This window comes from Pseudomonas sp. UBT (genome assembly GCF_050915955.1).
Lineage (GTDB): Bacteria > Pseudomonadota > Gammaproteobacteria > Pseudomonadales > Pseudomonadaceae > Aquipseudomonas > Aquipseudomonas antarctica_A.
Window position 1 is genome coordinate 652,811 of the sequence record NZ_CP168079.1, and the last position, 54,696, is coordinate 707,506.

A 54,696-nucleotide genomic window follows, 5' to 3' on the forward strand; every position below is an offset into this window, starting at 1 on the left:
AAGGCCTCCAGAAAATGCTCGCGGGAACGCTCGGCATCGCCGCCCAGATGCAACAGCCAACCCCATTGCGCCTGCCAGCGGGCCAACAAATGGCGCTGTTGCGCTGCGCTGGGTTGCGGGGCAAATCGGGCAAGCTGGTCGATGCACACGCCCGCCTGGTCAAAACGCCCGGCAAACAGCAGCGCCGCCGTCAACAGCCCCACCAGTTGCGCGGAACCGAGCATCAAGTCATCGCCATGCTGCTCATGCAGGCGCAACAGCAGCAGCGCGTTCTGCTGGCGGAACAGGTCTTCAAAACTGAAGTGCTGTAACAGGCTCACCGCCACTTCGTACTCTTCGGCCAGCAAGGCCTGTTCAAACGCGGCTTGCCAGTCGCGCTCACCGATAAACCACTGGCAGGCACGCCGATGCCAGGAGCGCTTGGCCGGCCAGGGCTCATCGCATAGCAATCGCGCCAGCGGCGGGAACACTTGAAGCCAATCGGTGGTGCCTTCCCATGGCTGGATAAATGCACCCAGTGCCTGCAACTCCCGCAGGTACTGATCGCCGTCGCCAGAGCCGAACAGGTGCTCACACAAGCTCGGGTTGAAACGCGGCAGATGCGCCAGCACACGCCAGGCATCCGCCAGTTCGACCGGCAAGGTACTGAATAGCTCGTGCTGCAGGTAGTCGAGCAGGGTCTTGTCCGGATGACCGTCGCCCAGCAGGGCGATACGCACACCCGCACACCAACCGGCGCTGAACTGCATCACGCTGTCGACAGTCAGCCCGGGGCCAAGCAATTGCTGGACCTGCGCGGGGCTGAATGCCAACTCACTGCATTCCAACAACTCATCGTCGAGCAACAGCCGTGGCCAGTTGCACACCGGCCGGCGTCGCGCGCCCAGCCACCAGGTCAGTGCGGGGTTGGCGACGTTGAGTAAACGATCGAGCAACGCGTCCAGCCCAGGCGCGGGCAGACGGCAGAAGTCATCCAGAAATATCCAAGCCGCGTGCTGCCAGCGGCTGAGGTCGAGCAACAAGCTGGCTTCATCGACAAAGGGCAGCCCCAGGTTGTGCGCCAGACGCTCACAAAATTCGTAGGGGCTGAGGACCGCGCCATTGAGCGGCAGCCAATAGACCTGGCAGCCTTTCGGCGCCTGCAACGCACACTCTGCGAGCAACGCACTCTTGCCACTGCCGCCCGGCGCGCAGAGCAACTTGACCCTGACGGGCGCTGCGAGCAAAGGCTCGGTCAGGCGCGGGCGCAACAGATGGTGAGCGGACAGCCGTGGCATGAATCCAGGACGGTCCAGGCAGCGTGTCATGGCGGTCATTGCTGCATCCTGCTTTTTATTGTTATGCAACCTGACGCCTACCCTAGTCCTGTGGTCGGCGGTTGTTGAAGAAGTATTCAGCGGGGTGATTGGCAGGCATAAAAGAGCCGGGATTCCACTTCACCCTAAAGTGGAAGACGGTCACTGTGGGAGCTGGCTTGCCTGCGATGGCGATGTAGCAGTGACAGGTGGGCCGGCTGACCCACCGCTATCGCAGGCAAGCCAGCTCCCACAGGTTGATTGCATTTCAAATGGAAGATCAGCGAACGCCCGTAGACCTCAACGCCGCCGGCGTGTAATCCGCCGCCTTGGCCGCAAAGCCGAACACGAAGCTGCTCTTCTCCTCATTTTTCATCCCCAGCGCGATGTAGCGACCGGCGATGATGTCGTACAGGGTTTCCACGGTGTAGGCCGGCACCTGGTGGTCGTAATAGAACTGCGCATGGCCTTCGGCAACACGCCACAGCTGGCCACGGCCGTCGTAGTGGTCCACCAGCGCGACTTGCCAGCTGTCCTCGTCAATGTACATGTGGCGCTTGGCGTAGATATGCCGCTCGCTCGGCTTGACGGTGCCGACCACTTCCCACACCCGGTGCAGCTCGTAACGGGTGAGGTCCTGGTTGATATGCCCGGCCTTGATGATGTCGTCGTACTTGAGGGTCGGCGAGTCCAGCTTGTAGCTGTTGTAAGGGATGTACATCTCTTTTTTGCCGACCAGTTTCCAGTCATAGCGGTCGGGAGCGCCGGAGAACATGTCGAAGTTATCGGTGGTGCGCAGGCCGTCGGAGGCAGTGCCCGGGCCGTCATACGACACTTGCGGCGCTCGGCGCACACGGCGCTGGCCGGCGTTGTAGATCCAGGCCAGGCGCGGTTCTTTCACCTGGTCGAGGGTCTCGTGCACCAGCAGCACGTTGCCCGCCAACCGCGCCGGGGCGGTGACCGATTGTTTGAAAAAGCTCAACACGTTGGCCGCCTTGGCCGGGTCGATATCCGGGATAGCCTGCGGCACCGCCACTTCCTCCTCGAAGCGGATCGGCGTGTAGCTGCCGTTCGTCTGCGGGGTGGCCTGGGTGATGATGCGTTTCAGGTTGCCGCCGTGGTAACGGGTGATGTGGTTCCACAGCACTTCCACGCCATTCTTCGGAATCGGGAACGCGTAGTAGCGGTTGCCGGTGAAATTCTCCAGGCCGTTGCCGTCGTTGATCGCGTGCACATTCAGGGCGCTGCGCTTGATCGACTCATAGATGTCCGGCGGCAGATTGACCGTGCGGTGCGTCGGGTACACCGGGATCTTGTAGGTCTCGGGGTAGCGCTTGAACATCGCCACCTGGCCGTCGGAGAGTTTGGCCTTGTACTTGTCCACCGTGGCGGCGGTAATCACGAACAGCGGTTTTTCATTGGCAAATGGGTCGGCGAGAAAGCCCTTGCTGTCCACTGCGCCGGCGTTTTTCGGGATGCCGCCCGTCCAGGCCGGGATTGAGCCGTCGGCGTTGCCGGCTTTTTCGGCGCCGACCGGCGTCAGGCTGGTGCCGAGCTTGGCGGCCTCTTCGGGCGACACGGCGGCCAAGACTTGGGCAGCCAGCATACTCAGGGCCATCACTGCAAATAGCTTACGCATAGGTTCTTGTCCTTCCTTAAACCAAGTCAGAAGTTCACGCCGAAGCTGAGGGCGATAAAGTCGCGATCGGTGAGGGTGTTGTAGTCGCCGCCAAAAAAGTCGGTGTAGCTGAGGCTGGCGGTGTAGGTGTTGCGGTAGTCCGCATCCACGCCGACGCTGATCGCCTTGGCGCCTTCATTGAACAGGCCGTTGGGGCCATAGCCGCTGACGTCCTGGGACCAGGACAGGTTGGGCTTGAGGTTCACCCCGGCAAACACGTTGTTGTAGTCAAGGATTGCCCGGGCGCGATAACCCCAGGAGTTGGCCGTGACGAAACCATCGGTGTCGCCGCCGAAACCGTAGGCGCCGTACACCGAATCACGGCCGTAGCGCAGTTTGGTTTTGGATTCCAGCCCGCCGACGTGCACGAAGGCCGCCTCGCCCACCAGGGTCAGGCGTTCGGCGCCCAGTACCTGGTCGAAGAACTGGGTCATGGTGCTCTGGATCTGGGTGATTTCCTTGCGGCGGTAGCCTGAGTTATCCGAGCCGAACGAACTGCGGATCGGCGAGGCGGTTTGGCCGGCAATCGGGTTGACCAGCGCCAGGGTCAGGTCGGTGGTGTTGAGTTGCACCGGCGCATTCGGGCGATAGCTGATTTCGCCGGTCCAGGCCGTGCCGGTAGGCAAGGTGGTGGAGAAACTCGCGCCGTACAGGCGAATGTCTTCCGGGTAATCGAGGTAATACTGGCCACGGCCGAGCATGGTGCTCTGGGCCAGGCCCGAGCCGCTGCCGGGTGCGATGGCGTTGGCGGTCGCCGCGATACGCCCGATGGTGGCCAGGTTGGTGTTGGCGGTGATCGTGCCCACGGTGGGTGTGCGGCTGTGGTAATTCATGAAGTACAGGCCGTACTCGGTGTCATCGCCGAGCCAGCGCAACGCCGCGCCGAACTGGCCGCCATCGCGGGCTTCACGGTCCGATGCACGTTGCACGACCACACCTTCGCGCGTCACCTGGAAGCCCTGGCCGAACGCTGCGGCCACCGGTTGCAATGGCGCAATCGCCGGGCTACCGACGGTGTAGTTGCCGTTGCAGCCATGGGCCACCACGTCGTTACCGAAGAATGTGCCGCAGTTATCCACCACGGTGTTTTCCCAGTTCAGTTGGTAGAAACCTTCCACCGACAGCTGATTGGTGAGGCTCTGGGAGGCGAACAGCATGTTCACCGGAATCAGGCCTTCCTTGATCTCGGCACCCGGGCGGCGGAAAGCCGACACGTCGATCGGGTTGATGCTGTTGATCGAGTTACCGATAAACGTACTCTCGCCCCAGCTCACCACCTGCTTGCCGACACGCACGTTGCCCGGCAAGTCGCCGATGGAATAGTTGTGATAGACGAACGCATCGAGCAGCTCGTAACCGGAGGAGCGCGCGCCCTCGTCGCGATGGTTATTGCTGATTTGCTTGAATTCGCGATTTTCGTCCTGCAGTTCGAAGTCGTACCAGTATTTGCCGCGCACAAACACGCCGCTGTCGCCGTACTTGAGCTCCAGGTCGTGAATGCCCTTGAAGATCTTGGAGAAGGTTTCGCCCTTCTTGAAGTTCAGCCGCCCGTCATCCCCGGTGGACGCCTGCCCCGTTCCGCCGTTGGGAATCCCCACCAGTTTTTTGTCGGCATCGCGCATGCCCCAACTGGCGCCGACCGACAGCGAGGAATCGAATTGCCCTTCGATTTCGCCAATGTTGAACGACACAGCCTGTGCCTGGGCGCAGCAGCCCAGCGCAACCGCAGTGGCCAGCGCCTGTGGCGTGAAGATGGCGCGCATTGTTGTTTTTGTCATGCGTCTTCCCCGGTGAGTGACAGAAGGCCCCACCCTACTGCCGCTCGTCAGGAGCGATAAGCGCACCAAAGGGGTATTCGCACTGTCGCTCGAAAGGATTAGCAGGGGCTCTGGCCGGGGTTTGGGCGGGGCTATGGATCAGGTGGATGGCGGGTTATCAGGGGGATGGATCGCTCGCTTCAAGACTGTTGCAAATTAAGTAACAGTCCTTGTCATGAACCGCTATTACTCATTTTGTTACAACCGACTATTCTTACCGGGCTTTCAGGGCAAACCGCCCGCTCCCGACTTCGGGAGAAAAGTCGAATTTCAATAGATTGGTCAATGTATTCAATCTGTTACCTGTGTTCACTGACGTTGATTTATCGCTCCTTGATCCAACGTCTTACTTCGGCCGCTGCCTTTGCAGCGGCCTTTTTTATGTGCCAAAAAAACGGGGCGCCCTTAGCGCCCCGTAAGATTAAACAGTGTTCAAGCAACGATCAGAGGCTGAACTTCTGCAAGTTGGCCATCATCTGCGCCAACGCTTCGATCGTGTCCTTGGGGTGCACCGCGCCCTCGAAGTCACAAATCTGCGCCCAGTGCGCCGCCACATCGTCCGGCGAAAACCCGGCCTCCGGGTCGAACCCCACACCCAGGCTGCGTTCCCAACGGGTCTTGCCGATCCAGCCGCCGCCGACTTCGAACAGCCCGGAGGTTTCCTGGCACGCCTCGCTGCCCAAGTACACCACCAACGGGCTGACCAGTTCCGGCTTGAGGCGTTCGAACACTTGCGGCGGGATCAGGCCTTCGGTCATGCGCGTGCCGCCGGTGGGGGCAATAGCGTTGACCAGGATGTTGTTCTTGCGCCCTTCCAGCGCCAGGGTGCGGGTCAAGCCATACAGGCCAAGCTTGGCCATGCCGTAGTTGGACTGGCCGAAGTTGCCATAGATGCCCGAGGTGGACGCGGTGAAGATCACACGGCCATAACCTTGCTCGCGCATATGCGGCCAGGCAGCGCGGGTGACTTTGTAGGCACCTTCGACATGCACCCGGTAAACCAGGTCCCAGTCACTGTCGTCCATTTTTTGGAAAGTCTTGTCACGCAGGATGCCGGCGTTGTTCACCACGACGTCAACACGACCGAAGACGTCGAGCGCGTTCTGCACGATTTTGTCGCCGTCGGTAACGGAGTCATGGTTGGCCTCGGCAATGCCGCCAGCCTCGCGGATTTCATTCACCACCCGGTCGGCGGCCGAGGCACTGGCGCCTTCGCCCTGGGTTGAACCGCCGAGGTCGTTGACCAGCACTTTGGCCCCGTGCCTGGCAAACAGCAGCGCATGGGCCCGGCCCAACCCGCCGCCGGCACCGGTGACGATCACGACCTTATCCTGGAACTGCACTGACTCACTCATACCGAACTCCGCTGGCGACAATGGGAATGGGGTGAGTGTCAGGCACGCAGCCTCTGGTCACAATAAAGTCAGCCGAGGCTGAATGGTGCTCGATAAGGCAGCGGGATGATTACCCCACAACAGCAGGCCGCTCAGGAATAGGCAACACACGGCGCCGGCTGGCCCATTCGCTCGCGAAACTCGAGGTAATGCTTGAGCACCAGCACGGGCGCCTCGATCTGCGGATAGTGGCCGATATTGGCCAGCAACACCGTGTCGGCGTTGGGCACCAACTGATGATAACGCTCCACCATATGGGCACCGGAGATCGGATCGACTTCGCCGTCGATCACCCGCATTGGCACGCCGTCGCGCTGCATTGCCGTCACCCAGCGCTCACGCAGGCGGCGGCGCTGGGGAATATAAGCGATCAGTTTGTGCAGGATGCGCGGGCCGTCATTGCAGCTGATCAGGCTCCAGAAGTCATCCAGAGCACTTTCACTGGGCCGCGTATTCGGGCCGAAAATCTGACTGAAACTATCCGACAAGGCATTCCGCCCGAAGGCGCGGCCGATCATCCAGCCGATGGGGCTAAGCAACAGTTTCTGCACCAGGGCCGGGCGGTGGGTTTCCGGAAACAGCCCGCCGTTGAGGAACACACAGCTGGCCATCGCGAAGCGAGCTTCGTAATGGCGAGCCAGTAATTCCTGAGCGACGCTGTCGCCGTAGTCATGGGCCAACACATGCACCGGCTGCTCCACGCGCAGGTAGTCGAGCAGCGCCTGTTGCAGGTCGGCCTGCGCCAACAGGCAATACGCGTGATCCAGCGGTTTAGCCGAATCGCCAAACCCAAGCATGTCGCACGCAATCACCAGGTTACGCTGGGCCAGGGGCTGCCACAGGTAATGCCAGTCCCAACTGGCGGTGGGAAAACCATGAATCAACAGCAACGGCTCGCCCTGCCCGGCCACCCAGTAACGGACCGTGTGGCCACGAAACACGAACGTCTGGGCACGTTTGCGCCAGGCTCTGAGCGGGATTTCGGCGAGAGGCATCAGCTTTTATACCCGGGATCTTGCACGTCCAATTTACGCAACAGCGCCGGCCACGCCAGTGCACCGCCCATACCTTGGGCGCTCTTTGTGACAGCTGCCACCATCGCCTTGGCGCCCGCCAAAATCTGCGGCTCGATCGCAATCAATTCGGCGCCACCGTTTTGCGCCAATACCTGGATATCGCAGGCGCGCTGAAACGTGAACATCATCAGGAACGTGTCGGCGATGGTGCCACCGCACGTCAGCAGGCCGTGGTTGTGCAGCATCAGGAAGTTGTTGTCGCCCAGGTCCGCCTGCAAGCGCGCCTTTTCTTCGTGGTTCAGCGCCACACCTTCATAGGCGTGGTACGCCAGGCTGGACAACACAAAGGTGGCTTGCTGGCTGATCGGCAACACGCCCTGCTTCTGCGCCGACACCGCAACGCCGGCCGCCGTATGGGTGTGCAGGACACAGACCACGTCATGGCGGACTTCATGGATGGCGCTGTGGATGGTGTAGCCCGCAGGGTTGATCTCGTAGGGGCTGTCCATCAGCTTTTTGCCCGCCTGGTCGACCTTGACCAGACTCGAAGCGGTAATCTCGTGGAACATCAGCCCATAAGGGTTGATCAGGAAATCATCGGTGCCGGGCACTTTGGCGGAAATATGCGTAAAAATCAGATCGTCCCAGCCATGCATCGCCACCAGCCGATAGCAGGCCGCCAGGTCGACGCGGGTTTGCCATTCGGCAGCGCTGACCTGGTCTTTGACATTCTGTGACGATGGAACGGGGGCTAGGCTCACGGTAACAACCTCCTTGGTTCACGTTCTTATTGTTTTTTTGAATGAAGGGCCAGTCTAGTCAGACGCCGTGGCGCAAGTAGTTGCCTTCGCAGCCAGCTTGATGACTGAGCGAGTCAGTCATGAGAATAGTCCAACTCGCGTCAGAGAAGCGCCGCCAATAAAGGCACGGCGAACAGGTTGAGCAAACCCGTCAAGACCATCACCAGCCCCGCGACCGAACCTTCTTCGCCGCCCACTTCCTGCGCCCGGCTGACGCCCGCGCCGTGGGCGCCCACGCCAAACAACGCACCCCGCGCCAGGGGTGTGCGCAGCGGCAACCATTTGAGCAGCACACCACCGAGCATGGCGCCGAACACGCCGGTGAACATCACAAACACGGCAGTGAGTTCCGGTACGCCACCGAGGTCGGAGGATACCGGCATGGCAAACGGCGTAGTGATCGAGCGCGGCAACAAGGACAGGGTCACCGAGCTGTTTAACGCCAATGCCTTGGCCAGCCCGAACGAGGTGCCGATGGAGGCCGCGCTGCCCGCCACCATCCCCAGCAGCAACGCCGACCAGTGGCGCGCCAACAAGCGGCGCTGTTGCCAGATCGGCACGGCAAACGCCACGGTGACCGGCCCCAGCACCAGCATCAACCAGTGCGTGTCGGTGGCGTATTCGGCGTAGGCGGTTTTCATCGGCACGGCCACCGCCAGCAGCAGCGCCGGCACCAGGATCAACGGTGATAGCAAGTAGCGCCCGGTGCGGCGGTAGAGCCAGCGGCTGAAAATATAGGCGCCCAGGGTCAGGGCGAGCCAGAACACCGGCATCAGCTCAAGCTTCACGGCGCATGCTCCAGCGGCAGACCATTTCCACGGTGAAGGCAGTCACCAGCATCACCGACAAGGTACTGAAGCCAATCACCAGCAGGATGCGCCAGCCGTCATTGCGCACCAGGCCACCGTAGTCGAGCAGGCTCATCAGGGCCGGGATAAAGAACAACAGCATTTCTGCCATCAACACCCCGGCGCCCAGCTGCAGGGCGGCCGGCTTGACCAGCCCACTGGCGAATGTCGCCAGCAACAGCCCCAGGCCCACGACGCCACCCGGGATTGGCCAGGCGAACCAGACCGACAGTTGAGTGCCCAGCAGATAGATAGCCAGCAGTACGACCAGCTCCGTCAGCAGGCGGCCAAGATGTTTGAAGGTAAAACGTTTCATGAGCTTTGGGTCCTCGCAGGCCGCCATTTTAAAGAGGCCGCCCTCATCCCCACAGCGAATTGTTAGACTGCATGCTATTCCAAACTGGAATCCTGATAATGGAATTCAAACAGCTGCGCAGCTTCGTCGAAGTGATCCACCGAGGGGGGTTTACCCAAGCCGGGAAAACCCTGCATATCAGCCAATCCGCCGTCAGCAAGCAGGTCGCACAGTTGGAACAGAGCCTCGGTACGGCGCTGCTGGAACGCAACGGCTCACACATCCGCCTGACGGCTGCCGGCACGGTGGTATTGCAGCGCGCAGAGGCCATGCTGCGCCTGCAAAACGAATTGCTCAGTGAACTGGATGATATGCAGCAACTGACCCGTGGCGAGTTACGCCTGGGCCTGCCGCTATTGGCCGGCGATTCGTTGTTTGCGGGGCTGTTCGCCGAATACCGCAGGCGTTATCCGAAGGTCACCATCCAATTGCTGGAGGGTGGCAGTCGCACCATCGAGCAAGCGATTTTGAACGGCGAGCTGGATGTGGGCGGCAGCCTGATGCCCAGCGACCCGGCGTTTGCCTGGCAGGCCTTCTGCGATGAACCGCTGGATGCCTTGTTGCCGATGGATCATCCCCTGGCCGACAACGCCCAAGTGCGCCTGGAAGAATTGGCAGACACGCCGTTCCTGATGTACCAGCGCAGTTTTGTACTCAATGACCGGCTGATGCAGGCATGTCAGCAATTGGGCTTCACGCCCAAAGAAATCGGTCGCAGCGGCCAGGCGGACTTTCTGGCGGCCCTGGTCGCGGCCGGCCAGGGCGTGGTGTTGCTGCCCAGTGTGGTCGCCCGCGGGTTGGTGCGGCCAGGCGTGGTGCGCCTGACACTCAAGGCGCCCGACTACCTGCGCTGGGACATTGCCTTTATCTGGCGTGAGGGCGCTTATCTGTCCAAAGCCGCCCAAGCCTGGCTGGCGTTGCTGCGCGAATTCCCGGTCAACCGCGCAGTGCAGTGACCAACTCGGCCAGCCAAGGCTCGGCGTCGGCTTCCGGAGTGACACTTTCGCTGGCGTCCAGACGCAGCATCGGCAGCACTTCGCGCACGCCCAGCTCGCCAAACAGCTCGCGCATTTGCTCGCCGCCACCGCAGAACGTGTCGCCGTAACTCGCGTCGCCCAGGCCGATGACTGCACCGGGCAGGCCACGCCAGGCGGCGGGCAGTTGGTCGCGAATCATCGAATACAGCGGTTGCAGGTTATCGGGCAACTCACCCATGCCAGTGGTCGAGGTCACCGCCAGAAAGGCTTCAGGGGCAAAGGCCTGCACGTCGGCCAAGCTGGCGCGAGGGTTGTGCCAGGCGTCAAAACCGGCCTCTTTGAGGATGGCTTCAGCGTGGCGGGCAACTTCTTCAGCCGTGCCGTAGACCGAGCCGGAAAGGATGGCGACTTTCATCAATCTGATCCTGTAGTTGAGCGAAAGGGTGGGATATTAGCAGCTGACGCAAATATTTCAGTGCGCACGGTGCAACATTCAAAACTTGCCATAAACTCCAAGCTCTGAAAAACCAGCCATGGACTGCTCAATGATTAACGCCAAGCTGATGCAAATGGTGATTGCTGCTTCCAACGACGGCATCGTCGTCGCCGAACGAGAAGGCAAAGACAAACCACTGATCTACGTTAACCCGGCGTTCGAGCGCCTGACGGGGTATGCCCTGGACGAAATTCTTTATCAGGATTGCCGCTTCCTGCAGGCGGGTGATCGCGATCAGCCGGCGCTGATGGCCATCCGCGAAGCTCTCGACAGCGGTGGATCCTGCCGGGAAATCCTGCGCAACTACCGCAAGGACGGCACGCATTTCTGGAATGAGCTGTCGCTGTCGACGGTTTATAACGAGGCGGACAAGCAGACGTATTTCGTCGGCGTGCAAAAAGACGTCACGGCGCAGGTGAAAGCGCAACAACGCGTCGCGCAGCTGGAGGCGCAAGTGGCTCAGCTTAAAGCGCAGTTGGCAGCACTTGAAACGACGAGCGGAAATAACAAGTTGTAGTAAACGAGGCCTTTAGAGGGATAATGGCTTTTTAGTACCTCATCCTTGAGCTACATCCATGCACCGCGACGCTCTCTTGACGCAGGACGAACTGGATTTTATCCAGGACATGCAGCACAACCCGCAGCTCAATCTGCGGGACGCATGGTCGAGCCTGACCGTCAACGGCGGTGCACAGATTCGCGACTTGCTCACGCGGTTGGCCGCTCACGACCACGTCACCATCCAAGCGCAGTTCGACAACCAGCAACTCACCTTCCCTTTGCACCTGGTGGAGGATGAGTTTCATGCGGTTCACTTGCGCTTGGGGGTACCGAGCATTTTTGAAGACGGCCCGATGATCCGCCCGTGGCGCCTGGCGCTGGAAACACCGGTGGTGATGGAGACCGCCAAGGGCAACCCCGGCGCGCTGTGGGTGCATGAGGTGTCATTCAAAGGCGTGCTGGTGGAGGTTCGCGGCCGGGTCAAACCGCCGAAAACCTTTTCCCTGTGGTTCAGCCCGTCCGGTTACGAGCGTATTGCGCTGCGTGGCACGCTGGAGCGGGAGACCGCCCGAGGTTTATTCGCCTACCGCCTGAGCCAAAGCGATGCGGAGGAGATCGAACGCCTGCGCCAGTTCATCCTGCACCAGCACCGACTGGTCCACCCGCATGTACACGCCTGATATCAGGTATCCAGCCCGCCGCTGAGAAACTGCTGCAAGCGGCGCCGCATCAAGCTGCCTTCATTGCCCAGGCTGCCTACGGAGGAACCCGCAAAATCCTTCTCGGACAAGTCCGAAGCGACACCGGCGAGAAACAGCGGGCAATCCAGGGTCAACGCCAGGCGACTCAAGCGCCCAGCCAGATCCTGATTGTGTGAATGGTTGGAGAAAATAATCAGCGCCTGGGGATGCATTCTTTCACACACCAGCGTCAATTCTTCAAAGGGCTGGCCCATGCCAAGCACCTTCACCGACAGGTCATCGCGACTCATCAGCAACGCCGCCACCAGCAACTCCAATTTACGGCACTCGCCAGGCATGGCTGTCAGCAATACCCGGGGCGCAGGTGAGACACACGCGACCTGCAGGCGCAGAAAGGTCTGTATGCGCAGGAAGGAATCGTAAAAAAGCCACTCGCTGGCTTGGCCGAATCGGCCCTGATGGCGTAGCAGGTCATTCCACAGAGGCATGAGGATATCCTGGAACGCCACGCCAAGCGGGTAGGTCGCAAGAATCTGCCCGTACAGGCTCTCCAACTGACGATCGTCAAAGGCACTGACAGCCTGCACCAACCGCGCCCGCCACTGCGGCCATTCGCTTTCCTCGACGTCATCGCGCTCTGCGCGAACGGCGCTGGCCTGCTGATCATCGCGCGCAAGAATCTTGCCGACCTTGCTCACGGCCACGCCTCGCTCAATCCAATCGAGAATGCGATTGACGGTCTCAATATCAGCGTTGGAGTAGAGGCGATGCCCACTTTCGGTGCGCGTAGGCTGGATGAGGCCATAACGACGCTCCCATGCACGTAATGTGACGGGGTTCACACCTGTCAATCTTGAGACTTCACGAATCGGAAACAACGCTGCGGAATCAGCGCGGTTTTCAGAGGCAATTTCGTGAGTAGGCGCAGTAATTTCGGGCATCAGAGGTCGAAAACGTCCGCGTGAATTTGGAGCCCATTTAACGCCTTAATACTTGTCCTTTTCAAGGGCCTGGATCTTCGGACCAATGTCACTGGCGTAATTTTTCAAAACAGGAATAATCCTTGCCTGTTTTTCAGGTGGTGGCCTAACCCGGCCGCCATCTTTGCGCGTTACCTACCCGGTTCAGCGCACCTGATATTTGGAGATACACAATGTCTACCTCACCCGTCACCTTGATGGTTGCGCGCCGCGTGGCCAAAGGGCGCTATGAAGAACTGATGGCCTGGCTGCGCGAAGGCGAGCAATTGGCCACCGACTTCCCCGGTTACCTGGGCTCCGGCGTCCTTGCACCGCCGCCCAACGATGATGAGTTTCAGATTATCTTCCGCTTCGCCGACGAAAAAACCCTGCACGCCTGGGAGTTCTCCGCGTCGCGCGGCGCCTGGCTAAGCCGTGGCAGCGAGCTGTTTGCCGACCCGTCCGAGCATCGCGTCAGTGGTATTGATGGCTGGTTCGGCGCCGTGGGTGCGCGACCACCGCGCTGGAAACAGGCCGTGGCGATCTGGCTGGCATTTTTCCCGGTGTCGCTGCTGTTCAACTTCGGCCTGGAGCCGCTGCTCAGCGAGCTTGACCTGTTCAGCCGCGTTTTGGTCAGCACACTCGCGCTCACGCCCCTGATGGTTTACTTCTTTATTCCGCTGTCGACGCACCTGCTGGCGAGCTGGTTGCACCCCGCGCCGCCGCGTAAGGTCACCGAAGCTGCTGCGTGAGTACAGGGCTGGCCGGTCGCTGGTATAGTTTCAATCTGCCAGCGACTTGAGCCTCCCATGACTGCAACGAACGCCCCGATCCTGATTACCGGTGCCGGCCAGCGTGTCGGCCTGCATTGCGCCGAACGCCTGCTGGACGAGGGCCATTCGGTGATTTTCAGCTACCGCAGCGAACGCCCAGGCGTTGCGGCCTTGCGTGAGCGTGGTGCGCTCGGCGTGTTTGCCGATTTCTCCAGTGAAGCCGGGATCCTGGCCTTCATCGCCGCACTCAAAACCCATACCGACAGCCTGCGCGCGATCATCCACAACGCTTCGGCGTGGGTCGCAGAAACGCCCGGCGACGAAAGCCGCGCGTTTACCGACATGTTCAGCGTGCACATGCTTGCGCCGTACTTGATCAACCTGCATTGTTCACCTTTGCTGCAACGCTCTTCACCCGCCGATATCGTGCATATCAGCGATGACGTGGTGCGCAAGGGCAGCCGCCAACACATCGCCTATTGCGCCACCAAGGCAGGCCTGGACAGCCTCACGTTGTCATTTGCCGCGCAGTTCGCGCCAACGATCAAGGTCAACGGCATCGCCCCGGCGATGGTGATGTTCAACGAAGGCGATGACGCGACCTACCGCGCCAAGGTCCTGGCCAAATCGGCACTCGGCCTCGAGCCTGGGCCGGAGGTGATCTACCAGAGCGTGCGTTACCTGCTGGACAACCCCTATGTCACCGGTACCACCCTGACCGTCAACGGCGGGCGGCATATCAAGTAAGCCGTTTTTGAGGATGTTGTATGACCTTGTCCCTGCCCCAACACTACCGTGAAATCCTCGAAGGCCTGGGCGAAGACCCGGAACGCGAAGGCTTGCTCGACACCCCCAAGCGCGCTGCCAAGGCCATGCAGTACTTGTGTCATGGCTACGAGCAGAACCTGGACGAAATCGTCAACGGCGCGCTGTTCGCGTCCGACAATGACGAGATGGTGATCCTCAAGGATATCGAGCTGTATTCACTCTGCGAGCACCATCTGCTGCCCTTTATCGGCAAGGCCCATGTAGCCTATATTCCGACCGGCAAGGTGCTCGGCCTGTCGAAACTGGCGCGCATTGTCGACATGTACGCGCGGCGCCTGCAGATCCAGGAAAACCTCACGCGGCAAATCGCCGACGCCATCCAGCAGGTCACCCAGGCCGCCGGCGTGGCCGTGGTGATCGAAGCCAAGCACATGTGCATGATGATGCGCGGCGTGGAAAAACAGAATTCAACCATGAACACCTCGGTGATGCTCGGCGCTTTCCGCGAGTCGAACACCACGCGCATGGAGTTCCTGCAACTGATCGGACGGAGCAAGTAGCAATGCCACAACTTCAACCAGGCATGGCGCGCATCCGGGTCAAAGACCTGTGCCTGCGCACCTTTATCGGTATCAACGAGGATGAGATCCTCAACAAGCAGGACGTGCTGATCAACCTGACCATCCTGTATGCCGCTCAGGAAGCCGTGCGCGACAACGATATCGACCACGCGCTGAATTATCGCACCATCACCAAGGCCATTATCGCCCACGTGGAAGGCAACCGCTTCGCCCTGCTGGAGCGCCTGACCCAGGAGTTGCTGGACCTGGTGATGAGCAACGAATCGGTGCTGTACGCCGAAGTCGAAGTGGACAAGCCCCACGCGCTGCGTTTTGCCGAGTCGGTTTCAATAACCCTGGCTGCAAGCCGCTAGCCGCAAGCTTTAAGCTATAAGCCATACGCATTCCAACTTGCAGCTTGAAGCTTGTGCGCTGAAAGCTGTCTCGAAGAGACCTCTATGAACGACCAACAACGCCTCGAACTCGAAGCCGCCGCCTTCCGCCGGTTGGTGGCGCACCTGGACAGCCGCAAGGATGTGCAGAACATCGACCTGATGAACCTCTCGGGCTTCTGCCGCAACTGCTTGTCCAAGTGGTACAAGGCCGAGGCCGACGAGCGCCACATCGAGCTGAGCCTCGATGACGCCCGTGAAGTGGTGTACGGCATGCCGTACGCCGAGTGGAAAGCCCAATACCAGAAAGAAGCCAACGCCGACCAACAGGCGGCGTTTGCCAAAGGAAAACCCCATGACTGACCTGAACACCCTGCGCGCCAGCCTCGACAGCGGCGAACACCTGTTTGCCGACACACTGGCCTTTATCGCCGCCGGTTACGACTACCAGCCGCAAGCTTTCACCAACGGCAGCGTGGAAAACGCCGCCGGTCAAAACGAAGGCTCGTGCAAGACCCTGGGGCTGGCGCTGCTGGAAGGCTTGAGCGATCAGCAAGCGTTGCTGGCATTTGGTGAGCATTACCGTTCAGTGGTGGCGACGCCTGAGGGCAGTGATCACAGCAATATTCGCGCGTTGATTGCGCATGGTTTGGCCGGTGTGAAATTTGCTGCGCAGCCACTGACCCGCCGCTGATCCAATCTGGAAACGCGGTCCCTGTGGGAGCCGGGCTTGCCCGCGATGGCGATGGTGACTGACACACAGCTATCGCAGGCAAGCCAGCTCCCACAGGGGTTTACGCCGCCAGCTAAATCCTGCGCATAAAAAAACCGGCCTCTCAGCCGGTTTTTTTATTTCAACGGATTTAGAACGCAGCGTCCTTCAAACCGTCGAGGTAACGCTCGGCATCCAGGGCCGCCATGCAACCGGCGCCGGCCGAGGTGATGGCCTGGCGGTAGACGTGGTCGGCCACGTCACCGGCGGCAAAGATACCTTCGATGTTGGTGGCGGTGGCGTTGCCTTCACGGCCGCCCTGCACCACCAGGTAACCGTCTTTGGCTTCCAGCACGCCTTCGAACAGCGAAGTGTTCGGGGTGTGGCCGATGGCGATGAACACGCCGTCGACTTTCAACTCGTCGAAGCTGCCGTCGTTGTTTTTCAGGCGAGCACCGGTCACGCCCATGTTGTCGCCCAGGACTTCATCCAGGGTGGCGTTGAGCTTGAGGATGATCTTGCCTTCAGCGACACGGGCGTGCAGCTTGTCGATCAGGATCTTCTCGGCGCGGAAGGTTTCACGGCGGTGAACCAGGGTCACGGTGCTGGCGATGTTGGCCAGGTACAGCGCCTCTTCGACGGCGGTGTTACCGCCACCGACCACGGCGACCGGCTTGTTGCGATAGAAGAAACCGTCGCAGGTCGCGCAGGCCGAAACACCCTTGCCCATGAACGCTTCTTCGGAAGGCAGGCCCAGGTAACGGGCGCTGGCGCCGGTGGCGATGATCAACGCGTCACAGGTGTAGACGCCGCTGTCACCGGTCAGGCTGTAAGGTTTCTTGGAGAAATCGACTTTATTGATGTGGTCAAAAACGATCTCGGTTTCAAAGCGCTCGGCGTGTTCTTTCATACGCTCCATCAGCACCGGGCCGGTCAGACCGTGGACGTCGCCCGGCCAGTTGTCGACTTCAGTGGTGGTGGTCAACTGACCGCCCGCCTGCATGCCGGTGATCAGCAGCGGCTTGAGGTTGGCCCGGGCAGCGTAGACGGCAGCGCTGTAACCGGCAGGGCCGGAACCGAGAATAATCACTCGCGAATGACGGGTATCAGACATGACTCACTCCTATCGACCACCCGGACAACAAGGCGGCTGGAATAAAAAAGGACCGCGAAGCACTTGGGGAAGGCTTGAACTCGCAGGTCCTGAAAAATAATGGGTGCAGCGTATCGAGGGGGGCAAGATTAAGGAAATACGGAATAACAATCCAGCTCATAGGCGGTCTCTATGCAGTCGGCTCGGTTAATCGACACCTTTGTTACCTTTGATGTCGTCACACCGACCGCGCTTTCGCGTTGAATGCAAAGCCGGTAAGGTCGGCCCGTTCGTCATCCTGCTCGGAGTTCTCCATGCCTGCCCCTGCTCTTTCCGGCCCGCAATACCTGCGTGAAGGCCTCAAACTGGTGTTGAGCCCTGGCCTGCGTCTATTTGTGCTGCTGCCATTGGCGATCAACCTGGTGCTGTTCGTCGGTTTGATCTATTTCGCCGGCCATCAGTTCAGCCTGTGGGTCGACACCTTGATGCCGACACTGCCTGGCTGGCTGAGCTTCCTCAGCTACATCTTGTGGCCGCTGTTTGTCGTGCTGGTGGTGTTGATGGTGTTTTTCACCTTCACCATGCTCGCCAATGTCATTGCCGCACCGTTCAACGGTTTTCTTGCGGAGAAGGTTGAGGTCGTAGTACGCGGCACCGATGACTTCCCGCCCTTCAGTTGGGGTGAGCTGATTGCCATGGTCCCGCGCACCCTCGCGCGGGAAATGCGCAAGCTGGGTTACTTCCTGCCCAGGGCCATCGGCCTGTTTATCCTGTCGTTCATTCCGGTGGTCAACCTGATCGCCGCACCGCTGTGGCTGCTGTTTGGCGTGTGGATGATGGCGATCCAGTACATCGACTACCCGGCGGACAACCACAAGCTGGGCTGGAACGAAATGCTCGCCTGGCTGCGCCAGAAACGCTGGCAGAGCATGAGCTTCGGCGGCATCGTCTATCTGGTGCTGCTGGTGCCGGTGGTGAACCTGCTGATGATGCCGGCGGCGGTGGCCGGGGCCACACTGTTCTGGGTGCGCGAGCAAGGTGCTGAGGCCATGGCACGGCAAAATGTGGCCACGTCATAAATCCATCATCCCAGTGACACAATGACGACATGGCCCACAGTGACACTGTGGGTCATGACGACAGCTTCGCTTCACATCACCCTGATTACCGAAACCTTCCCGCCGGAAATCAACGGGGTGGCCAATACCCTTGGCCGCCTGTGTGAGGGTTTGCGCGCGCGCGGCCATCAGGTGGAGTTAGTGCGCCCGCGCCAGGGTGCCGACCAGAGCCGCCCCAGCGACGACGAATTGCTGCTGTGCCGCGGCTGGCCGCTGCCAGGCTACCCCGGCCTGCAATGGGGCCAGTCGTCGATGCACAAATTGCTGCGACGCTGGACTCGCCAACGCCCGGACGTGCTGTACATCGCCACGGAAGGGCCACTGGGTTTATCCGCGTTGCGCGCAGCGCGTCGTCTGGGGATCAGCGTGGTCAGCGGTTTTCACACCAATTTCCAGCAGTACTCGAACCAATACGGTTTGAGCATGTTGAGCCGTATGGTGACCCACTACTTGCGCTGGTTTCACAACCGCTCGAGCCTGACCCTAGTTCCCAGTGCCAGCCAACGCCTGGAGTTGGAGCGTCGAAATTTCGAGCGTTTGGGGATGCTGTCTCGCGGGGTCGATAGCCAATTGTTCCACCCCGCCAAGCGCGATAACGCGCTGCGTGAAAGCTGGGTACTTAACAGTGATCAAATCGCCGTGCTGCATGTGGGCCGACTGGCGCAGGAAAAGAACCTGGGGTTGCTCAAACGCTGCTTCGAAACCTTGCAAGACACTTACCCACTGCGCCAGATGAAACTGATCATCGTGGGTGATGGCCCGCAGCGGGCAATGATGGAAAAGGAATTGCCCGAGGCGATTTTCTGCGGCGCCCTGCGCGGCGAAGAACTGGCCCGGCATTACGCGTCCGGTGATGTGTTCCTGTTCCCCAGCCTGACCGAAACCTTCGGCAACGTGGTGCTGGAAGCCATGGCCTCGGGATTGGGAGTGGTGGCCTACGACCAGGCAGCCGCGACCCAGCATATTCGCCATGGCTACAACGGCGTGCTGGCGATGCCTGGGGATGAGGATGCGTTTTGCGATGCCGCCAACTGGCTGCTGGAGGATGCCGAGAGCTTGCGCCGCATGCGCTTGAATGCTCGCCAACATGCCAGCCGCCAGGGCTGGCCGGCGATTATTGAGCAGTTCGAGCGCCACCTGCGCGGGGTGTGCGGCGAGCAGCCGGTGATTGCCGCACAGTCGCGTTTGATCTGACAGGGTGTTGGCTGTCAGATCACGCTCGCGGGCGCCACTTACACCAACGTCGTCAACGCCTCACGACTGAACGGCAGAATGTCGCCTTCACGACCTTCACGCACCTTCACGGCCCAGTCCGGGTCCACCAGCAAGGCACGGCCTACAGCCACCAAGTCGAATTCGTCGTTGTTAAGGCGCTCCAGCAGTTTCTCCAGGCTGGCCGGCTGCGCAACCTTGTCGGTGTTGACCATGAACTGCAGGAACTCACCATCCAGACCGACACTGCCGACAGTGATGGTCGGTTTCCCGGTGAGCTGACGAGTCCAGCCCGCCAGGTTGAGGTCTGAACCTTCGAACTCCGGCTCCCAGAAACGACGGGTGGAACAGTGGAAAATATCGACACCGGCGTCAGACAGCGGCTTGAGGAATTCCCCCAGGGCTTCAGGGGTTTGCACCAGGCGTGCGGTGTAATCCTGCTGCTTCCACTGAGAGAAACGCAGGATGATCGGGAAATCCGGGCCCACGGCAGCGCGGGTGGCCTGGATCAACTCGATGGCAAAGCGCGAACGATTGGCCAGGCTACCGCCATATTCGTCGGTGCGCTGGTTGCTGCCTTCCCAGAAAAACTGGTCGACCAGGTAACCGTGGGCGCCGTGGATCTCCACGCCGTCCATGCCGATGCTCTGAGCATCCTTGGCGGCCTGGGCAAAGGCGTTGATCACGTCCTTGATGTCCTGGGTGGTCATGCCGTGGACCACCACGTTGCCATCCTTGAGCTTTTCCATTGGACCGTAGGCCGGCACGCTGGCATCAGGCTCGGTACCAATACGGCGCACGCTGCCCACGTGCCACAACTGCGGGACAATCTTGCCGCCTTCTGCGTGCACGGCATCGACCACTTTCTTCCAGCCGGCCAACGCGGCTTCACCGTAAAAATGCGGGACGTTCGGGTAGCCGTTGGAGGCTTGATGGCCGACCACAGTACCCTCGGTGATGATCAGCCCTACGCCGGCGGCGGCGCGGCGGCGATAGTATTCGATGACCTTGGAATTCGGCACGCCACCCGGCGAGAACGAACGGGTCATCGGCGCCATCACCACACGGCTCGAAAGCTGCAGTGCACCGAGCTGGAACGGTTTGAACAAGGCTTGGACAGGCATGGGAGCACTCCACAGAAGAGGTGTTTATGATGTGGATAATATGGAGAGTGCACAGTGCTGGGTAGCACTATTGATCTGGGTGATTAAGGGGTAAAAGCGAGGGAAGTCAGGTGCCGCTAACCTGCGGCGAGGGCGTTTGCTCCCTCACCTTCGGCAGGAACGATTTAGCTCAGGGCTTTTTCGATGGCCTGGACGACCGTTGGATCATCCGGCGCCGTGCGGGGCGAGAATCGCGCGAGCACTCGCCCGTCTTTGCCCAGCAGGAATTTTTCGAAGTTCCAGGTGATATCCCCTGGAAACTCGGCGCCCTCGCCAGCCAGCAAGCGATAGAGCTGATGACGGTCGTGGCCATTGACGTCAAGCTTGCTGCCCAACGGGAACGTCACGCCATAATTCAAGCTGCAGAACGCCTGGATCTCCTCCTCACTGCCCGGCTCCTGGCCTGCAAACTGGTTGCAGGGCAGGCCAAGCACGGTAAAACCCTGGCCTTTGTACTGCTGGTAGAGGTTTTCCAGCGCCGCGTATTGCGGGGTCAAGCCACATTTGGAGGCGACGTTGACTACCAGCACAACCTGCCCTTTGTAGGGCGCCAGCGGCAGGTCTTGTCCGTCTAAAGCTTTGAGTTTCAGATCGTGGAAAGCACTCATGACGAACTCCAGATATCCCATGTTCTTCGCATTGCGGCAGTTCGAGATTACAGACCGCAAGCCTGCAATCATAGACGCCGATTGAAAAACTCGCCCGCCGGTTACTGCGCCGTTGGCCAGGGCAAAATTGGAATAGCGGTGACCGCATTCTGCGGGCTGCCTTCGATCAGACGGTCGCTATAGACCAGATACACCAAGGTATTGCGCTTCTTGTCGAGGAAGCGCACCACCTGCATGGTCTTGAACACCAGCGAGGTGCGCTCCTTGAACACTTCGTCGCCATCCTTGAGTTCGCCCTTGAAATGAATCGGGCCAACCTGGCGGCAGGCAATCGAGGCTTCGGCGCGGTCTTCGGCCAGGCCCAGCCCGCCTTTCACGCCGCCGGTCTTGGCGCGCGACAGGTAGCAGGTCACGCCGTCGACCTTGGGGTCATCGAACGCCTCGACCACGATCCGGTCGTTGGGGCCGACGAATTTGAATACCGTTGAAACCTGGCCGATTTCTTCAGCGCTGGCCAGCAGCGGCATGACCAGCAGCAGGCCGAGCAAACCCTTCATGACTCGCATCGTATATTTCCTTTGTTTAGACCAGGATCAGGTTATCGCGGTGCACCAGTTCCGGTTCCGCCATGTAACCCAGGAGTCCGACAATCGCTTCAGACGATTGTCCAATTATTTTCTGCGCTTCCAGGGCACTGTAGTTGGCCAGGCCACGGGCGATCTCACGACCGTCCGGCGCCACGCACACCACCATCTCACCACGGCGGAAGCTGCCCTGCACCAATTTGACGCCCACCGGCAGCAGGCTCTTGTTGCCTTGAGACAACGCCGACACGGCGCCTTCGTCCAGCACCAGCGTGCCACGGGTTTGCAGATGACCGGCCAACCACTGCTTGCGCGCCGCCAACATGCCGCGTTCCGGCGACAGCAGCGTACCGATGCGCTCTCCGGCCTTGAGGCGGTCCAGCACCCGCTCCAGGCGCCCACCGACGATGATGGTGTGGGCGCCGGAACGCGCAGCCAGGCGCGCTGCACGCAGCTTGGTCTGCATACCGCCACGGCCCAGGGCGCCGCCGACACTGCCGGCCACGGCGTCCAGCGCCGGGTCATCGGCGCGGGCTTCGTAGATCAACTGGGCGTCGGGGTTGTTGCGCGGGTCGGCGTCGAACATGCCGTCACGGTCGGTGAGGATCACCAGCAGGTCAGCCTCCACCAGGTTGGCCACCAGTGCGGCCAGGGTGTCGTTGTCACCAAAACGGATTTCGTCGGTGACCACGGTGTCGTTCTCGTTGATCACCGGGATCACCTTGAGCTCCACGAGCGCGCGCAAGGTGCTGCGAGCGTTGAGGTAGCGCTTGCGGTCGGACAGGTCGTCGTGGGTCAGCAGGATCTGCGCCGTGTGGCGGCCGTGCTCGGCGAAGCTGGATTCCCAGGCTTGCACCAGGCCCATTTGGCCGATGGCGGCGGCGGCTTGCAGTTCGTGCATCGCGCTGGGTCGCGCGGTCCAGCCGAGGCGGCTCATCCCGGCGGCAACGGCCCCGGACGACACCAGCACCAACTCGACACCGGCCTCATGCAAGGCCACCATCTGCTCGACCCAGACGCTCATGGCTGCGCGATCCAGACCTTTGCCATCTGCCGTCAACAGCGCACTTCCGATCTTTACGACCCAGCGCTGCGCACCTGTCACTTTGCTCCGCATCATCTTCAACCTTAGAGTGAGGGCCGCGCGACCCAGCGCCGCCCATAACGTTATTCGTGACTACATTCCTGACTGCATAAAACCCAGATACCAAAACGCCGCTCGAGTGAGCGGCGCTTAAGTTTACTGCAACGAATCAGTCGCGCACGTAAATGATTTCCGGACCGTCTTCATCATCCACGTCTTCTTCGTCCCAATCATCGTCGCCGATGTCATGGACCGACTTCACGCCGCTGCGGCGCAGGGCACGCTGGTCGTCCAGAGCCTGCAACTGAGCGCGGGCTTCGTCTTCGATCTGCTGATCGAGTTCGGCCAGTTCGGCCTTGAATACCGGGTCAGCCGCCAAGCGGTCGGCGCGGTCTTCCAGGTAGCGCATGATGTCGCGGCACAGACGCTCGGTACCTTCTTTGGCGATGGCCGAGATCACGTAGACCGGACCTTCCCACTCCAGGCGATCGACGATTTCCTTGACGCGCTCTTCGTGCTCTTCTTCCAGGATCTGGTCGCACTTGTTCAGTACCAGCCAGCGATCACGCTCGGCCAGGGCCGGGCTGAACTTGGTCAGTTCGCTGACGATCACTTCGGCGGCGTCCGGTGCGCTGGTGTCATCCAGCGGCGCCATGTCGACGAGGTGCAGCAGCAAACGGGTACGCGACAAGTGCTTGAGGAAGCGAATCCCCAGGCCTGCGCCGTCGGAAGCACCTTCGATCAAACCAGGAATGTCGGCGACCACGAAGCTTTTCCAGCGATCGACGCTGACCACACCCAGGTTCGGCACCAGGGTGGTGAACGGGTAGTCGGCGACTTTCGGCTTGGCGGCCGAGACCGAGCGGATGAAGGTACTTTTGCCGGCGTTCGGCAAACCCAACAGGCCTACGTCGGCCAATACTTTCATTTCGAGTTTCAGGTCACGCTGCTCGCCCGGCTTGCCCGGCGTGGTCTGGCGTGGTGCACGGTTGGTACTGGACTTGAATCGGGTGTTACCCAGACCGTGCCAGCCGCCCTGCACAACCATCAGCTTTTGGCCGGCCTTGGTCAGGTCGCCAATCACTTCCTGGGTAGCGGAGTCGATGATCGTGGTGCCGACCGGTACGCGCAGTACCAGGTCTTCGCCCTTTTTACCGGTGCAGTCGGTGCTGCCGCCGTTGGAGCCACGCTCGGCATCGAAGTGCCGGGTGTAACGGTAGTCGACCAGGGTGTTGAGGTTTTCGTCGGCCATCATGTAGATGGAACCGCCGTCACCGCCGTCACCGCCGTTGGGGCCACCGTTTTCGATGAATTTTTCGCGACGGAAACTCATGCAACCGTTACCGCCGTCGCCTGCTTTTACTCGGATGGAAACTTCATCAACGAACTTCATAACAAAACGCCTCTCGTCGCATGGACGAGCTTAAGAAACCAAGACATAAGACTCTTGCAAAAATGAGCGCAGCGACCTCAATAACGACCGCAAATCCAGCGCCTGAGCCCATTACAAACAGCTTTGCAAGAGACTCACTCCACAAACGAAAAAGCCCCGTCGCGAGACAGGGCTTTTCCAGCGATCGCGCAATTAAGCGGCGACAACGCTCACGTAACGGCGGTTGAACGCGCCTTTTACTTCAAACTTGATCACGCCTTCGATTTTCGCGAAGAGGGTGTGATCTTTACCCATGCCAACACCGTAACCGGCGTGGAATTGGGTGCCGCGCTGACGCACGATGATGTTGCCCGGAATGATTTTCTGGCCGCCATACATCTTAACGCCAAGGCGTTTGGCTTCTGAGTCGCGACCGTTACGGGTACTACCACCAGCTTTTTTGTGTGCCATGAGTCAATTCTCCTAGTGAGGAATTAGGCTGAAATTAAGCCTGAATACCGGTGATTTTGATCTCGGTGTACCACTGGCGGTGGCCCATACGCTTCATGTGGTGCTTACGACGACGGAACTTGATGATGCGGACTTTATCGTGACGACCTTGGGAGATCACTTCAGCCACAACGGTAGCGCCAGCAACCACTGGAGCGCCGATGTTCACGTCATCGCCATTGGCGACCAACAGAACGCGATCAAAAGTAACGGATTCGCCAGTAGCGATTTCCAGTTTTTCGATCTTCAGGTATTCACCTGGGGCGACCTTGTATTGCTTGCCACCAGTAACAATTACTGCGTACGACATGGTATTTCTCCGATAATCCTGCTCACCCAGCGCTTTATAAGAAGAGGTATTGGCTGGCATGGCTGCATGGGATGGACGTCCCGAATGCAATTGCGTAAGGCAGGTGCTGCCCAGGAAGTTCAGGGTGCGCGATTGTACGCAAGGTAAATGGGTGATGCAAGTAGCCGCCAATCGCCGTGAAAGCGTAGCGAGCGAAGCGAAGACAAGGAAAAAACAGGCGAGGAAGCGGAGTTTACTGGCTGTAAATGAGCATTCCGAGCCTGTTTTTGACGCAGGATTACGCGCGTAGAGCCGAAGGCTCCCAGCCTGCAGTAGCTTTCACGGTGATTGGGCGCGCCTTGACACCCGCGGGTGAGGGTCCTAGCATGCCGCGCAACCCTTCTGGAGCGACTGTCGCTGATGCAACCCCAAGCTTTCTACCGCGCGGTCGCGGACGATTTTAGCGCCGTCGACGGCATTATCAAGCAGCAGCTGACGTCTAAAGTGCCGCTGGTCTCCAAAATTGGCGACTACATTACGTCGGCGGGCGGCAAACGCCTGCGTCCTTTATTAGTGTTGCTGTGCGGCAAGGCCCTGGGCCGCGAAGGCGATGACTTGCGCCTGCTGGCAGCGACTATCGAATTCCTGCACACCGCCACCCTGCTGCATGACGACGTGGTCGACATGTCGGGCATGCGCCGTGGCCGTGAGACCGCCAATGCCATGTGGGGCAATGCCCCTAGCGTATTGGTAGGCGACTTCCTGTATTCACGCTCGTTCGAAATGATGGTCGAACTGGGCTCGATGCCGGTGATGAAGATTCTTTCACAAGCCACGCGCATCATCGCCGAAGGCGAAGTGTTGCAGCTGTCGAAGGTCCGCGATGCCAGCACCACCGAAGAAACCTACATGGAAGTGATTCGCGGCAAAACCGCGATGCTTTTCGAAGCCTCCACCCACAGTGCCGCCGCCCTGTGTGGCGCCACTGCCGAACAGGCCGAAGCCCTGCGCACCTTTGGCGATCACCTGGGCGTAGCGTTCCAACTGGTGGACGACCTGCTCGACTACCGTGGCGACGCCGAAACCCTGGGCAAGAACGTCGGTGACGACCTGGCCGAGGGCAAGCCGACCTTGCCGCTGATCTACACTATGCGCGAAGGCACGCCGGAACAGGCTGCACTGGTGCGCAAAGCGATCCAGAAAGGCGGGATTGAAGACCTGGAAAGCATTCGCGCTGCCGTGGAAGCCTCGGGCTCCCTGGATTACACCGCACAGTTGGCGCGTGACTACGTCGCCCGTGCCATCCAGTGCCTGGAAGCACTCCCCGCCAGCGAATACCGGGATGCCCTGGTTGAGCTGAGTGAGTTTGCGGTCGCGCGTACTCACTGATTCTGCTCCGCTTCTGGCTTGCCTGCGATAGCGTCAACTCGGAACAACAGACACACCGAGTGGATAGCATGACAGGTAAGCCAGCTCCCCCATTAGATCCAAGCCCCCGCCACACTCTAAATCCCTATATAATGTGCGACTTTTAGCCATCCTGACTTTCAAGGAGCTTTAGTGAGCACGTTGCCACCCTGCCCGAAATGCAATTCCGAATACACCTACGAAGACGGCGCCCAGCTGATCTGCCCGGAATGCGCCCATGAGTGGTCCGCCAATGGCGAGGCCGAAGCGGCCGGTGATGAAACCGTGAAGAAAGACTCTGTAGGCAACGTCCTGCAAGACGGCGACACCATCACTGTCATCAAGGACCTCAAGGTCAAAGGCACTTCCCTGGTGGTCAAAGTGGGCACCAAGGTCAAGAACATCCGCCTGTGCGACGGCGACCACGATATCGATTGCAAGATCGACGGTATCGGCCCGATGAAACTCAAGTCAGAGTTCGTCCGCAAAGTCTGAATCTGCTACATCCATCCCGCGCCCGCCGCGGGATGGCGTTTCGCCCTCCCCGTTGATCGAACGCACTATCCCCACAGAAAAATCAGCAAATCGCCAATAGGCACTTGCTATTCTGCTAATAATAATTATTCTCATTGAATCCCTCAAGGAGAATGACCATGACTTATTTGATAGATGCCTGGCTGGACCGACCACACCCTTACCTGCGGATCCTGCATCGGGAAACCGGTGAAGTCTGTGCCGTGCTGGAAGAAGAAGCGCTCAATGAGCTGCAGGACCAGGGCGACCTGGACGTGAGCGGCCTGAGTTCCAGTGAACCTGGAGTGCTTAAGGAGGTGGTGCGCAATCTGTTTCTGTTCTGCTATGCCCGAGCGTTGCGCCCGGCCACGGAGCTCAATGGCAAGTTCCATCCATGAGACACCACGCAAAAACTGATTGCCCCGGCTTTATGGGGGAGCCGGGCTTGCCCACGATACCAATGACTCGGTCATACCGGCTACCGAGTTGATGCCATCGCAGGCTAGCCAGCTCCCACACAAAGCCGGGGCCGACATTACCGAGTATTACAGAACGTCGAGCAGCTCAACGTCGAACACCAGAACGCTGTGCGGCGGGATGCTGCCAACGCCTTGAGCGCCGTAAGCCAGTTCGCTCGGCACGTACAGACGCCATTTGCTGCCGGCATTCATCAGTTGCAGGGCTTCGGTCCAACCGGCGATCACGCCGCCAACCGGGAATTCTGCAGGCTGGCCACGCTCGTAGGAGCTATCGAACACAGTGCCGTCGATCAGAGTGCCGTGGTAGTGAGTACGCACTTGGTCTTCACGGGTCGGCTTGGCGCCATCACCGGCGGTCAGCACTTCAAATTGCAGACCGGAAGCCAGGGTAGTGATGCCATCACGCTTGGCGTTTTCAGCCAGGAACGCCAGGCCAGCGCCAGCAGCCGCTTCAGCCTTGGCAGCCGCTTCGGCTTGCATGATTTCGCGGATAACTTTGAAGCTGGCAGCCATTTGCTCTTGATCAACGCGGCTTGGCTTGCCTGCGAAAGCGTCGGTCAGGCCAGCCAGGATGGCGTCGATGCTAACGCCCGGTGGCGGGTTGTCGCGCAGCTGGTCGCCCAACTGACGGCCGATACCGTAGCTGACGCGGGTTTCGTCGGTGGACAGATTAACTTCGGACATGAAGAGGCTCCGCTGTAGGACAGCACGATTTCCCGTGCCATCCAAAACTAAAAGGGCCCGCAGACTAGCACACAAGACCGGCCCGTGATGAGCCCCCTGCCCCGCGCCGCAAACCCGACAGGTCAGCATTGCCATACGGTGATAGCCACCCTTCGTCGAACCGGTAAGAAAAGTATTTCAGATTCATCCCCCGCCGCCGATACAGCCCTACACACTTTGGCTGGCTCAAACAACAACACCGCCCAGCAGACAAACATCATTCTTGCGGAGCATTCGATGAATAGCTGGTTCGGCAACATCAGCGTCAACCTTAAACTCGGCCTGGGCTTCGGCCTGGTGCTGGTCCTCACCTCGATCCTGGCACTGACCGGCTGGACCAGCCTGGGCAGCCTGATCGACCGTAGCAACTGGATGAGCGACATCACCCAGCTCAACGCCTCCCTGACCAAGCTGCGTATCGTGCGCCTGCAATACATGCTGGCAAACGGCGATGAAGCCGTGGCACAGAACGTACAGACTAGCCTGGACGCCTTTGCAGCCCAGCAACAGAAGCTGCTGGACAGTTTCAAAAGCCCGGAAAACTTCAAGCTGCTCACTGAGCAAAAAGCCGTCATCACCGCCTACCAGCAGTCGCTGAACAAAATGCGTGAGGCCTACCGTAACGGCAACGCCGCACGCCAGGTCATGGGCGACAAGGCTGATATTGCCAACACCCAGATCGACGCACTGGACACCAGCGTGCAGCAGATGCCCGACAGCCCGGAGCGCTACACCCAATACCAGGCCATCACCCACGCCAAGGAAGAATTCCAGCTGGCGCGCTATGAAGTGCGCGGTTATACCAACACGGTCAACGCAGAGACCGAAGCCCGCGCCGCTGCGCAAATCGAGAAAGCCATCGGTGGCTTGAAAGGCCTCAACGCCGCGTTCGGCACCAGCCAACAAAGCGCATTGACCTCGCTGGAAACCGCGCTGGGTGCCTATCGCAGCGCTGTGCAGAGCTACAAGGCAGCCAACGCCAACATCGTCAGCGCCCGTGCCGAAATGACCACACAAGGCGCCGATATCGTCACCATCAGCGACAAGCTGTATGACATTCAGCTTGATCGCCGCGACGCCGAAAGCGCCCAGGCCCGCAGTCTGCAGTTGATCAGCACATTGCTCGCCCTGCTGGTCGGCATCATTGCTGCACTGGTGATTACCCGCCAGATCACGCGCCCGATCCAGGAAACCCTGGCCGTGGTGGAACGCATCGCCTCCGGTGACCTGAGCCACAACATCCAGGTGACCCGTCGCGATGAACTGGGTGTGTTGCAACAAGGCATCCAGCGCATGGGCACCACCCTGCGTGAATTGATCAGCGGTATTCGCGACGGCGTGACTCAGATCGCCAGCGCCGCCGAAGAACTGTCAGCCGTTACCGAGCAGACCAGTGCCGGCGTCAACAGCCAGAAGATCGAGACGGATCAAGTCGCCACAGCGATGCATGAAATGACTGCTACCGTGCAAGAAGTTGCGCGCAACGCCGAGCAGGCGTCCCTGGCCGCTGCCGACGCTGACGGTCAAGCCCGCGCAGGTGACAAAGTGGTGGCCGAGGCCATCGCCCAGATCGAGCGCCTGGCCGCCGAAGTGGCGCGCTCTACCGACGCCATGACGCACCTGCAACAAGAGAGCAACAAGATCGGCAGCGTGATGGACGTGATCAAGGCCGTAGCCGAGCAGACCAACCTGCTGGCGCTCAACGCAGCGATTGAAGCGGCGCGTGCCGGTGAAGCCGGTCGTGGGTTTGCCGTGGTTGCCGACGAAGTACGCGGCCTGGCCCAGCGTACCCAAAAATCCACCGAAGAAATCGAAGGCCTGGTCGCCGGCTTGCAGAACGGCACCCAGCAAGTGGCCACTGTGATGAACAACAGCCGCAGCCTCACCGACAGCAGCGTCGAGCTGACCCGTAAGGCCGGCGTATCGCTGGAAAACATCACCCGTACGGTGTCGAACATCCAGTCGATGAACCAGCAGATTGCAGCGGCGGCGGAACAGCAAAGTGCCGTGGCCGAAGAAATCAGCCGCAGCATCGTCAACGTGCGGGATGTGTCGGAGCAGACCGCCACCGCGAGTGACGAGACGGCCAAGTCGAGCGTGGAACTGGCGCGTTTGGGCAGCCAGTTGCAGCAGATGGTCAGCCACTTCCGGGTTTAAAAAACCAAAAAAGCCGCCTCGACTTAAGCCGAGGCGGCTCCACTTCTCAGACCTTACAGGTCATCAAAGCTGTCCCGTAGGAATGTCCACACGTGATAAACACGCAAGGCATTCACTACGAGGTTCCACGTACGTCGTACAAACTTGGACATACTCGGCCCTCCCTGAGTTGGGCCTTACCTCCAGCGCACTTACCGGAACACGTGAGCCTTGGGATGCACATCACTGCTTCCTCTGAGGCGGCCGGGCTTTGGTTCCTCCCGCATGAATCCGGCACGGATTACTAGCCCGTGGCGTTCGGTCCATTATTCTGCGCGCGTACCCAGCCACCTACAAAACGACGCACTTGGAACGGAGCTGATACTAACCAACATCCCGGCAAAAGGTGTGACGAGCGATGATAAAACCTACTTCAAGATCAGCAAATTCATTGCCAAACTTTACTGCTAATTGTGCATACAAAATGAAAAGCACCGACCGTCGTCAAGTCTTGCCTGATGCAATAACCGGCAGTAGTATCCGTGTTGCACATCATTGCTTCCAATGAGATAGCAACCCCAGCCACAAACTGGGTTCGCAAAAAAAAACCGCCCTACTAAGGCGGTTTTTTATTGCCTGCGATTTGCCAATCAGCCGTCGCCTTCCTCAACAAACACCAGCCGATTGCCAAACGGATCGCTGACACTCATCTCACGCGAGCCCCAAGGCGTTTCCTCAACCCCAGGCTTGGCATACCGGTAATCCTTGGCCAACAACTGCTGCTGATACGCGTCCACCCCGTGCGTTTGAATCCGCACCGCCGCCCCCGGCGAAGCATCGCCATGATGCTCGGACAAATGCAGCACGCATTCCCCCAGCGACACCTGCAGATACAACGGAAAATTCGCCTCAAAACGATGCTGCCAGTCGACCTTGAACCCGAGGAACTCGACGTAGAATTCCAACGCCTTGGCCTCGTCGAAAATACGCAAGATGGGGGTGACCTTTCCTAAGTGCATGGCAACAACTCCGTGTAAGAGAGCGCCCCACTATAGAGACGAAAAACCACCGCGCAAATCCCCATTACGCGCCAGAAACCGCCCAGGTCGCTGACCATTGGCCTGGCCATCGATGTAGCTCAACACTCCGTTGATCCACACACCATCAATGCCCTCAGCCGCGCGTTGCGGCGCTTTGAAATCCGCTACATCACGCACCCGCAGCGGGTCGAACAACACCAGGTCGGCCCAGTAGCCTTGACGAATTTCGCCCCGCTCAGCCAAACCAAATCGCGCTGCCGACAACCCCGTCATCTTGTGCACCGCCGTGTGCAACGGGAACAGCCCAACGTCGCGGCTGAAATGCCCCAGCACCCGGGGAAACGCGCCCCACAAACGCGGGTGAGGAAACGGGTCTTCAGGCAGCCCGTCAGACCCCACCATCGACAGCGGATGCGCCAGGATACGTCGCACATCCGCTTCATCCATCCCGTAGTACACCGCCCCCGCCGGTTGCAGACGGCGTGCGGCGTCCATCAGCGAAACGTCCCATTCGGCGGCGATAGCCTGCAAGTCGCGCCCACCCACTTCAGGGTGCGGCGTGGACCAGGTGATGGTGATACGAAAGGCATCGGTGACCTGCTTGAGATCCAGCGTCGAAGAGCTGGCCGCATAGGGATAACAATCACACCCCACCGGGTGGGTTTTCGCTGCGGCTTCCAGCGACGCCAACAACTGCGGACTACGCCCCCAGTTACCCGCCCCCGCACATTTGAGGTGGGAAATAATCACCGGCACCTTGGCATGTCGGCCGATGAGAAACGCCTCGTCCATCGCCTCCAGCACCGGTTCGAATTCGCTGCGCAAATGGGTGGTGTACACCGCACCGAAGGCCGTCAGTTCTTCACTGAGTTGCAGCACTTCATCGGTCTCGGCATTGAATGCGCTGGCGTAGGCCAGGCCTGTGGATAAACCAAGGGCACCCGCCTCCAGGCTTTCCTGCAATTGCGTGCGCATGGCGGCGATTTCGTCGGGCGTGGCGGTGCGGTGCAGGTCGTCCATATGGTTGCTGCGCAGGGCCGTATGGCCGATCAGCGCGGCAACGTTCACCGCCGGATGCGCACTTTCCACGGCAGCACGGTAATCGGCAAAGCGCGGATAAACGAACGCTTCACGCGACCCCAAGAGGTTCATCGGGTCCGGCGGGTCGCTGCGTAAATTGACCGGCGACGCGCTGATGCCACAGTTGCCGACAATCACCGTGGTCACACCCTGGCTGAGCTTGGGCAACATCTGCGGGTGACGGATCACCACCGTGTCATCGTGGGTGTGCACGTCGATAAAGCCCGGCGCCAACACACGGCCATTCGCATCGATTTCGTGCTCAGCCTGCGCGGTCGACAGGTCGCCAATCGTTTCGATCCGCCCTGCCCGCACACCTACATCAGCGACATAGCCCGGGGAGTTGCTGCCATCTATGATCAGCGCCTGGCGAATCAGCGTGTCGTACTTCATATCAATCTCCAAGCGGCAGGCTATCGGGGCCGCCGCGATAATCGTCCAGGGCCAGCTTGATCCGGCGCAGGCGTTCCTGGTTGTCGTCCGGCATGGCCAGCGCCAGCTCGGTGGCGAGCAAGTCGATGGCCAACAGCATGCCGTAGCGCGCTGCGGTCGGCTTGTAGATAAAACTGGTTTCGGCCGGCTGCAATGGCAACAACACGTCTGCCAACTGGGCCAGCGGTGAGTCGGCCAACGTGATGGCAACGATGGGCGTGTCGTAGTTGCGCGCCAGCCTCACCACGTCCAACAATTCGGGAGTGAGGCCGGAGAGCGAGCAAACGATCAAGGCATGTTCAGGGCCCAACGTCGCGGCCGTGACACGCATCATCACCGGGTCGCGGCAAGCGGCAATCGGGTAACCCAGACGCACCAGTCGCACCTGCAGCTCCTCACTGCACAGGCTCGACGGGCCGCCCATGCCGAAGGCGTGGATCATCCGCGCCTTGCCCAACAGGCTGACTGCATCGACAAAACTCGCCTGGTTAAAGCCTGACAAATGCTGGCGCAACGTCGCTTCGACATCGCCGAGAATCTGCCGATGAAACGCCGACTGTTCCGGCAACCCTGCCGGGTCCAGAAACCGGCTACCCACCCCGCTGGCCTGCGCCAGTTGCAGGCGCAAATCCCGCAGATCGCGGCAACCCACACTGCGCGCAAACCTCGACAAGGTCGCCGTGCTGACCTCGGCCCGTTGCGACAACTCTTCCAGGCTGGCCGACGCGGCAAAGCCCACGTCATCGAGCATCAGCCTGGCGATACGCCCTTCGCCGGCGCTGAAGGAATCCTGGCGAGCACGAATCTGGTAGAGGATGTCCATGAGGTCTCCGAATTACAGGATGCAGGACAGACCGTAAGTCAGACCGAAGGCGACCACCGAAATCAGGGTCTCCAGCACGGTCCAGGTCTTGAAGGTCTGGATCACTGTCATATTGAAGTATTCCTTGATCAGCCAGAAGCCGCCGTCGTTGACGTGGGAAAAGATCACCGAACCCGCCCCAGTGGCCAGCACCAGCAATTCGGGGTGTGGATAACCCAGGCCCATGGCAACGGGCGCGACCACACCGGACGCCGTCGTCATGGCCACGGTGGCCGAGCCCGTGGCGATCCGCATCAGCGCGGCGAACAACCAACCCATCACCAGTGGCGACAAATGGAAAGCATGGGCCAAGCCGAGGATCTCATTGGTCACGCCCGCGTCCACCAGAATGCGGTTCAACCCGCCGCCCGCGCCGACCAGCAAGGTAATACTGGCCGTCGGCGCCAGGCATTCATTGGTGAACTTGAGGATCGCTTCACGGTTAAAGCCCTGGGCCAGCCCCAAGGTCCAGAAGCTCACCAAGGTCGCCACCAGCAGCGCGATCACCGAGTTGCCGATAAACAGCAGGAACTGATTAAAACCGGTCCCCGGTGTAGAAATCACGTTGGCCCAGCCGCCGATCATCATCAGCACCACCGGCAACAGGATGGTGCCCATGGTCAGCGTAAAGCTCGGCAAACGGGTACGCGGCTCACGCTCGATGAACTGACGCTCCAGCGGGTTCTCCGCCGGCAGGTGAATGCGCGGCACGATGAACTTGGCGTACAGCGGACCGGCGATGATCGCCGTAGGGATACCAATCAAGATCGCATACAGCACGGTCTGCCCCACTGACGCGTTATACGCCAGCACCGCCATCATCGCCGCCGGGTGCGGTGGCACCAGCGCATGCACCACCGACAGACCGGCGACCATCGGCAAGCCGACCATCAGGATCGACACGCCCACACGCCGCGCCACGGTAAAGGCGATCGGCACCAGCAACACAAAACCGACCTCGAAAAACAGCGGCAGCCCCACCAGGAAAGCGATACACACCATCGCCCAATGCGCATTGCGCTCGCCGAAACGGTTGATCAAGGTGCGCGCCACCTGCTCGGCGCCACCGGATTCGGCCATCATTTTGCCGAGCATGGTGCCTAACGCTACCACCAGGGCGATATGCCCCAGCGTCTTGCCGACACCCGCCTCATACGAGCCCATGATGGTATCGGCGGGCATCCCGGCCATCAGCGCCAGGCCGATAGACACCAGGGTGATGACGATAAACGGGTTGAGTCGGTAACGTGCAATCAGCACGATCAATGCAATGATGGCGATGGCAGCGTATGCCAGCAGCCCCAAGCCCAGTGGTGCGGCCATGCGGTACTCCTCGGAAAGGGTCACGTCGAATTGGTTGTGAAACTCATAAATCATTACCGAGGAGTATTTTCAATTTTTATGAAAGTAATTTTCGCCCACAGATAAGCGCTGTCGCTTGGGGATATGCCCTACGCCGGCGCGTGAAAATTCGTAGGGCGTTCTTACATGAAGTTTTGTGCGGCGCGGAAACTCAATGGCCAGGGCCGAGTCTCAGATTGCGGCCTCAACTACGATCAGGAATCCCCACAATGAATCGCAAGACCCTGCTTGTTCCCTTCGCCGCCAGTGCGCTGCTGCTGGCCCTGTGCGGCAACGCCTCGGCCGCCGACAACGCTGCCTTGAAGAAATGCATGGACGGCGCCAACACCAGTGCCGACATGGTCAATTGCAACGCCAAGGAAGCCAAAGTGCAGGACGAGCGCCTGAACAAGGCCTACAAAACCGCCCTCGCCGCCCAGGAAGGTGCGCGCAAGCAGCAATTGCAGGATGTTCAGCGCCTGTGGATCAAATACCGCGACGCCAATTGCGGCTTCGCAGGCAGTGCCACCGGCGGCACCATCGACCAGGTCAATGGCTCCGGCTGCCTGCTGGACATGACGCAGACCCGCGCCCAGGAACTCGAAGACCTGGTCGGGCCGTGATCCCGGTGGGAGCGGGCTTGCTCGCGATATTCTTTAACGATGACACGGACTCGCTGGGACTCAGCCCGATCAGTCGTGATGAACCTTCGCGCGCTTGAGCAGCTTCTTGCAGCGCTCCGACAAATGCAGCACACGCAGATGTTTGCCGGCCTTGCTGTAACGCTCACGCAGGGTCATCAGCGCGGCAATCGCCGAGTAGTCGACAAAGCTTAGGTGACGGCAATCCAGCGTCACCTCGGCCGGGTCATTGGCCGGGTCGAACCGGTTCAAGAACGGTGTAGTTGACGCAAAAAACAGCGTGCCGTGCAGGCGATAGAGTTTGCTGCCGTCGGCTTCCAGGTGTTCATCGGCATACAGCTCACGCGCCTGTTGCCAGGCAAAGTTCAGCGCCGCAATCACAATGCCGCACAGTACGGCCGTGGCCAGGTCGGTAAACACGGTAATCACCGTCACCGCGAGAATCACCAGCACGTCGTTGAACGGCACCTTGTTGATCACCCGTAGCGACGCCCACGCGAAGGTCTGCTGGGACACCACAAACATCACCCCCACCAGCGCCGCCAGCGGGATTCGCTCGATCAGCGGCGACAGAAACAGAATGAACAACAGGATCATCACCCCGGCAAATACCCCGGAGAAGCGCCCGCGCCCGCCGGAGCTGAGGTTGATCACGGTTTGCCCGATCATCGCGCAACCGCCCATGCCGCCGAACAGGCCAGAGACCATATTCGACGCGCCCAGGGCCACACTTTCGCGGTCGGGGTAGCCACGGGTCTCAGTGATCTCGTCGGTGAGGTTGAGGGTGAGCAGGGTTTCCAGCAGGCCCACCATGGCCATCAGGAACGCGTAGGGCGCGATGATCGTGAGGGTTTCCAGGGTCCAGGGAATCTGCGGCAACGCAAAGGTCGGCAGGCCACCGGCAATGTGAGCCATGTCGCCGAGGGTACGGGTCGGCAGGCCAAGCAGGTACACCGCCAGGCCGACCCCGAGGATCGCCACCAGCGCGGGTGGCACGGCGCGGGTCAGGCGTGGCAACAGGTAGACAATCGCCATGGTCAGCACAACCAGGCCCGTCATCACATACAACGGCGTGCCGCTGAGCCAGCGTTCACCGCTCTTGAAATGCTCCAGTTGCGCCAGCGCGATAATGATCGCCAGGCCGTTGACGAAACCGAGCATCACCGAGTGCGGCACCATGCGCACCAGCTTGCCCAGGCGCAACAGGCCGAACGCAACCATGATCAGCCCGCCCAACAGCACCGTCGCCAGCAAATACTCCACGCCGTGCTGCACCACCAGCGCGACGATCACCACTGCCATCGAACCTGCCGCGCCCGAGACCATGCCAGGACGGCCGCCGAATAACGCAGTGAGGGTGCAAATGATGAAGGCGCCGTAGAGCCCCATCAACGGGTTGAGGTGAGCGACCAACGCAAAGGCGATGCATTCGGGCAGCAGCGCAAAAGACGTGGTGAGGCCGGCCAGGGCATCGGCGCGCAGACGGGTGAGGTTCATGAGGTACCAGGGCGTTGCGGGGAATTAGGCGGGGAATGGTACGGAATTGCGGCGGGTGGGGCCAGTGAAGTGTCAGGTCAGGTAGACCGAGTTGCCCCTATCGCAGGCAAGCCAGCTCCCACTTTGACCGCGTGTTGCTTGAACGACTCGGTCGATGTGGGAGCCGGGCTTGCCCGCGATGGCCGCACTCCGCTGTTAAGCGAACATCACACCATTTCGTTGCGAATCCACTCCACCACGGACGTACGCTTCGGCGCCCAGCCCAGCAGCTCACGGGCATGCTTGCCCCGTACCCGGCTGTTGGAACCCAGGCCGTAGTTAGCCATTTCATAGCCCCATTCGGCTTCCGCGTCAGCCAACGGCCAATCCTGCGGCGCGCCCAGGTGCAGCGCTTGAGCAATGGCGGTGGTCATGTCTATAAACGACGCCTCGCCGCTTTCCACAAAGTAGAACGTGCCCGGAATGTTTTTCGTCAGCGCCAGAAGATAGAGCGCAACCACGTCTTCAATGTGCACGTTGGACCAGATGTTCTGCCCGGTACCCACATGGCGCACCACGCCGCTCTTGCGCGCCTGCTTGAGCAGTCGCGGCAATTGCACGCTGTCACGCTTAACACCCAGGCTGTGGCCATAGATCAGGGTGTTGCAAATCACCGCCGAATTCACGCCGTCCTTGGCGGCCGCCAGGATCAGGTTGTCGATGGCCACGCGCGCGGCCTTGTCGACGGTCGGCTCCGGCAGGTTGTCTTCAACGTAGATGACATCGCTGGCTTTGCCGCCCGACGCATCACCGACAATGCTCGAACCGCTGGTGTGCAGGAACGGCTTGTTCGAGCCTTTCAAGGCGGCCAGTAAGGTTTCCACGGCAGCACGATGATCGCTGCTCGCGGCGTTGATCACCGCATCGGCTTTCTGCGCTTGCTCGGTCAACACCGCGGCGTCGTCAAGGGTGCCGATCACTGGGGTAATACCCAGGCCGGTCATTTCAGCGGCTTGTTCGGCGCTGCGCACCAGGCCGGTGACGTGGTGCCCGGCGTTGACCAGGCCGGTGGCGATGGAGCCACCGATAAAACCTGCGGCGCCGGTAATGAATACGTTCATGGAGAGTGCTCCTGACTGGGTAAGTGATGATCCCAGTATCAAGGGTCCATCCGTGTCGAATAAGACCCTGTTGCCCAATTCAATCTTGCGCGCAGGTCACGAATCAGTAGGCATACCGCGCCAGCTTGGCCTGAATGAAGTCCAGGAAGCACTGAATGCGCAACGCCAACTGCGAGTTGCGGTAGAACACCGCGTGAATCGGCTGGCGATAGCCACTGTTGAACGCCTCCAGCACCGGCACCAGGCGCCCGGCGTTGATATCTTCAACCGTCATGAAGTTCGACAGGCAGCAAATGCCCTGCCCTTCCAACGCCAACTGGCGCAGGGTCTCGCCGCTGGACGCAGCAATGCCGGGCTGGATCAGCCACCGATCGCCCTCCACGTGCCGCAATGGCCAATGGTTGAGCGTTTCTGTCTGCGTGAACCCCATCAACGTGTGATCCGCCAACTCGGCGACCGTGCTGGGCGTACCGTATTGCTTGAGGTATTCGGGGCTGGCCAGGATATGCAGCGGTGTGCAGCCAAGGGAACGGGCATGCAAGGTCGAATCGGCGAGGACACCGATGCGAATGGCAATGTCGGTGCTCTGCTCCAGCAGGTCGATGATCAGGTCATCGCTGTTCAGCTCCAGCTGGATATCCGGGTACAAACGGCGAAACTCAGCGATATATGGCACGATTCCATGCAGCATGAACGGCACGGCGGCATTGATGCGCAAGCGCCCCGCCGGTTTTTTCTGGCGTGACGACAGGCGTTCTTCCAGGTCATCCATCTGCGCCAGAATCACCTTGGCCTGCTCGAAGAAGTACTTGCCCTCCTCGGTCAGGTCCATGCGCCGCGTGGTGCGGTTGATCAGCGTGGTGTCGAGCTTGGCTTCCAGGCGCGACAAGGTGCGGCTGACCGCCGACGGCGTCTGCCCGACCTGCTCCGCCGCAGCGGAAATCGAGCCGCACTCAATCACGCTGACGAAGATCTGTAGCTCATCGGATCGGGCTTTCACAGGCGGTCCTCTTTATCGGTTAACCGCAGCTTACACCGACAGGTCGAACACCTGCGCCAGGTGCTGCTCGTAGCGCGCCACGTCGACCTCAATGGCCGGGCGTTTCATCACGTCCACACAAAGGAAGGTCGGCAGGCCAGTCATGCCGAGAAACTCATTGGCCTTGTGGAACGGGAAGTAGACGGCGTCTACGCCCTTGGCTTCGAAGAAGTCAGTCGGGTCGTCGAAGGCTTGCTGCGGCGCGTTCCAGGTCAGCGACAGCATGTACTGTTTGCCCTGGATCAGGCCGCCGCTGCCGTATTTCTGCGAGGCATCGGAACGGGTCCGGCCGTCGCTGGCGTACAAGCTGCCGTGGCCTTCGGTGAAGACTTCGTCGAGGTACTTCTTGACGATCCACGGCGCGCCCATCCACCAGCCGGGCATCTGGTAGATGATCACGTCGGCCCAAAGGAATTTGGCGACCTCTTCGGCCACGTCGTAGCCTTCGTCGATATGCGTGACTTTGACGTCGAGGCCACCACGGTCGAGAACGGCGACGGCGGCTTCATGCAAAGTGGCGTTATAACGGCCTTCGGAGTGGGCGAATTTCTTGCCGCCGTTCAGCAGGAGGACTTTTTTCATGGGAGGGAATCCAGAGGGTTAAAAATGTCTGCCGGCAGGCTATCGACATTGAACCCTCGGAATAAGCAGCGGCGCCGCAAAATACATTTGACCAAAACGCACGAATTGCACCAGTACTTTTGACTTACCCGCTTATCAATAGATGACCGCCCAATAGGGCCATGCCGATAAAAAATACGCGTTTGAACAGCACCGCGCTGATGCGCCGGCGTAGCGCCTGGCCCAGCCACATACCCAATAGTGCGGGCACCAGCGCCAGTAGCGAGGCGTTTATTTCGCCGCCGCCCAAGGTGCCGCGCCAGGCTAACCCTGCGGCCAGCGCCAGTGTAGAAACGGTGAACGACAGCCCCAGGGCCTGTACCAACTGATCGCGGTTCAAGCCCAAGGCTTGCAGGTACGGCACGGCTGGAATCACGAACACACCCGTGGCCGAAGTGATGATGCCGGTGATCAGCCCGCACACCGGGCCCAGCCAGCGCTCGGCTTCAAGCTTCACCTTGAGCGTGGGCAACAACAGCCCGCTCAGTGCGTACACCAGCAAGGCGCCGCCCAACGCGCGCACCACCCAATGCCCGCCGTCCATGCCCAGCCACAAGGTGCCGAGCCCGGTGCCAAGGAAAATCAGCAACAGCATCGGCCACAGGCGTTTGAGCAATGCGCTCAGGTGTCCACCGAATGCCAGTTGCCAGAGGTTTGTCACCGTTGAAGGAATGATCAGCAACGCGGCAGCCTGCGCCGGGAGCATAGCCAGGCCGAGCATGCCCATGGCGACCGTGGGCAGGCCCAGGCCGATGATGCCTTTGACCGTGCCGGCCAGCAGGAAGGTGCCAATCACCAGCAGTGTCAAGGCCGGGCCGAGGTTTTGGTAGAACGCGAGGACAGTAGACATGGGCCGATTGTGGGGCTTTTCAATGGGCTCTGAAATTCGCCATATACTGAGGCAGCCTCTTGTTTTGCGTGAGGCTTAGATAGCCATCGCCGGCAAGCCAGCTCCCACATTTACTGTATTCACACATCAAAATGTGGGCTTGCCCGCGATGGGGCCAGCCCAGTCACAGGAAATTTCCAGCCATGCACTTTGACCTGATCGACCTGCGCCTCTACCTGCACACCCTCGACACCGGCAACATCACCGCAGGCGCCAGCCGCAGCCATTTATCCCTGGCCGCCGCCAGCGCACGCATTCGCGCGATGGAGGCGTCATTGGGCATTGAGTTGCTCGAACGCGGCCGCCGTGGCGTTACACCCACCGCCGCCGGCAACGCGCTGGCCCGGCACGCGCGCTTGCTGCTGCAACAAGCCGAGCACCTGCAACAGGAACTGGCGGAATACGCCAATGGCGTCAAAGGCCAGGTGCGCCTGCTGTGCAACACAACAGCCCTCAGCGAATACCTGCCGGAACTGCTCGCGGATTTTTTGTGCGAGCACCCCAACCTTGAGATCGACCTGCAGGAACTGCCGAGCCTGCGCATCACCCATGCCTTGCGCCAAGGCACGGCGGACTTGGGGATTATTTCCGACGCCGTGGACACCCACGGCTTGCAGACCGCACCCTTTCGCGACGACCCGCTGGTGCTGATCATGCCCCTGGAGCATCCGCTGGCGACGGGCTCGGTGAGTTTTATCGACAGCCTGCAACACGACTATGTAGGCCTGGCCGCCAACAGTGCGCTGGCGGTGTACCTGGAAGAACAGGCGCTGCACAGCGGCTTTCGCCTGCAAACACGCATTCGCGCCGATGGCTTTGATGGGGTCATTCGCATGGTCGCCCGGGGCGCGGGCCTGGGGATTGTGCCCCAAGCGGCATTGGAGCGTTGGCCACGGGAGCGCCCGATCAAGGTCCAGCCTCTGCAAGAAGAGTGGGCCCGGCGCAAGCTGCTGTTATGCGCGCGTTCGTTCGAACAATTGCCCGGTTATGCCAAGGCCTTGTTCGACGCCTTGGCCCTGCCCTTGCGGAAAAACCCGTAATACACCGCCGACAGAATCAGCAGGAACGGCACGCCGAACACCAGGGTCATTTTGAACGCCTCGGTTAAATACGTGGTGATCATCACCGCGCCCATCAGCACCAGGCCCAGCGATGTGCTGTAGGGAAACAGACGCAGTTGAAACGACAGCTTTGCCCCGCCGTGACGCTTGCGATAGCGACGGAAAAACAGGTGTGTGAGGAAGATCATGAACCAGGTGAAGATCGCGCCAAACATCGAGATCGCCATCATCAAGGTGAACGAACTTTCCGGGTACACCACGTTAAGTAAGGTCGCCAGGGCAATGCCTGAACTGGAGAGCAGCAACGCATTCAGCGGAATCCCGCTCTTGCTCAAGGCGCCCATGGACGCAGGCGCAAACCCGGCGCGGGACAGGCTGAACATCATCCGCGTTGTGATATAGAGCTGACTATTCATCGCCGACAGCGCCGCAATCAGAATCACGAAATTCATCACCCCGGTGGCACCGGGAATACCGATGGTCTGCATCACCGTAACGAACGGGCTCTGGGTCTGCCCGGACTGGTTCCACGGCACGATGGCCAACATCAGCGCCAGGGTCAGCAGGTAGAACACCACGAGGCGCACGATGGTCGCGCGAAAGGCTTTCTTCACCGCCTGCTCCGGGTCGGCGGCTTCACCGGCGGCCACGGCGATCATCTCCACGCTCAGGTAGCTGAAGATCGACACGATCACGGCGATCCACATGCCGCTCAAGCCATGCGGGAAAAAGCCGCCGTGGGCCGTGTAGTTCTGCACCCCGTATTGCGGGTTGCCGGAGCCGAACACCACGTAAACCGCCAGGATGATAAAGCCGACAATGGCACTGATCTTGATGGTCGAGAACCAGTATTCAAAATTACCGAAGGTCTTCACGCTGATCGCATTGAGCAGGACCAGCACGCTGGAAAACGACACGATCCAGACCCACTCCGGCACGTTGGCGAACCAGTACTTCATGTACATCGCCACCGCCGTGACCTCGGCGCCCACCGCCAGCACAATCGCCGCCCAGTAGGCATAACGCACCAGGAAACCGGCCAGCGGGCTGATATAGAACTCGGCATAGGCGCCAAAGGAGCCTGAGGTGGAATGCGCCACGGTCATCTCCGCCAGGCAGCCCATCAGCAGCAAAGTGATCAACGCGCCGATGGCGTAGCTCACCAGCACGCTGGGCCCGGCATAGCCGATGGCATAGGCGCTGCCCATGAACAGCCCGGTGCCGATAGCGCCACCGATGGCGATCATGCTCATCTGGCCGGAAGTGAGCTGGCGCCTCAGGCCCAGTTCGCGATGGGTGATCTCTGCAAAGCCGTTGTCTGGCGTGGTCACGTGGTGTGCCCCTTTATTATTGTGATTGCACGGTTTGGATATAGACACAGATCCACTGTGGGAGCGGGCTTGCTCGCGAAGGCGGTGGGTCAGTTACAGAATATGTTTCTGATACACCGCTTTCGCGAGCAAGCCCGCTCCCACATTGGTCTTGCAGTGTTCTTAGGTGACGCTGTTGCGCACTTTGAATTGAGGCTGGTCCCAGGTGTGGTTGTCGAGGATGTCGCCGAGGATTTCCACCGCATCCCACACATCGGTAAAGCTTGTGTACAGCGGGGTGAAACCAAAGCGCATGATGCGCGGCTCGCGGTAATCGCCGATCACGCCACGGGCGATCAGGGCTTGAATGACTGCGTAACCTTCAGGGTGTTCGAAGCTCACATGGCTACCGCGTTTGGCGTGCTCACGCGGGGTGATCAGCACCAGGCCGTGGGCGGCGCAACGGGCTTCCACCCATGCAATAAACAGGTCAGTCAGTGCCAGGGATTTGGTGCGCAGGCTGGCCATGTCGGTCTGGGCAAAAATCTCCAGGCCGCATTCGACCATGGCCAGCGAGGTGATCGGCTGCGTGCCGCACAGGTAACGCGCGATGCCGCTGCTCGGGGCATATTGAGCTTCCATGGCGAACTGCCGGGTATGCCCAAACCAGCCCGACAACGGCTGGCGCACCACGTCCACCAACGCCGGGTTGACCCACACAAATGCCTGGGAGCCCGGCCCGCCATTGAGGTATTTGTAGGTGCAGCCAATCGCGTAATCGGTACCGGCCTTATGCAGGTCGACGGGCACCGCCCCGGCCGAATGGGCCAGGTCCCAGATGCTCAGCGCGCCGCACTCGTGGCTCAACGCAGTGAGCGCCTGCATGTCGTACATGTAGCCGGTCTTGTAGTTGACGTGGGTGAGCATCACCACCGCGACGTCCTGGTCGATAGCCTGCGGCAGCTCGTCCGGGCTGTTGACCAATCGCAGGGAATAACCCTGTTGCAACAGCTCGGCCAGGCCTTCGGCGATGTACAGGTCGGTGGGGAAATTGCTCGCCTCGCTGACAATCACCTTGCGCGCAGGCGCACGTTGGCGCTGCACGCTCAATGCGGCGCTGAGCACCTTGAACAGGTTGATGGAGGTGGTATCCGTAATCACCACTTCGCCGTCGCGGGCACCGATCAGAGGCGCCAGGCGGTCACCCAGGCGCTGGGACAACGCCGCCCAGCCGGCGCTGTTCCAACTGCGAATCAGGCCATTGCCCCATTCCTCTGCAATCACCGACTGCGCCCGCGCCAACGCCGCCACCGGACGCGCACCGAGGGAGTTGCCGTCGAGGTAGATGACGCCCTCGGGCAAGGCGAACTGGCGACGCAGTGGCGCCAACGGGTCCTGGGCGTCGAGGGCTTGGCAGTGGCTTCGAGTGGTCATGGTCTGTCCTGATTCTTATAAGTGACGATGGACAAAATAATGAACGAAACTTTAGAGAATTTTCGTGCAAAGTGACGGGCAACAGGCTAATTAAGCTGTAGGAAATTCGAATTTAACTCCAAAACACGCGGATTTATTCTAAGCATGATTCTTGACGCCACCGACCTGCGCCTCCTGCATTTTTTGCAACAGGATGGCCGTATCAGCAACCAGGAACTGGCGGAAAAAGTCGCCCTGTCGCCCTCCGCCTGCCTGCGTCGTTTGCGCCTGCTGGAGAGCGAGGGAATCATCAGCGGCTACCGCGCGGTGTTGAATGCCGAACAGCTGGGAATCGAGCTGGAGGCCATCGTCCACCTGTCATTACGCCAGGACGTGGAGGATTGGCATGAGACGTTTATCAAGAAGGTGCAAGGCTGGCCGGAGGTGGCCAGTGCGTATGTGATTACCGGGGCCAGCAACTATGTGTTGCGGGTGCAGGCACGCAACCTCAAGCACTTTTCGGACTTTATCGTGAACCACCTGAACCGCACGGCCGGGGTGATGGATATTCGCTCGGAGATTGTGTTGCAGAAGATCAAGGATCGGGATGAGGTGCTGGACTTGGTCGTACGCAAATAACCAGAACACCACAGAACGTTGTAGGAACTGGCTTGCCGGACCGCCGGACCGCTGCGATGCAGACACCTCGGTGCATCAGGTACACCGAGTTAATGCTATCGCAGGCAAGCCAGCTCCCACATAAGCCCGCTCCCACATTTTTTAACCGCGTTAAAATCAGTCTTCCAGGGCGCGCACGCGCTGCATGCGTTTCTGCTCCTGCGGCGCACCCGACGATTGCAGCTCAAAATCAAAATCAATCTGCGCAAACCGCCCTTCCACGCCAAACTCCCGCGCCAGTTGCTGATCGTCACTGAAGCGAATCTCGGCAATCAACTCATCGCGCGTCGCATAGGCAAAATCATCATGCAGGTACGGGTCATCCGACAGGTTGATCTGCGTGGTCAAGTGCCGATATCCCGGCGCCGAAATGAAGAAGTGAATGTGCGCCGGCCGCTGCCCATGACGCCCCAGTTGATCGAGCAACTGCTGGGTCGGCCCGGTCGGCGGGCAGCCATACCCTGACGGCACGATACTGCGAAAACGGTAGTTGCCCTGGGCATCGGTCTCGATACGCCGGCGCAGGTTGAACGCCGATTGCGTCGGGTCAAACCACGAATACGTGCCGCCGGTATTGGCCTGCCACACATCGACAATCGCCCCCGCCAACGGCTTGCCGTCGGTGTCGCGTACTTGCCCGCGCATAAACAGCGGCACCGCGTCGTCCTTGCCATCATCCAGCCGCGCCTCGTACTGCGACAGCGGTGCCCCGGCCACATACAACGGGCCTTCAATGGTGCGCGGTGTGCCACCGGATTTGCCGGCCTCTTCGTCGGCGGCATCCATCAGCAGGTCCAGGTAATGTTCCAGGCCCAACCCGGCAGCGAGCAAACCGGCTTCCTGGTTCTTGCCCAATTCGTTGAGGTAATTGACCGCCTTCCAGAACTCTTCCGGGGTCACCTCCAGGTCTTCGATGATGTTCACCGCGTCCCGCAGGATCCGGTAAATCAACGCCTTGGTGCGCGGGTTGCCGCCGTCGTTGAGGTTGCCGCTGGCTTCTTCGAGAAACTGTTGGGCGTGGGCAGTCTGGGAAAGTCGGATGGACATGGTGCAATCCTCATCTTGTAATTATTGGGTGCAAAACAGGCTCAGCGGTCGTCCTCACGGATCGACGAAGGGTGCCGGCACAGGGCGTTTATTTCGATGGCCATATAGGGGAAAAGCGGCAGTTGCATCAGCAGGTCGTGCAGTGCCTGCACGCTGTCGACATCGAACACGCTGTAGTTGGCGTAGTGCCCGGCGATGCGCCACAGGTGGCGCCATTTGCCTTCCTGTTGCAGGCGCTGCGCCAGCGCTTTCTCTTCGGCTTTCAGGGCCGCCGCGCGTTCGGGGTTCATGTCGATGGGCAGGTTCACGGTCATTTTTACGTGGAACAACATGGCAGGCGCCTCTTAATGTTTGTCACGACGGAAGAACGCCAAACGCTCTTCATCAATAGTCAGGCCCAGGCCCGGTAAGCGCGAGACATGCAGCTCAAAATCGCGGTACACCAGCGGTTCGGTGAGGATGTCTTCGGTCAGCAGCAGTGGGCCGAACAGTTCGGTGTCCCACGCCAGTTTGTTCAAGGTGAGGAAGGCATGGGCCGAGGCCAGGGTGCCGATGCCGCCTTCAAGCATGGTGCCGCCATAGAGGCCAATGCCCGCGGCTTCGGCAATCGCGGCGGTGCGCAATACGGCGCGCGGGCCGCCATTTTTGGCAATCTTGAGGGCGAACACCGAGGCCGCGCCTTCGCGGGCGAGGTTGAAGGCGTCTTCCGCACACTCGATGGATTCGTCCGCCATGATCGGCGCCGGGCTCGACAGGTTGAGCCGCGCCATGCCGCTGCGGTTATTGCGTGAGATCGGTTGTTCAATCAAGTCGATGCCGTTCTCACCGAGCACTTTGCACGCACGCAGGGCCACGGCTTCGTCCCACGCCTGGTTGACGTCAACGCGCACGCTGGCGCGCTCGCCCAAGGCCTTTTTTATCGCAATCACATGGGCCAGGTCGCGACCGACTTCACCGGCGCCAATCTTCAATTTGAAGATGCGGTGGCGGCGCAGGTCGAGCATCTTTTCGGCCTCGGCAATGTCCTGTTCGGTGTTGCCGCTGGCCAGCGTCCAGGCCACCGGCAAAGCGTCGCGCACGCGGCCGCCGAGCAGTTCGCTGACCGGCAGGTTAAGGCGTTTGCCGAGGGCGTCGAGCAAGGCGCTTTCGACGCCGGACTTGGCAAACGTATTGCCGCGAATGCTGCGCTCCAGACGCAACATGGCCGCGTTGATATTGCTCGCGTCCTGGCCAATCAACAGCGGCGCGAAGTGCCGGTCGATGTTGATCTTGATGCTATCGGGGCTTTCATTGCCGTAGCTCAGGCCGCCGATGGTGGTGGACTCACCGATACCTTCGATGCCGTCGGCGCAACGCACGCGGATAATCACCAGGGTCTGGTTTTGCATCGTGTGCATCGCCAGCTTATGCGGACGGATGGTGGGGAGGTCGACGATGATGGTCTCGATCGACTCGATGGCGCAAATCGGCATGGCTATACCCGTTGGGTTCTTTATAGGTTTGCGCCGATTCTGTGCCGTATTTTTCCTGGCATCCAATATAGAATGGGTCTCGCACAATACCCTCAAGGTATGAAAGGAGCCGTCATGGAGCTGCGTCATCTGCGCTATTTCCAGGTGCTGGGTGAAACCCTCAACTTCACCCGCGCCGCCGAACGCCTGCACATCGCCCAGCCGCCGTTGAGCCGGCAGATCCAGCAACTGGAGGAAGAATTGGGGGTGATTTTGCTGGAACGCGGCCGACCGCTGCGGCTGACCGAGGCCGGACGGTTTTTCTATGAGCACGCCAATGTGCTGCTGGAGCAACTGGGCAAGGTCTGCGACAACACGCGGCGCATCGGCCAGGGCGAGAAGACCTGGCTGGGCATCGGCTTCGCGCCATCGACCTTGTACGGCGTACTGCCGGAGTTGATTCGGCGGCTGCGCAACCATGAAGCGCTGGAGCTGGAATTGGGGCTCTCGGAGATGACCACCTTGCAGCAGGTCGAAGCGCTGAAGGCTGGGCGTATCGACGTGGGCTTCGGGCGTATTCGCATCGACGACCCGGCCATCGTCCAGCGCGTGCTGGTGGAGGACCGACTGGTGGCCGTGCTGCCCGCCGGCCACCCGCTGCTCGACGCCCCCGCCAGCCTCGCCCAGTTGGCCGCCGAACCCTTTGTGCTCTACCCCGGCAACCCGCGCCCCAGCTATGCCGACCATGTGATCGCCCTGTTCGACGCCCACGGTTTGAGCCTCAAGGTGGCGCAGTGGACCAACGAATTGCAGACTGCCATCGGCTTGGTCGGCGCGGGCATGGGCGTGACCCTGGTACCGGCCTCGGTGCAAGTGCTGCACCGCGCGGATATCGGCTACACGCCGATTGTGGAAACCACCGCGACCTCGCCGATTATTCTGAGCCGCCGGGTGAATGATCAGTCGCCCGGGCTGAGTCATTGTCTGCAATTGGTGGAAGAGCTGATCTGATATCTCCCAAACACTGGATATCCAATGTGGGAGCTGGCTTGCCTGCGATAGCGGTGGATCAGTTGGCATCTTTGCTGATTGGCCCACCGCCATCGCAGGCAAGCCAGCTCCCACAGTTTGATCCTCATTGTCTTCAAAGGCTGCGCAGGCGCTTGCGTTGCAGGGTTTGGCTGGGGGATTCGTCGAATAGCTTGCGGTATTCCGCTGAAAACCGCCCCAAATGGGTAAACCCCCACCCCAGAGCGATTTCGGAAATGGTACGTGTAGAGCCGTGTTCGAGGATTTCCTGGCGCACGGCGCCCAACCGGTGTTTCTTCAAGTAAGCCATGGGCGACAGCGCAAAGTATTTGCGAAATGCATCGAACAGCTTGAACCGCGACACACCGGCAGCGGTTTCCAGGTCTTCCAGGTGCACGGCCTCACGGGCATTGTCGTGGATGTACTGCCGCGCGCGAATCAAGTAATGCGGCAGCTTCACGCCGAGTACGTCGCGCAGTTCTTCGGAGTAGTTGTTCGGCTGGGCGAGGATCAAGCCCTTGATCAGCGAGCTTTCAAGATCCCGGGTAAACGCCGCCTGCTCATACAACTCGCTGCTGCGTTCAAGCTCGGCAATGAAATACCGCGCCATGCGCCACCACGACGCCGAAGCGCCGTCCACCGCATCCATCACCGACTCAAACCGCAGCGGCGCTTCAATCGGCCGTTGCAGCAAGCCCTCAAGGGATTCGCTCATCGCCGCCCGCGTAATGACCACCTGCAACTTGCGGCAATCACCGGAAATAGCCAGCACCTGATGCTCGTTGGGCGAAATGATCACCCCTTGATCGCAATTGGAGCTCAGGTTCACACCGTTCTTGCTCAACTCCTGCTCGCCCACCAGCGGCAGGCTCAGGCTGTAACTGCTGAAATGCTCGGCGTCTTCGATGTCGATGGTCACATCAGTGCCGTATTCGATCACGCCCAAGGTGGTGGCGCGGGACTTGAACACATTGGCACTGTGGTGAAAACGCAGGCGCTCGGGCGTCGCCGTCGCCAGGCGATGCGGCCCGCAGATGCCGGACATCCAGCTGCAGGCGCCCTCCAGGTCGAAGCGTTGAATATGGATATCGCGTGTATGGCTACTCATCAGGGTGCACCCACGGCGGTTAGGCTGTTGCGCGCTCTGGCGGCGCGTCGGTATGGATCGACAGCAAGTTCCAAGCCACGCCAGCCGTATTACAACCCAGTGGATAGCAACCGTCGACTATGTGGATAACGGGCAGGCTTTTGCACCTCTTGCCTTGTATGACAGTAGCGCATTGCGCGACCGCCCTGCACCGTTGTGAGTATTTGCTGCCCAACTTTCCGGCCCACCTTCCCCCATTAAGCGGATAGCCCGCACCCGGCCATGCTGCCTCTAATAAACCACCGATTAGCCCCTATCAAACAAGGTGCCTCCCATGAGTGGTGCAAGAAGCGTCGAGCAGTGGAAAGCGTTTATCGAAAGCTGCCTGGACTTTCGCCCGGCGGATGAAGTGTTCCGCATCGCCCGGGGCATGTTCACCGAGCCCGAACTGTTCGACCTGGAGATGGAACTGATCTTCGAAAAGAACTGGATCTACGCCTGCCACGAAAGCGAACTGGCCAATAACCACGATTTCGTGACGATGCGCGCCGGGCGCCAGCCGATGATCATCACCCGCGACGGCGAGGGCAAACTCAACGCACTGATCAACGCCTGCCAGCATCGCGGCACGACCCTTACGCGCGTCGGCAAGGGCAACCAATCCACCTTCACCTGCCCTTTCCACGCCTGGTGCTACAAAAGCGACGGCCGGCTGGTGAAGGTCAAGGCGCCGGGGGAATACCCAGAGGGCTTCGATAAAGCCACCCGCGGCCTGAAAAAGGCGCGTATCGACAGCTACAAGGGCTTTGTGTTTATCAGCCTGGACGTGAATGGCACAGACAGCCTGGAAGACTTCCTCGGCGACGCCAAGGTGTTCTTCGACATGATGGTCGCGCAGTCCGCCACCGGTGAACTGGAAGTGCTGCCAGGTAAATCCGCCTACACCTACGACGGCAACTGGAAGTTGCAGAACGAAAACGGCCTGGACGGTTATCACGTCAGCACCGTGCACTACAACTACGTCGCCACCGTGCAGCATCGCCAGCAGGTCAATACTGAAAACGGCACGGGCTCGGGCACCACGCTGGACTACAGCAAGCTCGGCGCCGGCGACGCGAATACCGATGACGGCTGGTTCGCTTTCAATAATGGCCACAGCCTGCTGTTCAGCGACATGCCCAACCCGACGGTGCGCTCCGGCTACGCCACGATCATGCCGCGCCTGGTGGAAGAACACGGCCAGCAAAAGGCCGAGTGGATGATGCACCGCCTGCGCAACCTGAATATTTACCCGAGCCTGTTCTTCCTCGACCAGATCAGCTCGCAGCTGCGCATCATCCGCCCGGTGGCGTGGAACAAGACCGAGATCATCAGCCAATGCCTGGGCGTGAAGAACGAGTCCGACGCCGACCGCGAAAACCGCATTCGCCAGTTCGAAGATTTCTTCAACGTGTCCGGCATGGGCACGCCGGATGACCTGGTGGAGTTCCGCGAAGCCCAGCGCGGTTTCCAGGGCCGCCTGGAACGCTGGAGCGATATCTCGCGCGGCAGCCATCGCTGGGCAACCGGGCCCACGCCGAACAGCGAAGCCATCGGCATTCAACCGGCCATGACCGGCACCGAATTTACCCATGAAGGCTTGTACGTCAACCAGCACCGCAACTGGCAGCAGTTCCTGCTCAAGGGCCTGGACCTGCAAGCACTGAAACTGCGGGAGGTGCAGTGATGAATGCGCAATTGCAGTACCAGATCGAGCAGTTTTTCTACCGTAAGTCCGAACTGTGTGACGCCCAGGACTGGGACGCCTATGTGCAGTTGTTCGACCCGCAGAGTGAATTCCACCTGCCGCAATGGGACTCCGAGCACGTCTACACCCGCGACCCCAAGCGCGAGATGTCACTGATCTATTACGCCAACCGTTCAGGCCTTGAAGACCGCGTGTTCCGCCTGCGCACCGGCAAGGCGGCGTCGGCCACGCCCATGCCACGCACCTTGCACCTGATCAATAACGTGCGCGTGGCCGAGCAGGCGGATGGCACGCTGGAGGTGCGGTTGAACTGGCACACGCTGTTTTATCGGCTGGCCACGTCGGAGCAGTTTTATGGGCCTGCCACGTATCACCTGAAACCTCATGGCGACAGCTGGCTGATCACGCGCAAACACGCCTTGCTGCTCAACGACACCATCAACTCGGTGCTGGATTTCTATCACCTCTAAAGCACCGGAGCACTGCAGATGAATCACAAAGTGGCCTTCAGTTTTGCCGACGGCAAGACTCTGTTTTTCCCGGTGGGCGCCCATGAAATCCTGTTGGACGCCGCGCTGCGCAACGGCATAAAAATCCCCCTGGATTGCCGCGAAGGCGTGTGCGGCACATGCCAGGGTCGTTGCGAGTCTGGCGATTACAGCCAGGATTATGTCGACGAAGAGGCCCTCTCCAGCCTCGACCTGCAACAGCGCAAAATGCTCAGTTGCCAGACACGGGTCAAATCCGACGCGACGTTCTACTTCGATTTTGATTCAAGCCTGTGCAACGCACCGGGCCCGGTGCAGGTGCGTGGCACGGTGAGCGAGGTGCAGCAGGTTTCGGCCAGCACGGCAATTTTGCACGTTCAGTTGGAGGCCCCACTGGACTTCCTGCCGGGCCAATACGCCCGACTGTCGGTCCCTGGCACGGACAGCTGGCGCTCCTATTCCTTCGCCAATCGGCCGGGCAATCAATTGCAGTTCCTGGTGCGCCTGCTGCCGGACGGCGTGATGAGCAACTACCTGCGCGAGCGTTGCCAGGTCGGTGATGAAGTGCGGATGGAAGCGCCATTGGGGGCTTTCTACCTACGGCATGTCACCCAGCCGCTGGTGCTGGTGGCGGGTGGCACCGGGTTGTCGGCCCTGCTGGGCATGCTCGATGAACTGGCGGCTAATGGCTGCACGCAGCCCGTACACCTGTATTACGGCGTGCGCGGGGCCGAGGATTTATGCGAAGCGGTGCGCATCCACGGCTACGCCGCGAAAATCCCGAATTTTCGCTACACCGAAGTGCTCAGTGACCCGTCGCCGGAGTGGCCCGGCAAGCGCGGCTACCTCACCGAACATTTCGACCTGGCCGAATTGCGGGACAGATCGGCCGATATGTACGTGTGCGGCCCCCCGCCAATGGTCGAATCCATCCAGCAATGGCTGGCGGATCAGGCACTTGATGGCGTTCAGCTGTATTACGAAAAGTTTACGCAGAGTAATATCTGACCCCTCAGCAGTTCTGGGGGGCGGGTGCGGCGTGCAATCAACCCTGAGAAAAACAAGTAGAAGGGAATGTTAATGGCGGATGACATGGTTAACCCGGTAGGCCTCAAGCGTGGCCTGAAGAACCGGCATATTCAGCTGATCGCCTTGGGAGGGGCGATTGGCACGGGCTTGTTCCTCGGCTCGGCCGGGGTGCTCAAGTCGGCGGGGCCGTCGATGATCCTGGGTTACGCGATCGCCGGTTTCATCGCGTTCCTGATCATGCGCCAGCTCGGCGAGATGATCGTCGAAGAGCCGGTGGCCGGCTCCTTCAGCCACTTCGCGCACAAATACTGGGGCGGTTACGCAGGCTTTCTGGCGGGCTGGAACTACTGGGTACTTTACGTGCTGGTGGGCATGGCCGAACTGACGGCGGTGGGTAAGTACATCCAGTTCTGGTGGCCGGAGATTCCGACCTGGGTCAGCGCGCTGGTGTTCTTTGTCGCGGTGAACCTGATCAACACCCTGAACGTGAAATTCTTCGGTGAAGCCGAATTCTGGTTCGCAATCATCAAGGTGGTGGCGATTGTCGGCATGATCGTGCTCGGCTGCTACCTGCTGTTCAGCGGCACCGGCGGCCCGCAAGCCACGGTAAGCAACCTGTGGAGCCATGGCGGGTTCTTCCCGAATGGCGGCATGGGGCTGTTGATGTCCATGGCCTTCATCATGTTCTCGTTCGGCGGCCTGGAACTGGTGGGCATCACCGCCGCCGAAGCCAGCGAACCGCGTAAAGTGATCCCCAAAGCGATCAACCAGGTGGTGTACCGGATCCTGATTTTCTACGTCGGCGCGCTGACCGTGCTGCTGTCGTTGTACCCGTGGGACCAACTGCTGCAAACCCTCGGCGCGTCAGGCGACGCCTACAGCGGCAGCCCGTTTGTGCAGATCTTCTCGTTGATCGGTAACGACACCGCCGCGCACATCCTCAACTTCGTGGTGCTGACCGCGGCGCTGTCGGTGTACAACAGCGGCGTGTACTGCAACAGCCGCATGCTGTTCGGCTTGGCCGAGCAAGGCGATGCACCGAAATCGCTGATGAAGCTGAACAAGCAAGGCGTGCCGATTCGGGCCCTGGCGATCTCGGCGTTGGTAACCATGCTGTGCGTGGTGGTCAACTACGTCGCACCGCACAGTGCGCTGGAATTGCTGTTCGCGCTGGTGGTTGCCTCGCTGATGATCAACTGGGCGCTGATCAGCCTCACCCATATCAAGTTCCGCAAGGCCATGGGCGAGCAAGGCGTGGTGCCGTCGTTCAAGACCTTCTGGTTCCCGTTCAGCAACTACCTGTGCCTGGCGTTCATGGTGATGATCATCGGCGTGATGCTGGCCATCCCGGGCATTCGCGAGTCGGTGTATGCGATGCCGGTGTGGGTAGGGATTATCTACATTGCCTACCGGATGCGGATCAAAAAGGGTAGCGCTGTAGTGAATGCACAGTGATCCCTGTGGGAGGGGGCTTGCTCCCG

General features: G+C 60.2%; 56 protein-coding genes and 2 pseudogenes (1 of these 58 running past the window's edge). 24 read left to right on the forward strand and 34 right to left on the reverse strand.

The window, feature by feature from the left end:
- The 8 genes from ACDZ94_RS03065 to ACDZ94_RS03100 all read right to left on the reverse strand — a co-directional run.
- Nucleotides 1–1,316 carry the 5' portion of a LuxR C-terminal-related transcriptional regulator gene (locus ACDZ94_RS03065; RefSeq protein ID WP_432751060.1) on the reverse strand. It extends 1,183 nt beyond the left edge of the window, so only the first 1,316 of its 2,499 coding nucleotides appear in the window; its start codon is at nt 1,314–1,316; its stop codon lies off the left edge, out of view.
- Between the two features lie 259 nt (nt 1,317–1,575).
- The gene (locus ACDZ94_RS03070; RefSeq protein ID WP_064454083.1) at nt 1,576–2,934 is read right to left on the reverse strand and encodes a DUF1329 domain-containing protein; all 1,359 of its coding nucleotides are present in this window, start codon (nt 2,932–2,934) and stop codon (nt 1,576–1,578) included.
- 26 nt (nt 2,935–2,960) lie between these two features.
- Nucleotides 2,961–4,751, reverse strand: a complete 1,791-nt coding sequence (locus ACDZ94_RS03075; protein ID WP_064454084.1) for a DUF1302 domain-containing protein — start codon at nt 4,749–4,751, stop codon at nt 2,961–2,963.
- 482 nt (nt 4,752–5,233) lie between these two features.
- Nucleotides 5,234–6,145: an SDR family oxidoreductase gene (locus ACDZ94_RS03080; protein WP_064454085.1), complete on the reverse strand. Its 912-nt coding sequence runs from the start codon at nt 6,143–6,145 to the stop codon at nt 5,234–5,236.
- Between the two features lie 131 nt (nt 6,146–6,276).
- Nucleotides 6,277–7,179, reverse strand: a complete 903-nt coding sequence (locus tag ACDZ94_RS03085; protein WP_064454086.1) for an alpha/beta fold hydrolase — start codon at nt 7,177–7,179, stop codon at nt 6,277–6,279.
- The gene (locus tag ACDZ94_RS03090; protein ID WP_221295625.1) at nt 7,179–7,961 is read right to left on the reverse strand and encodes a class II aldolase/adducin family protein; all 783 of its coding nucleotides are present in this window, start codon (nt 7,959–7,961) and stop codon (nt 7,179–7,181) included. Before ACDZ94_RS03090 ends, ACDZ94_RS03085 begins: the two co-directional genes overlap by 1 nt.
- Nucleotides 7,962–8,101: 140 nt before the next feature.
- Nucleotides 8,102–8,788 (reverse strand): LrgB family protein, encoded by a 687-nt coding sequence (locus ACDZ94_RS03095; protein WP_064454088.1) that lies wholly within the window; start codon nt 8,786–8,788, stop codon nt 8,102–8,104.
- Nucleotides 8,778–9,164 (reverse strand): CidA/LrgA family protein, encoded by a 387-nt coding sequence (locus ACDZ94_RS03100; protein ID WP_064454089.1) that lies wholly within the window; start codon nt 9,162–9,164, stop codon nt 8,778–8,780. Before ACDZ94_RS03100 ends, ACDZ94_RS03095 begins: the two co-directional genes overlap by 11 nt.
- A gap of 98 nt (nt 9,165–9,262) precedes the next feature.
- Here ACDZ94_RS03100 and ACDZ94_RS03105 point away from each other — a divergent pair, with 98 nt between their 5' ends.
- Complete coding sequence (locus ACDZ94_RS03105; RefSeq protein ID WP_432751061.1) at nt 9,263–10,159, forward strand: LysR family transcriptional regulator; 897 nt, start codon at nt 9,263–9,265, stop codon at nt 10,157–10,159.
- On the opposite strand, the gene ACDZ94_RS03110 is transcribed toward ACDZ94_RS03105, so the two are convergent.
- Nucleotides 10,140–10,595: a flavodoxin gene (locus tag ACDZ94_RS03110; RefSeq protein WP_064454091.1), complete on the reverse strand. Its 456-nt coding sequence runs from the start codon at nt 10,593–10,595 to the stop codon at nt 10,140–10,142. The genes ACDZ94_RS03105 and ACDZ94_RS03110 overlap by 20 nt on opposite strands.
- A 130-nt stretch (nt 10,596–10,725) precedes the next feature.
- On the opposite strand from ACDZ94_RS03110, the gene ACDZ94_RS03115 reads away from it, so the two are divergent.
- On the forward strand, nt 10,726–11,193 hold the full coding sequence (locus ACDZ94_RS03115) for a PAS domain-containing protein (protein ID WP_064454092.1): 468 nt from the start codon (nt 10,726–10,728) through the stop codon (nt 11,191–11,193).
- Between the two features lie 58 nt (nt 11,194–11,251).
- Entirely contained in the window at nt 11,252–11,857 is a 606-nt protein-coding gene (locus ACDZ94_RS03120) for a hypothetical protein (RefSeq protein WP_262666251.1), read from the forward strand.
- 2 nt (nt 11,858–11,859) lie between these two features.
- On the opposite strand, the gene ACDZ94_RS03125 is transcribed toward ACDZ94_RS03120, so the two are convergent.
- Nucleotides 11,860–12,819 (reverse strand): MerR family transcriptional regulator, encoded by a 960-nt coding sequence (locus tag ACDZ94_RS03125; RefSeq protein ID WP_432751062.1) that lies wholly within the window; start codon nt 12,817–12,819, stop codon nt 11,860–11,862.
- Nucleotides 12,820–13,031: 212 nt separating this feature from the next.
- On the opposite strand from ACDZ94_RS03125, the gene ACDZ94_RS03130 reads away from it, so the two are divergent.
- The 6 genes from ACDZ94_RS03130 to ACDZ94_RS03155 all read left to right on the forward strand — a co-directional run bounded on the left by ACDZ94_RS03130 (nt 13,032) and on the right by ACDZ94_RS03155 (nt 16,024).
- Nucleotides 13,032–13,589, forward strand: a complete 558-nt coding sequence (locus ACDZ94_RS03130; protein WP_128590117.1) for an antibiotic biosynthesis monooxygenase — start codon at nt 13,032–13,034, stop codon at nt 13,587–13,589.
- Between the two features lie 57 nt (nt 13,590–13,646).
- Nucleotides 13,647–14,357, forward strand: a complete 711-nt coding sequence (folM, locus tag ACDZ94_RS03135) for a dihydromonapterin reductase (protein WP_064454096.1) — start codon at nt 13,647–13,649, stop codon at nt 14,355–14,357.
- 20 nt (nt 14,358–14,377) lie between these two features.
- Entirely contained in the window at nt 14,378–14,938 is a 561-nt protein-coding gene (gene folE, locus ACDZ94_RS03140) for a GTP cyclohydrolase I FolE (protein WP_262666254.1), read from the forward strand.
- Between the two features lie 2 nt (nt 14,939–14,940).
- A complete protein-coding gene (folX, locus tag ACDZ94_RS03145; protein ID WP_003194073.1) occupies nt 14,941–15,312 on the forward strand; it encodes a dihydroneopterin triphosphate 2'-epimerase in 372 nt (123 codons plus the stop codon).
- Nucleotides 15,313–15,396: 84 nt separating this feature from the next.
- On the forward strand, nt 15,397–15,693 hold the full coding sequence (locus ACDZ94_RS03150) for a DUF1244 domain-containing protein (protein ID WP_064454098.1): 297 nt from the start codon (nt 15,397–15,399) through the stop codon (nt 15,691–15,693).
- Nucleotides 15,686–16,024: a HopJ type III effector protein gene (locus ACDZ94_RS03155; RefSeq protein WP_432751063.1), complete on the forward strand. Its 339-nt coding sequence runs from the start codon at nt 15,686–15,688 to the stop codon at nt 16,022–16,024. Before ACDZ94_RS03150 ends, ACDZ94_RS03155 begins: the two co-directional genes overlap by 8 nt.
- 169 nt (nt 16,025–16,193) lie before the next feature.
- Here ACDZ94_RS03155 and trxB read toward each other — a convergent pair whose 3' ends face one another.
- A complete protein-coding gene (trxB, locus tag ACDZ94_RS03160) occupies nt 16,194–17,156 on the reverse strand; it encodes a thioredoxin-disulfide reductase (RefSeq protein ID WP_025858049.1) in 963 nt (320 codons plus the stop codon).
- 293 nt (nt 17,157–17,449) lie between these two features.
- On the opposite strand from trxB, the gene cysZ reads away from it, so the two are divergent.
- The gene (gene cysZ / locus ACDZ94_RS03165; protein ID WP_221295629.1) at nt 17,450–18,214 is read left to right on the forward strand and encodes a sulfate transporter CysZ; all 765 of its coding nucleotides are present in this window, start codon (nt 17,450–17,452) and stop codon (nt 18,212–18,214) included.
- 54 nt (nt 18,215–18,268) lie between these two features.
- Complete coding sequence (locus ACDZ94_RS03170; protein WP_407016170.1) at nt 18,269–19,447, forward strand: glycosyltransferase family 4 protein; 1,179 nt, start codon at nt 18,269–18,271, stop codon at nt 19,445–19,447.
- 38 nt (nt 19,448–19,485) lie between these two features.
- On the opposite strand, the gene ACDZ94_RS03175 is transcribed toward ACDZ94_RS03170, so the two are convergent.
- The 7 genes from ACDZ94_RS03175 to rplU all read right to left on the reverse strand — a co-directional run bounded on the left by ACDZ94_RS03175 (nt 19,486) and on the right by rplU (nt 25,096).
- The gene (locus tag ACDZ94_RS03175; RefSeq protein WP_064454103.1) at nt 19,486–20,589 is read right to left on the reverse strand and encodes an NADH:flavin oxidoreductase; all 1,104 of its coding nucleotides are present in this window, start codon (nt 20,587–20,589) and stop codon (nt 19,486–19,488) included.
- Nucleotides 20,590–20,753: 164 nt separating this feature from the next.
- Nucleotides 20,754–21,236, reverse strand: a complete 483-nt coding sequence (locus ACDZ94_RS03180) for a glutathione peroxidase (RefSeq protein WP_064454104.1) — start codon at nt 21,234–21,236, stop codon at nt 20,754–20,756.
- Between the two features lie 101 nt (nt 21,237–21,337).
- Complete coding sequence (locus ACDZ94_RS03185) at nt 21,338–21,802, reverse strand: CreA family protein (RefSeq protein WP_064454105.1); 465 nt, start codon at nt 21,800–21,802, stop codon at nt 21,338–21,340.
- 16 nt (nt 21,803–21,818) lie between these two features.
- Nucleotides 21,819–22,937 (reverse strand): glutamate 5-kinase, encoded by a 1,119-nt coding sequence (gene proB / locus ACDZ94_RS03190; protein ID WP_064454106.1) that lies wholly within the window; start codon nt 22,935–22,937, stop codon nt 21,819–21,821.
- 136 nt (nt 22,938–23,073) lie between these two features.
- Nucleotides 23,074–24,297: an Obg family GTPase CgtA gene (cgtA, locus tag ACDZ94_RS03195; RefSeq protein ID WP_064454107.1), complete on the reverse strand. Its 1,224-nt coding sequence runs from the start codon at nt 24,295–24,297 to the stop codon at nt 23,074–23,076.
- Between the two features lie 192 nt (nt 24,298–24,489).
- Entirely contained in the window at nt 24,490–24,747 is a 258-nt protein-coding gene (gene rpmA / locus ACDZ94_RS03200) for a 50S ribosomal protein L27 (protein ID WP_003176049.1), read from the reverse strand.
- Nucleotides 24,748–24,781: 34 nt separating this feature from the next.
- Nucleotides 24,782–25,096 carry a 50S ribosomal protein L21 gene (gene rplU, locus ACDZ94_RS03205; RefSeq protein ID WP_003176051.1) on the reverse strand — a complete coding sequence of 105 codons (315 nt, stop codon included), beginning with the start codon at nt 25,094–25,096 and terminating at the stop codon, nt 24,782–24,784.
- A gap of 399 nt (nt 25,097–25,495) precedes the next feature.
- Here rplU and ACDZ94_RS03210 point away from each other — a divergent pair, with 399 nt between their 5' ends.
- From ACDZ94_RS03210 to ACDZ94_RS03220, 3 genes are all read left to right on the forward strand, one after another.
- Nucleotides 25,496–26,464, forward strand: a complete 969-nt coding sequence (locus ACDZ94_RS03210) for a polyprenyl synthetase family protein (protein ID WP_053257947.1) — start codon at nt 25,496–25,498, stop codon at nt 26,462–26,464.
- Nucleotides 26,465–26,635: 171 nt separating this feature from the next.
- On the forward strand, nt 26,636–26,977 hold the full coding sequence (locus ACDZ94_RS03215) for a zinc ribbon domain-containing protein YjdM (protein ID WP_017254008.1): 342 nt from the start codon (nt 26,636–26,638) through the stop codon (nt 26,975–26,977).
- A gap of 158 nt (nt 26,978–27,135) precedes the next feature.
- On the forward strand, nt 27,136–27,393 hold the full coding sequence (locus tag ACDZ94_RS03220; RefSeq protein ID WP_064454108.1) for a PA4570 family protein: 258 nt from the start codon (nt 27,136–27,138) through the stop codon (nt 27,391–27,393).
- Between the two features lie 147 nt (nt 27,394–27,540).
- Here ACDZ94_RS03220 and ACDZ94_RS03225 read toward each other — a convergent pair whose 3' ends face one another.
- The gene (locus ACDZ94_RS03225) at nt 27,541–28,158 is read right to left on the reverse strand and encodes an FKBP-type peptidyl-prolyl cis-trans isomerase (protein ID WP_053257950.1); all 618 of its coding nucleotides are present in this window, start codon (nt 28,156–28,158) and stop codon (nt 27,541–27,543) included.
- Between the two features lie 276 nt (nt 28,159–28,434).
- Between ACDZ94_RS03225 and ACDZ94_RS03230 the strand changes: the two are divergent.
- Both ACDZ94_RS03230 and ACDZ94_RS03235 read left to right on the forward strand, forming a co-directional pair.
- Nucleotides 28,435–29,451 (forward strand): annotated as a pseudogene (locus tag ACDZ94_RS03230) (methyl-accepting chemotaxis protein); the annotation flags it as partial.
- 309 nt (nt 29,452–29,760) lie between these two features.
- Nucleotides 29,761–30,354, forward strand: a pseudogene (locus ACDZ94_RS03235) (methyl-accepting chemotaxis protein); the annotation flags it as partial.
- A 629-nt stretch (nt 30,355–30,983) separates the two neighbouring features.
- Here ACDZ94_RS03235 and ACDZ94_RS03240 read toward each other — a convergent pair.
- The 4 genes from ACDZ94_RS03240 to ACDZ94_RS03255 are packed head-to-tail and all read right to left on the reverse strand — an operon-like array spanning nt 30,984 to nt 35,070.
- Entirely contained in the window at nt 30,984–31,352 is a 369-nt protein-coding gene (locus tag ACDZ94_RS03240) for a VOC family protein (RefSeq protein ID WP_259763435.1), read from the reverse strand.
- Between the two features lie 30 nt (nt 31,353–31,382).
- Nucleotides 31,383–32,846, reverse strand: a complete 1,464-nt coding sequence (locus tag ACDZ94_RS03245) for an N-acyl-D-amino-acid deacylase family protein (RefSeq protein WP_064454111.1) — start codon at nt 32,844–32,846, stop codon at nt 31,383–31,385.
- Between the two features lies 1 nt (nt 32,847).
- A complete protein-coding gene (locus tag ACDZ94_RS03250; protein WP_064454112.1) occupies nt 32,848–33,708 on the reverse strand; it encodes a MurR/RpiR family transcriptional regulator in 861 nt (286 codons plus the stop codon).
- Nucleotides 33,709–33,720: 12 nt separating this feature from the next.
- Complete coding sequence (locus ACDZ94_RS03255) at nt 33,721–35,070, reverse strand: GntP family permease (protein ID WP_262666263.1); 1,350 nt, start codon at nt 35,068–35,070, stop codon at nt 33,721–33,723.
- Nucleotides 35,071–35,318: 248 nt separating this feature from the next.
- Here ACDZ94_RS03255 and ACDZ94_RS03260 point away from each other — a divergent pair, with 248 nt between their 5' ends.
- Nucleotides 35,319–35,711: a lysozyme inhibitor LprI family protein gene (locus ACDZ94_RS03260; RefSeq protein WP_221295634.1), complete on the forward strand. Its 393-nt coding sequence runs from the start codon at nt 35,319–35,321 to the stop codon at nt 35,709–35,711.
- 69 nt (nt 35,712–35,780) lie between these two features.
- Here ACDZ94_RS03260 and ACDZ94_RS03265 read toward each other — a convergent pair whose 3' ends face one another.
- The 5 genes from ACDZ94_RS03265 to ACDZ94_RS03285 all read right to left on the reverse strand — a co-directional run bounded on the left by ACDZ94_RS03265 (nt 35,781) and on the right by ACDZ94_RS03285 (nt 40,836).
- Nucleotides 35,781–37,226 (reverse strand): SulP family inorganic anion transporter, encoded by a 1,446-nt coding sequence (locus ACDZ94_RS03265; RefSeq protein ID WP_221295635.1) that lies wholly within the window; start codon nt 37,224–37,226, stop codon nt 35,781–35,783.
- A gap of 206 nt (nt 37,227–37,432) precedes the next feature.
- On the reverse strand, nt 37,433–38,326 hold the full coding sequence (locus ACDZ94_RS03270; RefSeq protein WP_064454115.1) for an NAD-dependent epimerase/dehydratase family protein: 894 nt from the start codon (nt 38,324–38,326) through the stop codon (nt 37,433–37,435).
- A 103-nt stretch (nt 38,327–38,429) separates the two neighbouring features.
- Nucleotides 38,430–39,326: a LysR family transcriptional regulator gene (locus ACDZ94_RS03275; protein WP_128590090.1), complete on the reverse strand. Its 897-nt coding sequence runs from the start codon at nt 39,324–39,326 to the stop codon at nt 38,430–38,432.
- A gap of 30 nt (nt 39,327–39,356) precedes the next feature.
- Nucleotides 39,357–39,947, reverse strand: a complete 591-nt coding sequence (locus ACDZ94_RS03280) for an NAD(P)H-dependent oxidoreductase (RefSeq protein ID WP_262666266.1) — start codon at nt 39,945–39,947, stop codon at nt 39,357–39,359.
- A 124-nt stretch (nt 39,948–40,071) separates the two neighbouring features.
- Nucleotides 40,072–40,836 carry a sulfite exporter TauE/SafE family protein gene (locus tag ACDZ94_RS03285; RefSeq protein ID WP_432751064.1) on the reverse strand — a complete coding sequence of 255 codons (765 nt, stop codon included), beginning with the start codon at nt 40,834–40,836 and terminating at the stop codon, nt 40,072–40,074.
- A gap of 182 nt (nt 40,837–41,018) precedes the next feature.
- On the opposite strand from ACDZ94_RS03285, the gene ACDZ94_RS03290 reads away from it, so the two are divergent.
- Nucleotides 41,019–41,915, forward strand: coding sequence for a LysR substrate-binding domain-containing protein (locus ACDZ94_RS03290; RefSeq protein WP_064454119.1), 897 nt, complete (start codon nt 41,019–41,021; stop codon nt 41,913–41,915).
- Here the strand turns inward: ACDZ94_RS03290 and ACDZ94_RS03295 are convergent.
- A complete protein-coding gene (locus ACDZ94_RS03295; protein WP_432751065.1) occupies nt 41,861–43,267 on the reverse strand; it encodes an amino acid permease in 1,407 nt (468 codons plus the stop codon). The genes ACDZ94_RS03290 and ACDZ94_RS03295 overlap by 55 nt on opposite strands.
- Before the next feature lie 162 nt (nt 43,268–43,429).
- The gene (gene kynU / locus ACDZ94_RS03300) at nt 43,430–44,680 is read right to left on the reverse strand and encodes a kynureninase (RefSeq protein ID WP_432751066.1); all 1,251 of its coding nucleotides are present in this window, start codon (nt 44,678–44,680) and stop codon (nt 43,430–43,432) included.
- 144 nt (nt 44,681–44,824) lie between these two features.
- Here kynU and ACDZ94_RS03305 point away from each other — a divergent pair, with 144 nt between their 5' ends.
- Complete coding sequence (locus tag ACDZ94_RS03305; protein WP_003176072.1) at nt 44,825–45,298, forward strand: Lrp/AsnC family transcriptional regulator; 474 nt, start codon at nt 44,825–44,827, stop codon at nt 45,296–45,298.
- Nucleotides 45,299–45,454: 156 nt separating this feature from the next.
- Here ACDZ94_RS03305 and catA read toward each other — a convergent pair whose 3' ends face one another.
- The 3 genes from catA to ACDZ94_RS03320 are packed head-to-tail and all read right to left on the reverse strand — an operon-like array spanning nt 45,455 to nt 47,856.
- On the reverse strand, nt 45,455–46,384 hold the full coding sequence (gene catA, locus ACDZ94_RS03310; protein WP_432751067.1) for a catechol 1,2-dioxygenase: 930 nt from the start codon (nt 46,382–46,384) through the stop codon (nt 45,455–45,457).
- Nucleotides 46,385–46,425: 41 nt separating this feature from the next.
- Entirely contained in the window at nt 46,426–46,716 is a 291-nt protein-coding gene (catC, locus tag ACDZ94_RS03315; RefSeq protein WP_064454123.1) for a muconolactone Delta-isomerase, read from the reverse strand.
- Between the two features lie 12 nt (nt 46,717–46,728).
- Entirely contained in the window at nt 46,729–47,856 is a 1,128-nt protein-coding gene (locus tag ACDZ94_RS03320) for a muconate cycloisomerase family protein (protein ID WP_432751068.1), read from the reverse strand.
- A gap of 114 nt (nt 47,857–47,970) precedes the next feature.
- Between ACDZ94_RS03320 and ACDZ94_RS03325 the strand changes: the two genes are divergently transcribed.
- A complete protein-coding gene (locus ACDZ94_RS03325) occupies nt 47,971–48,846 on the forward strand; it encodes a LysR family transcriptional regulator (RefSeq protein WP_064454125.1) in 876 nt (291 codons plus the stop codon).
- Between the two features lie 133 nt (nt 48,847–48,979).
- Here ACDZ94_RS03325 and ACDZ94_RS03330 read toward each other — a convergent pair whose 3' ends face one another.
- Complete coding sequence (locus tag ACDZ94_RS03330; RefSeq protein ID WP_432751069.1) at nt 48,980–49,972, reverse strand: helix-turn-helix domain-containing protein; 993 nt, start codon at nt 49,970–49,972, stop codon at nt 48,980–48,982.
- 313 nt (nt 49,973–50,285) lie between these two features.
- Between ACDZ94_RS03330 and antA the strand changes: the two genes are divergently transcribed.
- The 4 genes from antA (at nt 50,286) to ACDZ94_RS03350 (ending at nt 54,670) form a co-directional block, all read left to right on the forward strand.
- A complete protein-coding gene (gene antA, locus ACDZ94_RS03335) occupies nt 50,286–51,677 on the forward strand; it encodes an anthranilate 1,2-dioxygenase large subunit (RefSeq protein ID WP_432751070.1) in 1,392 nt (463 codons plus the stop codon).
- A complete protein-coding gene (gene antB / locus ACDZ94_RS03340; RefSeq protein WP_064454128.1) occupies nt 51,677–52,168 on the forward strand; it encodes an anthranilate 1,2-dioxygenase small subunit in 492 nt (163 codons plus the stop codon). Before antA ends, antB begins: the two co-directional genes overlap by 1 nt.
- 18 nt (nt 52,169–52,186) lie before the next feature.
- Nucleotides 52,187–53,194 carry an anthranilate 1,2-dioxygenase electron transfer component AntC gene (antC, locus tag ACDZ94_RS03345; RefSeq protein ID WP_407016160.1) on the forward strand — a complete coding sequence of 336 codons (1,008 nt, stop codon included), beginning with the start codon at nt 52,187–52,189 and terminating at the stop codon, nt 53,192–53,194.
- A 72-nt stretch (nt 53,195–53,266) separates the two neighbouring features.
- Nucleotides 53,267–54,670, forward strand: coding sequence for an amino acid permease (locus tag ACDZ94_RS03350; RefSeq protein ID WP_432751071.1), 1,404 nt, complete (start codon nt 53,267–53,269; stop codon nt 54,668–54,670).
- Nucleotides 54,671–54,696 lie beyond the last annotated feature (26 nt).

What these genes read in the sequence shown, in the direction of transcription:
- ACDZ94_RS03110 (WP_064454091.1), bottom strand. Translation starts at nt 10,595, where the DNA reads ATGAAAGTCGCCATCCTTTCCGGCTCGGTCTACGGCACGGCTGAAGAA.
- ACDZ94_RS03305 (WP_003176072.1), top strand. Translation starts at nt 44,825, where the DNA reads ATGATTCTTGACGCCACCGACCTGCGCCTCCTGCATTTTTTGCAACAG.
- ACDZ94_RS03180 (WP_064454104.1), bottom strand. Translation starts at nt 21,236, where the DNA reads ATGAGTGCTTTCCACGATCTGAAACTCAAAGCTTTAGACGGACAAGAC.
- ACDZ94_RS03240 (WP_259763435.1), bottom strand. Translation starts at nt 31,352, where the DNA reads ATGCACTTAGGAAAGGTCACCCCCATCTTGCGTATTTTCGACGAGGCC.
- ACDZ94_RS03330 (WP_432751069.1), bottom strand. Translation starts at nt 49,972, where the DNA reads ATGAGTAGCCATACACGCGATATCCATATTCAACGCTTCGACCTGGAG.
- ACDZ94_RS03290 (WP_064454119.1), top strand. Translation starts at nt 41,019, where the DNA reads ATGCACTTTGACCTGATCGACCTGCGCCTCTACCTGCACACCCTCGAC.
- ACDZ94_RS03220 (WP_064454108.1), top strand. Translation starts at nt 27,136, where the DNA reads ATGACTTATTTGATAGATGCCTGGCTGGACCGACCACACCCTTACCTG.
- rplU (WP_003176051.1), bottom strand. Translation starts at nt 25,096, where the DNA reads ATGTCGTACGCAGTAATTGTTACTGGTGGCAAGCAATACAAGGTCGCC.
- ACDZ94_RS03080 (WP_064454085.1), bottom strand. Translation starts at nt 6,145, where the DNA reads ATGAGTGAGTCAGTGCAGTTCCAGGATAAGGTCGTGATCGTCACCGGT.
- ACDZ94_RS03175 (WP_064454103.1), bottom strand. Translation starts at nt 20,589, where the DNA reads ATGCCTGTCCAAGCCTTGTTCAAACCGTTCCAGCTCGGTGCACTGCAG.
- ACDZ94_RS03265 (WP_221295635.1), bottom strand. Translation starts at nt 37,226, where the DNA reads ATGAACCTCACCCGTCTGCGCGCCGATGCCCTGGCCGGCCTCACCACG.
- ACDZ94_RS03285 (WP_432751064.1), bottom strand. Translation starts at nt 40,836, where the DNA reads ATGTCTACTGTCCTCGCGTTCTACCAAAACCTCGGCCCGGCCTTGACA.
- ACDZ94_RS03185 (WP_064454105.1), bottom strand. Translation starts at nt 21,802, where the DNA reads ATGCGAGTCATGAAGGGTTTGCTCGGCCTGCTGCTGGTCATGCCGCTG.
- trxB (WP_025858049.1), bottom strand. Translation starts at nt 17,156, where the DNA reads ATGTCTGATACCCGTCATTCGCGAGTGATTATTCTCGGTTCCGGCCCT.
- antB (WP_064454128.1), top strand. Translation starts at nt 51,677, where the DNA reads ATGAATGCGCAATTGCAGTACCAGATCGAGCAGTTTTTCTACCGTAAG.
- cgtA (WP_064454107.1), bottom strand. Translation starts at nt 24,297, where the DNA reads ATGAAGTTCGTTGATGAAGTTTCCATCCGAGTAAAAGCAGGCGACGGC.
- ACDZ94_RS03155 (WP_432751063.1), top strand. Translation starts at nt 15,686, where the DNA reads ATGACTGACCTGAACACCCTGCGCGCCAGCCTCGACAGCGGCGAACAC.
- ACDZ94_RS03070 (WP_064454083.1), bottom strand. Translation starts at nt 2,934, where the DNA reads ATGCGTAAGCTATTTGCAGTGATGGCCCTGAGTATGCTGGCTGCCCAA.
- ACDZ94_RS03270 (WP_064454115.1), bottom strand. Translation starts at nt 38,326, where the DNA reads ATGAACGTATTCATTACCGGCGCCGCAGGTTTTATCGGTGGCTCCATC.
- catC (WP_064454123.1), bottom strand. Translation starts at nt 46,716, where the DNA reads ATGTTGTTCCACGTAAAAATGACCGTGAACCTGCCCATCGACATGAAC.
- rpmA (WP_003176049.1), bottom strand. Translation starts at nt 24,747, where the DNA reads ATGGCACACAAAAAAGCTGGTGGTAGTACCCGTAACGGTCGCGACTCA.
- antC (WP_407016160.1), top strand. Translation starts at nt 52,187, where the DNA reads ATGAATCACAAAGTGGCCTTCAGTTTTGCCGACGGCAAGACTCTGTTT.
- ACDZ94_RS03350 (WP_432751071.1), top strand. Translation starts at nt 53,267, where the DNA reads ATGGCGGATGACATGGTTAACCCGGTAGGCCTCAAGCGTGGCCTGAAG.
- ACDZ94_RS03280 (WP_262666266.1), bottom strand. Translation starts at nt 39,947, where the DNA reads ATGAAAAAAGTCCTCCTGCTGAACGGCGGCAAGAAATTCGCCCACTCC.
- ACDZ94_RS03150 (WP_064454098.1), top strand. Translation starts at nt 15,397, where the DNA reads ATGAACGACCAACAACGCCTCGAACTCGAAGCCGCCGCCTTCCGCCGG.
- ACDZ94_RS03100 (WP_064454089.1), bottom strand. Translation starts at nt 9,164, where the DNA reads ATGAAACGTTTTACCTTCAAACATCTTGGCCGCCTGCTGACGGAGCTG.
- ACDZ94_RS03260 (WP_221295634.1), top strand. Translation starts at nt 35,319, where the DNA reads ATGAATCGCAAGACCCTGCTTGTTCCCTTCGCCGCCAGTGCGCTGCTG.
- proB (WP_064454106.1), bottom strand. Translation starts at nt 22,937, where the DNA reads ATGCGGAGCAAAGTGACAGGTGCGCAGCGCTGGGTCGTAAAGATCGGA.
- ACDZ94_RS03225 (WP_053257950.1), bottom strand. Translation starts at nt 28,158, where the DNA reads ATGTCCGAAGTTAATCTGTCCACCGACGAAACCCGCGTCAGCTACGGT.
- ACDZ94_RS03125 (WP_432751062.1), bottom strand. Translation starts at nt 12,819, where the DNA reads ATGCCCGAAATTACTGCGCCTACTCACGAAATTGCCTCTGAAAACCGC.
- ACDZ94_RS03170 (WP_407016170.1), top strand. Translation starts at nt 18,269, where the DNA reads ATGACGACAGCTTCGCTTCACATCACCCTGATTACCGAAACCTTCCCG.
- ACDZ94_RS03255 (WP_262666263.1), bottom strand. Translation starts at nt 35,070, where the DNA reads ATGGCCGCACCACTGGGCTTGGGGCTGCTGGCATACGCTGCCATCGCC.
- kynU (WP_432751066.1), bottom strand. Translation starts at nt 44,680, where the DNA reads ATGACCACTCGAAGCCACTGCCAAGCCCTCGACGCCCAGGACCCGTTG.
- folM (WP_064454096.1), top strand. Translation starts at nt 13,647, where the DNA reads ATGACTGCAACGAACGCCCCGATCCTGATTACCGGTGCCGGCCAGCGT.
- cysZ (WP_221295629.1), top strand. Translation starts at nt 17,450, where the DNA reads ATGCCTGCCCCTGCTCTTTCCGGCCCGCAATACCTGCGTGAAGGCCTC.
- ACDZ94_RS03085 (WP_064454086.1), bottom strand. Translation starts at nt 7,179, where the DNA reads ATGCCTCTCGCCGAAATCCCGCTCAGAGCCTGGCGCAAACGTGCCCAG.
- ACDZ94_RS03075 (WP_064454084.1), bottom strand. Translation starts at nt 4,751, where the DNA reads ATGACAAAAACAACAATGCGCGCCATCTTCACGCCACAGGCGCTGGCC.
- folX (WP_003194073.1), top strand. Translation starts at nt 14,941, where the DNA reads ATGCCACAACTTCAACCAGGCATGGCGCGCATCCGGGTCAAAGACCTG.
- ACDZ94_RS03120 (WP_262666251.1), top strand. Translation starts at nt 11,252, where the DNA reads ATGCACCGCGACGCTCTCTTGACGCAGGACGAACTGGATTTTATCCAG.
- ACDZ94_RS03320 (WP_432751068.1), bottom strand. Translation starts at nt 47,856, where the DNA reads ATGCCGATTTGCGCCATCGAGTCGATCGAGACCATCATCGTCGACCTC.
- catA (WP_432751067.1), bottom strand. Translation starts at nt 46,384, where the DNA reads ATGTCCATCCGACTTTCCCAGACTGCCCACGCCCAACAGTTTCTCGAA.
- ACDZ94_RS03325 (WP_064454125.1), top strand. Translation starts at nt 47,971, where the DNA reads ATGGAGCTGCGTCATCTGCGCTATTTCCAGGTGCTGGGTGAAACCCTC.
- ACDZ94_RS03250 (WP_064454112.1), bottom strand. Translation starts at nt 33,708, where the DNA reads ATGGACATCCTCTACCAGATTCGTGCTCGCCAGGATTCCTTCAGCGCC.
- ACDZ94_RS03115 (WP_064454092.1), top strand. Translation starts at nt 10,726, where the DNA reads ATGATTAACGCCAAGCTGATGCAAATGGTGATTGCTGCTTCCAACGAC.
- ACDZ94_RS03210 (WP_053257947.1), top strand. Translation starts at nt 25,496, where the DNA reads ATGCAACCCCAAGCTTTCTACCGCGCGGTCGCGGACGATTTTAGCGCC.
- ACDZ94_RS03130 (WP_128590117.1), top strand. Translation starts at nt 13,032, where the DNA reads ATGTCTACCTCACCCGTCACCTTGATGGTTGCGCGCCGCGTGGCCAAA.
- folE (WP_262666254.1), top strand. Translation starts at nt 14,378, where the DNA reads ATGACCTTGTCCCTGCCCCAACACTACCGTGAAATCCTCGAAGGCCTG.
- ACDZ94_RS03105 (WP_432751061.1), top strand. Translation starts at nt 9,263, where the DNA reads ATGGAATTCAAACAGCTGCGCAGCTTCGTCGAAGTGATCCACCGAGGG.
- antA (WP_432751070.1), top strand. Translation starts at nt 50,286, where the DNA reads ATGAGTGGTGCAAGAAGCGTCGAGCAGTGGAAAGCGTTTATCGAAAGC.
- ACDZ94_RS03245 (WP_064454111.1), bottom strand. Translation starts at nt 32,846, where the DNA reads ATGAAGTACGACACGCTGATTCGCCAGGCGCTGATCATAGATGGCAGC.